The following is a 44,249-nucleotide window of genomic DNA, read 5'->3' on the forward strand; positions in this document are numbered from 1 at the left end:
AATCTCCGCGGGATGGAGCAGCCCGGTAGCTCGTCAGGCTCATAACCTGAAGGTCGCAGGTTCAAATCCTGCTCCCGCAACCAAAAATAACGCAAAACGCCGCCTCTTGTGAGGCGGCGTTTTTGTGTTCCGCCAATGAGTCACTGCCAGACCGAACAATGGCGCGCTGACAGCCTTCAATCGCGCTTTGATTTATCGGGAAATCGACCTGCAACAAAGGGCTCCGCAAAGCCGCAAGCCATCAACGGAGAAGGGGGAAGGTCGTAAGCACTCTCTTCTGTCAAGCTGTTTGCGGATTTCAGAGATTGATTGGTCAACAAAGACAAAGCGGTGAACGGCGGCTTGATATTTGGCATGTCGCTAAGTCCTGGGTAAAAATACACAGGTATAAAAAACGCCCTCGGCTGTTTGAGACCACCTTAACGGGCACTGGTATCTTTATCCGCTTCAGGAAACATGGAGACGACCGTATGACTTGTCGCAGCCTACCGCGCTTCTACTCCCCCAGGGTGATCGACGGGGGCGATACTGGCGATGGAAATGGGGGGCCGGATCAATTCAAAAACTAGGTTTCGACATGTTCAGGAGGATCAGACGGATTTAAAGAGTTCGGTGTATCGTATGGCCCCAAAGTCTTCACAAGACTGCTGCCTCTGGCAATCCGCTTCGACACAGGGAGATCCACTATATCAGCGCGTCAGCGGTAATCAGATCCCATAGCCGGACCAGGAAGTTGTGCTCTTCCATTACGGAATTCCAGATCACGATCTGACTTTGCCGCGTTTCATAACTACCGCCCTCGCGGCGTTCTCCGGGGTGATAGACGACATTCCCAAACGCGTCACGGATTTCGCAAGCGGCAGGTTTGCCACCATACCAGAAATCCCACTCAACCGATGATAGATGCGCGCGCGTCGCGCTGGGGGCAGCCATATAGGCACCATTGCGCGCCATAATCGCGCCTGCGGGGCCGGACAGCCACCAGTTCAGATAAGCGTAGGCAAGGTCCTCGGTGCGCTGATCGAGATGCCGGGACAAGGCCATGCCGCCGCACCAGCCGCGATAGCCTTCGCGCGGTGCGCACATCCGGATGGGGATACCCTTGGCCTTTTGCGCGAGGTAATTCGACCACCACATGGTCGAAAGTTTGGCGGTCCCATCTGCGCCAGGCGTCCTATCGGTCCAGAACCCGGCGAAATGACCCGACAGTTGATATTGTTTGACGAGGCGGATGAAACTTCCGATTTCTCCGAGGGCCAGGTTTCCGGGATTATCGCATTGAAACTCGCCCCGTGCGCGCAAGGCCAGCAGCAGATCGGGCACGCCAATGGCTGCATCCGCCTGAATGGCGACCCTGCCGTGCCATTGCCCGGACAAAAGATCGCCCCAGCTCCTGGGCTCGGGGGCGGTGCTGTCTCCGACGATAGCAAAACTGTCGGCGTTATACACCGTTGGCAGCATGGAAATCTGGCCTGAGGCTGCCGGCCCCAATTCGCCGCTTTCCTGCACGAATAACCGGTCTCGCGGCGTGCCGCGCGGCGCCGTCCTGTCGGGGTCGCTCTGGAGCACCGGCCAGGACCAGATCTCGTCCCAGCAGTCGATCCGATCGACCTCGATCGGCCGTAGCGAACGCGCAGGCCAGACCAGATCAAGGTCATGAAACCACTGGTCGTAGATGTCGAAACTGTCTGGCGCCAGTACACCACGACGTTGTGCTTCGATCCCGTCCAAGGCGGTGAACTCAAGCCGGATACCCAGATCAGCCTCTGCCGAGGCGAGGACGGTGTCGATCAGCGTCACTCCGGTTCCCAACACGCGCAGCACGGGTGGGTTGGTATGCAAAGGCGGCGATGTCAGTGGTTCCGGCATTTTGCTTTATGTCTGTCAGGATGTTTTCACGTTCAAAAAGGCTTCAAACGAGGCACGCAACAACGTCATGTCCAGGTTACGGCCGATAAATACGAGGTGCGAGCTTTGATCGGAAGGCATCGCACTGTCAAGGTGACGCGGGTGGTGCAACGTGTGGCCGACCCCATCAATCAGGACGATCCCCTCGGGCGTTTTGAGCAGGCATTTTACCCGCAGCAGATTGGTGCCGTGGCGGTGGATAAGCGCAGAGAGCCAGACGACAAACCCGGTCCAGTCGAGCGGATCGTCGAAGCTGAGGCTCAGGGTCTGCGCGCCGGTGCCGTCGCTATGGGAGGGGGCGCGCGTCTGCGCCCGGACGGGGGCGCTGGTGCCATCGCTGGCGATATCCGCAAAGGTCGGACACTGCCTGGCATCGAGGAGCTGTGCTGTCGGGTTGATCAGCCCTAGCCGCAACTGAAGGTCCAGAAGCCGATCCTCGGGCACGAGGTCGGTCTTTGACAGCAGGATCGTGCTGGCCGCCGCCACCTGCGCCACCCATTCGGGCTGCTTCGCGTGCAGCGCGGCACCGTTCAGCGCATCGGCCACGGTCACCACGTCCTGCAGGATGACCTGATTGTGCAGCACCGGATCGAAGGTCAGCGTCGACAGGATTTGCGACGGGTCCGCCAGGCCGGTGGTTTCGATGACAATCCGGTCGAATTGCGGCACCTCGCCGTTTTGCGCCTGGCTCATCAGGTTCAGGATGGCGTCCTTCAGCTCGCCGCGGATCTGGCAGCAGATGCAGCCGGAGTCGAGCAGCACGGTATCGGGCGCGATGGTGCCCACCAGCAGGTGGTCGATGCCGACCGCCCCGAACTCATTCACCAGAACGGCGACGCGGCCTGCGGTGTCATCCTGCAGCGCGCGCGCCAGCCAGGTCGTTTTGCCTGCGCCCAGAAAGCCGGTCAGCAGGGTGATGGGAACCGCTGTGCGACGCGTCATGATTGCGCTCCTGGCTCAGGGAGGGTTTCAGGGAAGTTTGCCGGGTCCAGCGGGTCAAACCCGCCGCCGAATTCCGCTTCAAGCGCGGCCCAGACCTCGGTGACATTGCTGACAATGGCCTGCCGCCCGGTCAGATTGCGCAGGATATAGCTCTGCCCCTGCCAATCCGAGAGCTGGATACGCCTGCGGGCGAGCATGCGGTTGACCACTGCGATCCGCGTCGTCCGGTCCCGCCGCCGCAGCACCGGATCTGCCGAGGCCCTGGTTTCAAACCCGACGGCGCTCCAGTGATCATCCGTGCCAAAAATTCCGCATAATCCGCACATGCCGATATCCTCCGGGCTTGGTGGATTATTGGTGGGAGGGGAGGCCCCTCCCACCGTCTGGATCACGCTTTGCGCGGTGCGCGTGCGTTAAAGTCGTCTGCGATCTCGTCGAAGGTGGCCCATTGCACCCCTTCGTGGCTGTTGATGTATTCAATCAGCCGCTCGTGCATCATCAGAACCTGCGGACGGCCCGAGACATCGGGGTGGATGGTCATCGTGAACACCGCGTAGTCGTTTTCACGGTAGACGTAATCGAACTGGTCCTTCCACATCTGCTCGATATCGCGCGGGTTGACGAAACCGTGGCTGTTCGGCGCTTTCTTGATGAACATCATCGGCGGCAGATCGTCGAGATACCAGTTGGCGGGGATCTCGATCAGGTCGGTTTCCTCGCCCCGCTCCAGCGGCTTCATCCAGGTGTCGGGATGCTGGCTGTAGTCGATCTTGGTCCAGCTGTCGCCGACCCGCACCCGGTAGGGGTGGAAATCGTTGTGCATTAGCGAATGGTCGTATTTGATGCCCCGCTCCAGCAGCAGCTCGTTGGTGACATTGGAGAATTCCCACCAGGGCGCAACATAGCCGGTCGGACGCTTGCCGCTTAGCGCGGTTGCCAGTTCGATCGACTTGTCGAGGATCGCCATCTCCTGCTCGCGGGTCATCGCAATGGGGTTTTCATGCGAATAGCCGTGGATGCCGATCTCGTGACCTGCCTTGGCGACCGCTGCCATTTCCTCGGGGAAGGTTTCCATCGAGTGGCCGGGGATGAACCAGGTGGTCTTGATGCCGTATTTCTCGAACAGTTTCAGCAGGCGCGGCGAGCCGACTTCGCCCGCGAACATCCCGCGCGAGATATCATCGGGCGAGTCCTCGCCGCCATAGGACCCGAGCCAGCCGGCAACGGCATCGACATCCACGCCATAAGCGACAAAAATTTTCTTTGTCATTTCATTCTCCCTTATATGTTGAGGATTGGATGGGTAAGTGCGGGGAGGAGCTGCTCGGCCTGAACCAGCAGCCCCTCATCATTGCCAGAGGCGGCGGACAGCAGGATCGAGCCTTCGACACGGCCCGCTGCATCGCGCAGCGGCACCGCGAGGCCGGGCCAGTCCAGCAGGCTCCCGATCATCGTCGCACCCAGCAGTCTGGCGTTCAGCTCCTGCGCCGCCTTCTGGTCGTTCAGGTAGACCGGCAGCGGGTGGCGCAGCGAGGGCACCGTGGGGAAGGCGAGCAGCCTGTCGCCGATCTCGGCGCGGGCCGCCGCAATCAACTGCTCCCGTTTCTGCAGGTAACCGGCATAGTCCGCATCGCTCAGGACCGGCGCCTGCTGCAGCCGCGTGCGGATCACCGGGTCGATCCTGCTGGCCTCGTCGCTGGCCAGCAGGTCCGCATATTTCCGCCGGGCCTCGATCGCGACCAGTGGTCCCTCAGCGGCGGTCAGGGCGCGCAGCTCGTCCACCGCCGTCAGATGTGCGGCGCGCACGGTCCATCCCACAGCGGCCAGACGGCTCAGCGCCGCCTGATAGGCTGCGGTGACCTCCGGGTCCCAGACCGGCCCGAGGCTCTCTGACAGATCGAGGATCTCGGTCTTTGCCGTGTCGGGGCTGGTTGCTGGTCTGGTGTTCAGAATGTGATCCGCTGCGCGCAGCACGTCAAAGGACCGCGCGAATGTGCCAACGGTATCAAGCGTCCGGGACAGCTCGTGCACGCCGGTTCGATCATAACGGTTCGCACTGGGCTTGAAGCCAAAGATGCCATTCAGCGCCGCAGGCAGCCGGACGGAGCCCGAGGTATCGGTGCCGATCCCGAGATCGGCCAGCCCCGCCGCGACCAGCACCGCAGAGCCCGAGGAAGAGCCGCCCGGCAGCAGCGGCACCGTCTCTGACAGGGCAGAGGGCGGGGTGCCGAAATGCGGGTTGATGCCAAGGCCCGAGAAGGCAAATTCCGAGAGGCCGGTCCGCCCCAGCGATACGCCGCCGGCGGCCTCGATCAGAGAGACACAGGCTGCGTCCTGCGTCGCAGGCTGCGCGGATTTGCGCAGCGCCGAACCGCAGGTGGTGATCTGGCCCGTCTGGTCGATAATGTCCTTCCACAGGACGCTGATCCCGTCGAGAGACCCTAACGCCTGACCACGGGACGCGCGGTCTTCGGCCTGTGCGGCCTGCGTCATCGCGCGTTCTGCGGTGATCGCGGTGCAGGCGCCTGTCTCTTGCCAGCCTTCCAGCGCGTGCAGCGCGGCAGCCGTTCGTTCCGTCACCGGAACTGTCGTTGTCCTGGCTGAGTGATGCTCTTCAAAAAATATCATGATGGTCTCCACGGGCGGGTGCGATCTGCCCCCGCCCGGATTGATCGGCTTAGAGGTCTTCGCGAGCGATCGCATCCGACGGGATGTCTGCGGTTCTGACCCGCTGCATGCCGTTTTCCGCCGTGTAGACCCAGTTTAGATCCACAGATGTCGCGAGGTATTTCGCATCGTCCGGGTCGTTGATCTCGGCCTGTTCATGACGCGGCAGGACCCAGGCTTTCATCAGGACGAAATACACCGCCATCGCAGCCGGGAAGCCGACGACATAAGCGTATTGGATGAAATACAGCGCCAGCCCGCCACCAACGGCCCAGGCGATCAGACCCGCCGGGTTCCAGCCGCCAAAGTAACGGAACTGGCCGTCTTCGCGGTAGAGGTCCGGCACGTTCAGGCGGCGACCCCGGATCAGGAAATAGTCGCAGACCATGATGCCGCCGACAGCAGACAGCATCGCGCCATACATGCCGAGGTAGGTGAACAGGTGGTTCAGGATCAGCCAGGGCATGGTGAGCGTGCCGACGATACCCGCAATCACGATGCCCATCGCATAGGTGATGCGCGGCGCGCCAGCGTTCACGAAGGTTAGCGCGGCCGGGATCAGGTTTGCACTGGTGTTGGTGGACCACTGCGCGAGGATGACCATCGCGAGCAGCACGACCAGCGTCACCCCGGTGCCCTGCGCCTGAATGACGTTGATCGGGTTCCAGTCCCCGGTCGCGATAAAGGAAACCGCCCCGATCAGCGCGATCCAGCTCTGCGCCACCGGCAGGGCGATGAACTGCGCCGCAAAGATGTTGCGGTTACGACGGAAGAAGCTTGTCTCGCCGCTATTCGTCTTCAGAAAGCGGGTGATATTGGGGATATCCACCGCAAGTGCCGACCAGAACGCCATATTGGCCACGAAGAGCGCGACGATGCTCATTTCCGCGTCACCGGCAAAGGTCCAGATGTTATGACCGCTCGCCGAGGCGACGTTTTCGAGGGTGTAATACATCCAGATCGAGATCGCGATGATCGCAGGCGCCGCAATGCTGGCGAGCAGCTGCACGGCCCGGATGCCCATCGCGGTGTTGATAATCTGGATCAGGCCGAAGGCGACATACCAGAAGACCCAGCTGTCGAAGCCGCCCAAGTAGGACACGATGCCGTTCAGCGCGAGCGCCCCGAGATAGGTCTGGATACCGAACCAGGCCGCCGCCACGATGCCGCGGGTGACCGAAGGCAGGTGGGTGCCGACGGTGCCGAACGGCGCCCGCAGATAGACCGCAAAGCTGATGCCATGCTCGGTGCCGATATCCGCCGTCAGGGCCATCACCAGCCCAAGCACAAGATTGGCAAGGAAAATAGTTCCGATCACCGTCGTCAGCGGCAATCCGGAAACCCCGCCCGCGCCCAGTTGGAAGGTCGCGATAATGACCGCCATACCAATCCAGATCCATACGTAGCCCAGTCCGCCGATGGTCCGCTGATTGAGCCAGACCGGCAAGATTGAAGCTTCTAACAGATGTGATTTCCCATCCGTCCTCGGGGGCTGCACCGCCGCTTCCGAATATGCCATCTCGTGTCCTCCCGTACATTAATGATCTTTTGTATTCATAAGATCATTTTAGAAAAAGGGAAGTCTTTTGTTTCCCCCTCCGGCGGCCTAAGATGGGTTACAGATGGGGTCTGGGGGCTCGGCACACGCCAGTTGGGTGGCTGAAATCCGAAACAGAATGCAAAAGCGAAGTTTAAAATTTGTCCATAATTCCCAGATACATATCGATTTCCCAGGCGATCAAAGATGCCATAGAGGCTGGGCGGTTGGAGACGGGGCAAGTCCTGACCGAAGAGCCATTGGCCCGGCATTTCGGCACCAGCAGAACCACGATCAGAAAGGCGCTTGCCGAGCTCCATTCTGTAAAAATGATCACCCGCTTCGAAGGCCGGGGCTTCCTGGTCGGGAGTGATTCTTCTGTCCCGCCGCGTCGGGATTCGATTGAACAGGCCCTGTTCGATTCAACAGCAAGCCGCAGCGTTCCAAGAGCGCTGTCCAACCCTGATCAGATCCTGCCAGTCCTGCGCGATGAGCTGATCCGCGCCCTTCCCTTCGGCCCTCTGCAAATCAACGAGAGCAAGCTCACCGAGCGCTTTTCCGTCAGCCGCTCGGTCGTCCGCGACATGCTCTCGCAACTCCGCAGTTCCGGCATCGTAGAGAAGAATGAGCGCTCCAAATGGGTGTTGCCGGTTCTGACCGCTCTGGACGTGCGCAATCACTATCAGTTGCGCATCCTGCTGGAGCCTGTGGCGCTGGCAGAGGCGGCGCCACATATCGAAAAAAGCTACATTGAACGGGCCTTGGTGCGGGCACGGGAGCTGGACCGCCAAGACAGGGATCTGGACGCGAATGACATTTCCGAAATGGAAAACGCCTTGCATGTGCAGGCGCTGTCTGGCTGCCACAACAACCACTTGCTCAAGACTCTTCAAAAATCGCGCTTGGTCTTGGCAATCAATGAAATGTTCCGCCTGCTTCTTGGTCGGTCGCCGGGGACCAGCCGTCTCATTTCAGAACACATCGCGGTTCTTGAAGCTCTGACGCGCAACGATACAGCCGCCGCGGCCTCCTTACTGGAATTTCATCTTCTGGAAGCACGGGAACGTACCTGCAAAAGGTTGCAAACCCTTTCGGTATTACTGCCACCAGAATTGCCCAGTTATCTGACGCCAGGAATGATCTCGATAAACCAGACCGCATTGCTCAACGGAAAGTAGCGACTTCGGGACGCAATAGACTGTACCTTAGTTCGGGCGGCAACCACACCGCTGCGAGAGGATAAAAGCTGCTTTGGGAGCGGGGCGCCAGATTGATCGGACGGCTGCCCTCAGTGAGCTGCACAGAGGACGTCACGTGTACTACATCTTTGGCGAGATGCCCCATGCCAGCCTCCGCAACGGCGGGAAACCACCAGCCCGTTGCGACTGGCTTTGCGTCCGGTTCGCGACTGTTGATTTGGCGCATCGTCCGCGGTGTCCAGGCAAAATTGGCTGCTAAAGCTTAGATCCGGCTGCTCAGGCGGTTAGCCATTGCTCCAGCTTGGCCGGGTCGGGAAGTCCGCCCACATGGACAAGCTTGCCGTCCACCGCGAGCCCGGGTGTCGACATGACACCTGCCATTGCGATGGATTTCGCGTCCGTCACCTTTTCGAGGGTGATTTCAACGCCCAGTTTCGCTGCTGCGTCGCGGACCATGTTCTCTGTGGTTTCACAGCGCTTGCAGCCGGGACCGTAGACTTTGACAGATTTCACGGGATGTCCTTTCAAGAGCGGATCTATGGGGGCGTTTACAGAAGGAAGTTGAACAGATAGCCAGTGGCGAGAATACCGGCGGCAACTATGGCGATAAAAATCGCGATCAGACGTAGGGTCAGCACCTGTTTGAGAATTATCATTTCGGGCAGCGACAGGGCGATCACCGACATCATGAAAGCAAGCGTCGTGCCAAGGGCCGCGCCCTTGCCAAGCAGTGCCTCGACGATGGGAATGACACCCGCGGCATTGGTGTACATCGGCACGCCCAAGACGACCGCCGCCGGCACTGACCACCATGCCTCACCGCCCATGATTTTCAGCATCATCGCTTCGGGGACATACCCGTGGATCAGCGCGCCAATTCCGATCCCGATCAGCACCCAGATCCAGACTTTGCCGACAATTTCACGGACTTGCTCTGCGCCGGTTTTCAACCTGTCGACGAAAGTAACCGTCTCCTCGGGGAGGGCACCAACAGGACCTGCATTCAGGTCGCGCACCCAGTCCTGCAGATAGCGTTCCAGTCGCATTTTTCCCATCACGTAGCCGGTGACGGTTGCGATCGTGAAACCGAATACAAGGTAGATCGTGGCGATTTTCCATCCCACCAGAGCATAGAGCAGCCCAAGTCCGACCGGACCGACCATCGGACCGGCAATCAGGAACGAAAACGTCACGCCCAAGGGAACCCCTGCGGAGACGAAACCGATGAAAAGGGGCACGGATGAGCAAGAACAAAACGGTGTCAGAACACCAAGAAAGGCGGCCAGCGGATAGCCAAAGAACTCCCGCTTGCCAGCCAGGATGGTACGCGTCTTTTCGGGGCTGAACCAGCTGCGCAGGACACCCGTCACGAAGACGATGCCGGTAAGAAGCAGGAGCACTTTCGGGACGTCATATACGAAGAAGGCGATCGCTTCGCCGGTGTGACTGTCACGGGCAACGGGCAAAAGGCTGGTGACCCATTCAGAAAACGGGATCAACTGCCCGTATACCAGCCAGCCAACGACCGCGGCCCCGACAACAGCCGCATACCACAGCCAATCCGGTGCCGCATGCTTCGCGGGGAGTCCTTGGGTATCTGTGGTCATGCCATCTCCTGTTCGAGAGAGTTTTCCGCCAGCAAGACCGCAGAGATGACAGCCGCGATTTCTGCCGGGATATTCGGGTTATGACGATACCTGACCCATTGAGCGTCTCGCCGGTCGATAACCAGACCAGCTTCGCGCAGCACCTTCATGTGTCGCGACATGCGGCTTTGGCTTACATCAAGCCGCTCCATCAACTCACAGACGCAGTGCTCGCCGCCGTCCCAAACGATGGCGAGGGCGGCGCGGCGGGTCGAGTCATAAATGGCGTTTAGTATCTCTTGCATGACGCATGTATATGCGGCCTGCCGCATATGCGCGTTGATCCACGTCAACTGGCCCCATTGGGTGAATCACTGGATCTCAGCCTGTGGTGCTTGCTCAGCGAAGTCTGCTTCTTTGGGGCGCGGCATCGCCGCGGTGACAACCAGTTGTGCACCCCGGAATGCCTTGTCTGTGATCGGTTTTTCGCCGGTGCTGCCTGAAAGAGGCAGCGGTCCGCAGCAGGCCCGGAGCGCCGCGCCGTGGTGTCAACGCGGCCTGCGCAGCACGCCGTGCTGCGCATAGCCGCGGTAAAGCTGGCGATGCTCTGCCGTGCCGCCGGTCTCTGCGGCAATCCTGTGCAGGGTGGTTTTAAGGTTCAGCCGTGGACTGACGTGAAATTTCGCCAGCCATCGGCGCAGTGAGGCTTCAAACCAGTCAGGCCATCCGGACTGATCCGAGAAATCCACCACATGCAGTTCACCGCCGGGCTTCAGATGAGCGGCCGCCACGCGCAGGGCGGTCTTCCAGTCCGGGATCATCGAAATCCCGTAGGAGACAAAGATCCGGTCGAACCGGGGGCGCTGAAACAGCGTGGCACCGTCAAAATCGCAGGCGTCTGCCTGAGCCAGCTGTGCCCGGTCTTTCAATTTCGCCTGTGCCGAACGCAGCATCTGGGACGAAATATCCAGGCCGTAAAAGGCGCAATGCGGGTATTTGCGGGCCGCCAGATGCAGGTTCCGCCCGGTGCCGCAGGCCACCTCCAGAATATGCGCACCTTCCTTGGGGGCGAGGTCTGCAATCAAACGGTCGCGTCCGAACAGGTAGTATTTACGGGTCAGATCATAAATCATCCGTTGATGGCGGTAGGTCTGATCCATCAGATCAGCGTGGGTATCGGGCGCTGAATCAAACATGGGAAGGCCCTTTGTAGCGGTAGAGGTGGAAGGCGCCGTAGATGGCCGAACGATCCTCTGCCGTGCCTTTGGCCGAGGCTTCAGCGTCATAGGTCCATTGGTTCAGAAGATCGGGCCGGACCCGGCCAGGCAGGATATCGGCGCTGCCGCCGGTGCGGAAAATCACCCGTGCGCCCGGTCTTGCCGTGCGGGTGATCTGCGCCCAGAGCGCATTCAGCTGCGTATCATTCATCCAGTCCTGCGCATCCAGCAGCACGTAGCCGTCCTTGCACCCGTCCGGTTCGGCTTCCAGCAGATCGGTCAAGGAGCGATTCACGATCCGTCCGTTGCCAGCACTCTGCCGCAGAGCCTCGAAGTTTTCCCGGTTCAGGTAGGGTGGCAATGATCCATCCGGGGCGGGGTCGTATTGCCGGGCAAAGGCCTGCCAGGCGAAATAATTCTCCCGGATCGGGAAATCGCACATCAGCTTGCGCACCCGTTCGCGCAGTACCGGCAGGACGTCGCCACCACCGTCAGCGGCGAGCTTGTCATACTGCGCCGGGGGGATGCCAAGGCCGAACAGGGCGGCGCGGAACCCGGCCAGTTTGCGCACCAGCCACATGTCGAACAGCGGCGCGATCTCTTCATCGAAAAACGCCTGCTGGTCCTCTACCGTCCGCGCTGCCAGAAGCGGCGCGAAGTCTACGCGGCCAAGGCGGGCTACCAGATGCACGGCGCCGAGGAAACGCCCCAGCAGACCGTGCCGGTAAAACCGGTTTTGAAACACGGAGATCCGGCGGCGGATCGGTTGCCGCGCGTCCCAGAAATCCCGCGTGTGCGGGTCCAGATTGGGGCGGATGTAGCGGTCATAGAGCGCGACATTGCTGGCCAGATCGGCCCGGGCAAAGAACTGGTAGAACGCCGCATGATCCGGCAGGCAGCGCGCTGCGGTCAGTTTCAACTGCCCTAGCGCCACATGGGCAGGCGACAGATCGACGGCGGTAACCGACGCGGGGCCTGCAGTGAGATAGGACATTAGGTTGCAGCTGCCGGACGCGATACAGACCAGATTGTCTCCCGGCTTGATATTCAGGGCTGCCATATCGACAACCGGATCTTCCCAGATCTGCGGATAGACAAGGCCCAGAAACAGGCGCGAAAACAGGCGCTCCAGCCGTCCGGTTGCGGCATCGCCATCTTGCAAAACGGCAGCATCCAGCCGCGCCTGTGCGGTCGTGCTCATCGGGGGCACCTCTCATACATTTTCAAGTTGCCTGTCTTTTTCGAACTGTTTGTCCTTGCGCCGCGCCCGGCGGCTGCGGTGATGGGCGCGCCGGGCAGAGCGGGTCCAGTCGATCAGCACCAGTTGCCCGTCTTCCCGTTCCGCCACGGCGGTGCAGCTTTCGACCCAGTCGCCGGTGTTGACGTAGGAAATCTCGCCAATATCGCGGAGGGCGGCGCTGTGGATATGGCCGCAGATAACCCCGTCATAACCACCGCGCCGGGCCTCGGCAGTCAGGACGTTTTCATATTCGCTGATGAAATTGACCGCCTGTTTGACCTGATGCTTGGCCCATTTGGACAAGGACCAGTATTGCCCGCCCCAAAGATGCCGCAGCCGGTTGATGCGGGTGTTGAGCCAGAGCATGAAATCGTAGGCTCGGTCTCCAAGGTGGGCCAGCCACCTTGCATTGACCACCACGGAATCGAACTGGTCGCCATGGGTCACCAGATAGCGTTTGTTGTTGGCGGCGATAAAATCTGCCGTCTGCACCACCTCGATGCCGCCGAAATGCGTCCCGAGGTAGGAGCGCAGGAATTCGTCGTGATTGCCGGGGATCAGATAGATCTCGGCGCCATCATGCGCCTTTGCCAGGATCGCCTGTACCACATCGTTATGGGCCTGCGGCCACAGGAAGCCTTTGCGCTGGATCCGCCAGGCGTCGATGATGTCCCCCACCAGGTAATAGCTGTCCGCGTCGTGACTGTTGAGGAAGTCCAGCAACAGTTCGGCCTGGCACCCCGGGGTACCCAGATGGATGTCAGACAGAAAGAGGGTGCGGTACTTCATCGTGCTCGCCCGTGCTGCTGCGCGTGGCGCCAGAGGTACCGCAGCTATTTGACAGAAGCATGACGGTCCTGGCTTGGCGCGTTTCGGCCGACCCGGAGAGATGTAAGGTTGCTGAAAGCTTGCTGCGGCATCCGGTGGCGCAGGCACAGGCTCGTCATCAGTTTTTTTGTCCGCCCAACACCAGCCGCAATGGCCGGAGTCTCCCGGGGATCGAGGCAAAGAGCTGCGCCTGACGGCAGTTGCCTGACGACGGCCCAGGCTAGTTACATTTACCCGGAGGTATGCCCCTTGCATGGACGATTTTCCGATGCAGCCAGAAAGCTGATCACCCAGCTGCGGCAGATAAGGCGACCGGAGCTGTCGCCAACGATGCTCAACATACTGGTCGCCACTTATATGCTGGTGGCCTTCAACGCGGCGTTCTGGCGGCATCTCTCGACGCTGTTCGAGGGCGCGCCGTTGAATGTGGTGCTGTTCGGAGCTGCGGTCTGGATGCTGACGTTCTTTACCCTCAGCCCGTTCAGCTGGCCGCGCGTGCAGCGCCCGGTGGCTGCCATTCTCATTCTTCTGGCGGCGGCGGCCTCATGGTATCAGGGGCACCTGGGCATCATGATCGACAAGCTGATGATCCAGAACGTGATGAACACCACCTATGCGGAATCCCGGCAACTGATCACGCTGCCCTATCTGCGTTACATGGGGCTGACTGGCGTGCTGCCCGCCGCCTTGCTGTTCTGGCCGCGCATCACCTATCCGAAGTTCCGGCATATCCTGTGGAAGCTGCCGCTGACTGCTGTCGCAAGCTTCGCGATGACGTTCGGTTTCCTGTTCGTCAACCTCAAGGCAAATGCCTCGGTCATCCGAGAGCATCACGAGTTGATGGGCAGCTACCAGCCCGGCGCCACCATTGGCGCCATCGCCCGCTACGCCAAGATGGAAATCCGGGCCAGCAACACAGAGGTCGCACCGCTGGGACAGGATGCAGCCAAGGGGGAAGACCTGCTGGCGGCAAAAAAACCGGTTCTGCTGGTGATCTTCGCCGGAGAGACCGCCCGTGCGCAGAATTTCGCGCTGAACGGGTATGAGCGGAACACCACGCCGCAGCTGGCGGGGCTTGATCTCCTCAATTTCAGCGAAACCTCGTCCTGTGGAACATCGACGGCGGTGTCGCTGCCCTGCATGTTCTCCGCGCTGGGCCGGAGTGACTACAGCCACCGCGCCTTCATGGGGCAGGAGAATCTTCTGGATGTGCTGGATCATGCCGGGGTGCAGCCTGTGTGGATCGACAACAACACCGGGGATCAGCGGATCGCCCGGCGCACCGGGGCGCGGCAGGTCGATGTTACGCTTGATCCGGCGGCCTGCGCCGATGGGGAATGCAGCGATGCGGCGCTTCTTGGGGCGCTGGCGCAGCAGATCGGGGCGATCAAGGAAGACACCGTGCTGGTGCTGCATATGATCGGCAGCCACGGGCCCGCCTACTACAGGCGCTACCCCGAGGCGTTTGCCCGCTTCACGCCTGATTGCAGAACAGCCGAGTTCGACTATTGCACGCCGGAAGAGATCGTGAACGCCTATGACAATACCATCGCCTATACCGACCACATCCTGGCCAAGGCGATTTCAATGCTGAACGCGCAGGACCATGCTCTACCGGCGTTGATGTATATCTCGGATCACGGTGAATCCCTGGGGGAGGGCGGGCTATACCTCCACGCCGCGCCGATGTTCATGGCGCCGGAGGCGCAGACACGGGTGCCGTTCCTGATGTGGGTGCCGGAAAGCTATCGCGAAGCGATGCATCTGGATGGCGCCTGTCTGAAGGATATGACCGATCAACCTGTCAGTCAGGACAATCTGTTCCATACGGTTCTGGGCCTCCTCGACATCCGTACCGAGGTCCGGCAGCCGGAGCTGGATCTGGCGTCGCGCTGCCGTATCGCGAGGCCCGCAACATGACGGTACGTGATCAATCGCAGGGCGCAGCCCCGCAAGAAATCCCGCCTGCCGTGACCGGCGTTGCGCATGTCATTGCCGCTGCCCGGTATTCCCTTGGCGGATTGCAGCGGTTGATGGCGGAAACCGCCGCCCGGCTGGAGCTTGTCGCGGGGGCTGGGACGGGGTCCCTGCTGCTGGTTCTTGGGGCCTCTGCTCTACAGCTTGCGGCCTTTGCCATTCTCTTTGCACTCCTGCTGGCGGTCGAGGCGCTCAATACCGCGATCGAAGTGCTGACCGACCGGATATCGCCCGAATGGTCGGTGCAGGCAAAACACGCAAAGGACCTTGGCTCTCTGGCGGTTGCGCTGCTGATCATTTCCAATGCCTTGTGTGTCGGGGGGATCCTGCTGTCGCTGTTTGGCTAGCCGCAACTCCGGTGCGGCCAAAGGTATCATGGGGCAGGCGGGACGGCAGTCTGCGACGCCATGGGTGCAATAGAAACAGGCGCCAAAGGGCCGCCTTCGCGGCTGCCCAAAAAATCGGCGCCCGCGTCTGAGCCGTCACAAAACGGCCACGAAGAGTTTGACTTCCCGGTCCTGTTAAGCCTTATTGGACCTACATGGCGACCTGATCGCCGTTGGCAATTGAGCCCCGATCACCCTCTTGCAGGGTGGCGGGGCTTTTTCGTTTGTGGGGTACTATGCTGGAATTCGATCTTGGTCTGGTCTTCTCGACCTCTGGACCCTACGCCGCGCTGGGACAGGCCGGACTGGCGGGGGCCGAGCTGGCCATCGACGATCTGGAGCGCGAGGGCATTGCCCGAATTGCGCCCGTGACCTGTGATCCGGCGGGCCGTCCCGAGGCCTATGAGGCGATGACCCGAGATATCCTTGCTGGTGGTGTGTCACACGTGGTGGGCGCCATCACCTCCTGGAGCCGCAAGGACATGATCCCGGTGCTGGAGCGTTATGGCGCGATGCTGTGGTACCCGTGCCCCTATGAGGGCTTCGAAAGCAACGATCACGTCGTCTACATGGGGGGCGCGCCGAACCATCATATGATCCCGCTGCTGGACCGGGTGCTGAGCCAAGGCACGCGCCGTGCCTACCTGCTTGGCTCCAACTATGTCTGGGGCTGGGAAACGCTGCGTCTGGCCCGCGAACGGCTGAGCGCCGCCGGGGTTGAGATCGTCGGCGAGCGTTTCGTACCGCTTGGCGATGTGGACTCCGATCTGGCCCTCTCCGAGATCATCGCCGAGCAGCCGGATGTTGTCGTCAATTCGCTGATCGGTCCGTCGAATGAGGCGTTCCTGCGCGGATTGTCCACCGGGCAGCGGCCGACAATCCTGTCCTGCAACCAATCCGAAGCGGATCTTGATGTGCTGGGCCAATATGGCGACGGGATCATCTCGGCCGGGACCTATTTCGAACCGCTTGGCCCCGAGGATTTCGTACGCCGTGCCCGGGAAATATCGCCGAACGGGCGCTGTTCCTGCGTCTTTGCCACCTCCTATGCCAGCGTTCGCATTCTGGCCGAAACCGTCGCGAAAACCGGGACCACCGCGCCAAGGGCGGTGTTCCATGCGGCCTGCGATGCGCGCCATGAAACGGTTCTGGGGCCGGTGCAGATCGACCCCATCACCCGACACGCATCGCTGACACCGCATATCGCGCAGGCCGAGAACGCACAGTTTCATCTGCTGTCTTCTGCCGAGGGCCCCGTCGCTGCGGACCCCTATCTGACCTGCGTTCCCCCTGTATCCGCCCCGCCGCTCCAGACGCCCAGTTTGAGGATCGTAAAATGACCTATAGCTTCGCCGGAAAATACGCTCTTGTCCTGCATCCCAGCGCTGAAATGCGGGATCAACTGGTCCGACGTCTGGGCACGCTTGGCATCAAGGCCGAAGGGCGCTGGCCCGCGCTGGAAGAGGCAGATGTCCGCGCTGACCTGCTGGTTCTGGACCTTGACCGGGCCGAGGACGGGCAATTCCCCTGGTCGCCGCAATCTGCGCCTATGCCGATCCTTGGGCTGATCGGGTCGGAAACGCCGGGACGCCTGGAATGGGCCGTGCGGCAGGGTCTGGATGCTTATCTGCCGGTCAATGCCACCGCCAATATCTACTCGGCGCTGGTGCTGGGCTTTGCTCGGTTCAAGGAGCGCATGGAAACCCGCCGCCGTGAGGCTGAAAGCAACCGGCGCGCCTCGATGCGGCTGGAGTTGTTGCAGGCGGTTCTTGTCATCATGCGCTCTGAGGGCGTCGATGAGGCGACGGCCCTGAAGAAACTGCGTGCCTTTGCCATGGTCGAGCGCGTCGCCTTGGAAGATGCTGCCGTCCGGTTTCTGGCGCGCCCGGCCATGCGGGGGCAGGCATGACGATGACAGCAGCCACAGACGGTCAGATGACAGCAGGCCGCGGCGCGCGCAGCCGACGTGTGATTTATGAGCTGATGACCCGGCCGCGCTCGGCCTTTGGGATGGTGATCATCATCCTGATGGTGGGCGCCGCGCTGCTGGCGCCGTGGATCATGCCGCATGACCCGTTTGAGCAGAGCTTTGACGGGTTAAGTCTGGCCGGGGCGCCTCTGCCGCCGGGCGCGGATTTCCCGCTGGGCACGGATCTTTTGGGGCGGGATCTGGCTTCGCGGCTTATTCTGGGGACGCGCACGTCACTGATTATCGGTATCCTTGCCAATGGGATCGCGATCCTGCTGGGCGCTGGAGTCGGTATTACCGCAGGCTATTTCGGCGGCTGGATCGGCGCGGTGCTGATGCGTTTTACCGATCTGATGATGGCCTTTCCGGCGCTGCTGCTGGCGATTGTTCTGGCGGCAATCTTTCAGCCCTCGCTGCTGATCGTGGCGCTGGTCATCGCGATGGTGAACTGGGTACAGATGGCACGGGTGATCTATACCGAGACCCGGTCGCTGGCCGAGCGTGATTTCATCACCGTGCAGCGGGCGCTGGGCGCTGGCCACCTGCGCATCCTGTTCAAACACCTGCTGCCGCATCTTTTGTCGTCCATTGTTGTCTTTGGCACCCTGGGAATCTCGACAACGGTCTTGCTTGAGGCGACGCTGTCCTTCCTTGGCGTGGGAGTGCAGCCCCCGATGCCAAGTTGGGGCAATATCATCTTCGAAAACCAGACCTATTTCACCACCGCCCCCTGGCTGGTCTTCTTCCCCGGCATTGCGATCCTGTTGCTGGCGCTGGCCTTTAATCTGGTGGGCGATGCCCTGCGCGACATTCTTGATCCGACCCTGAAAGGACGCCACTGATGCAGGCCTATCTTGCCCGCCGCCTGATGGAGAGCGCGCTGATCCTTCTGGGGATCACGCTGGTGACCTTTATCCTGCTTTATCTTGTGCCGGCCGATCCGGCGCGGCAAATCGCCGGGCGGTCGGCCACCGCCGAAACGGTGCAGAACATCCGCGATCAGCTGGGGCTGAACGATCCCTTTGTCGTGCAGTACTGGAACTACCTGACGGCGCTGTTTCAGGGCGACATGGGGCGCAGCTATCTGCAACGCGCCGAAGTCTCGGAGCTGATCGCCGCGCGGCTGCCTGCCTCGTTGTTGCTGATGGTTGCGGCCATCGTCACCGAGCTGGTGTTCGGCCTGACCATCGGTATCGTCGCGGCGCTGCGCCGCAACAAGCCCGCAGACCACGGGCTGATGATCTTCAGCTTTGTTAGCATCTCCGCACCGCAATTCGTCATCGGCATTCTGCTGCTCTATGTCTTTGCGGTGAAGCTGGGCTGGTTCCCGATTGGCGGCTACGGCACCTTTGGTCACGTGGTGCTGCCTGCGGTGACGCTCGGGTTTCTCGGTGCGGGCTGGTACAGCCGCATGATGCGCTCCAGCATGATCGATGTGCTGGGCCAGGATTTTGTCCGCACCGCGCGGGCCAAGGGGCTGGGCAAGGCCCGTATCATCCTGCGGCACGTCATTCCCAATTCCATTCTTCCCATCATCGCGATGATTGGCATCGACATCGGGCTATTCATGTCCGGCATCGTGGTTGTGGAAAGCGTCTTTGGCTGGCCCGGGATCGGCCAGCTGGCCTGGCAGGCGATCCAGCGCGTGGACATTCCGGTCATCATGGGTGTGACCATGGTTTCGGCCACCGCAATCGTTCTGGGCAATCTTCTGGCGGACCTCGTGGCGCCGGCAATCGATCCCCGTATCAAGACCAAATAGAAACGGTAAAACCAACAGAGGACTGAAATCATGAAGAAATTTCTTTTAACCGGTGTCGCCGGACTGGCTTTGTGCGGCCATATGGCAGCCGCAGAGGTGAATGCAGATGCCCCGATGGGTGGCACCATGACCGTCACCTACAAGGACGATGTCGCCACGCTGGACCCCGCCATCGGCTATGACTGGCAGAACTGGTCGATGATCAAATCGCTGTTCGACGGGCTGATGGGCTATGAGCCAGGCACAACGACGCTCCGCAACGAACTGGCGTCCGACTATGCCATTTCCGAGGACGGTCTGACCCATACCTTTATCCTGAAGGACGGGATCAAGTTCCACAACGGCCGCGAGATTGTCGCCGAGGATGTGAAATACTCGCTAGAGCGCGTCACCAACCCCGAAACCCGTTCTCCTGGCGCAGGCTTCTTTGGCATGATCGCGGGTTTTGACAGCTGGAACGCGGGCGAAGGCGAGGGGCTTTCGGGCGTCAAGGTGATCGACGACAAGACCATCGAGATCACCCTGTCCCGTCCCGACGCGACCTTTGGCCATGTGATGGCGCTGAACTTTGCCTCCATCGTGCCCAAGGAAGCGGTCGAGGCGGCAGGCGAAGATTTTGGCCGTCAGCCGGTCGGCTCGGGCGCCTTCAAACTGGCGGAATGGGCGCCGGGCCAGCGCGTGGTGTTCGAACGGTTCGCCGATTACCACCGCGCCAACCTGCCCAAGCTGGATCAGGTGACCTTTGAAATCGGACTGGAGCCCACCGTTGCCCTGCTGCGTCTGCAACAGGGGCAGGCGGATGTGCCCGGCGACGGCATCCCGCCGGCGCAGTTCCTGCAGGTGATGAACGATCCGGCACAGAAGGATAACGTTATCGAAGGTGGCCAGCTGCACACCGGTTACATCACACTGAACACCCAGATGGCGCCGTTCGACAATGTCGCCGTGCGCAAGGCCGTCAACATGGCGATCAACAAGGACCGTATCGTCAAGCTGATCAACGGCCGTGCGGTTCCGGCAAACCAGCCGCTGCCGCCGTCGATGCCGGGCTACGCCGAGGATTACGAAGGCTATGCCTTTGATCCCGCCGCCGCCAAGGAATTGCTGACCGAGGCTGGTTTTGCCGATGGGTTCACCACCGAGCTTTACGTGATGAACGTCGATCCCAACCCGCGGATTGCACAGGCGATCCAGCAGGACCTGAAGGAAATCGGTGTCACCGCCGAGATCCGCAGCCTGGCACAGGCCAATGTGATCGCCGCAGGCGGTGAGGCGGATCAGGCGCCGATGATCTGGTCCGGCGGCATGGCTTGGATCGCCGACTTCCCGGATCCGTCGAACTTCTACGGTCCGATCCTGGGTTGTGCCGGCGCGGTTCAGGGCGGCTGGAACTGGTCCTGGTATTGCAACGAGGAACTGGACGCCCGCGCTGCCGAGGCGGACGCCATGACCGGCGCGGAAAACGCCGACGCCCGGATCGAGGCGTGGAAATCCATCTATCTGGATGTGATGGCGGATGCCCCCTGGGTGCCGGTCTTCAACGAGCAACGCTTCACCCTGACCTCGGACAGGATCGCGGGCGACGACAGCCTGTTCGTTGATCCGGTCCATATTCCGGTCAACTATGACTACATCTACTCGAAGGATGCTGAATAAAAATGTGTAAGCACTGTGATTACACGATCCACGGTGCACACCATCACGGGTGGGACAATTCGCTCCCGCCCGTGGAAACGGTGGCTCCCGGATCGCGCCTGCATTTCCAATGTCTCGACAGTTCGGGCGGGCAGTTCAACAAGGACAGCACCAGCGCCGATGTGCCCAATCTGGATTTTGGCAAGATCAACCCGGTCACCGGGCCGATCTATGTCGATGGGGCCAAACCCGGCGATGTGCTGAAGGTCAAGATCGAAGCCTTCCACCCCTCGGGGTTCGGCTGGACGGCGAATATTCCGGGCTTTGGCCTGCTCGCCGATCAGTTCACCGATCCCTATCTCAAGGTCTGGGATTACGATCCGGAAACCCTGGCGCCGTCGCTGTTCTCAGATCTGGCCAAGGTGCCGCTGAAACCCTTTGCCGGGACCATCGGTCTGGCCCCGGCCGAGGCAGGTCTGCATTCTGTGGTGCCGCCGCGCCGCATGGGCGGGAATCTCGATATCCGTGATCTGGCGGCGGGCACCACGCTGTATCTGCCGGTGGAATGCGAAGGGGCGCTGTTCTCCATCGGTGATACCCACGCCGCGCAGGGCGATGGCGAGGTTTGCGGCACGGCGATTGAATCGCCGATGGATGTGGAGGTCACGCTGGACGTGGTGAAGGGCGAAACCCTGAACTTCCCGCGCTTTTCCACGCCGGGGCCGGTGACGCGCCATCTGGATGCCAAAGGGTATGAAGTCACCACAGGCATCGGCAATGACATGATGCAGGCCGCGAAGGATGCTGTCAGCGCCATGGTCGACCTTCTGGGCCGCACCAAGGGGTTGTCGGCCGAAGATGCCTACCTATTGTGTTCCGTCTGCGGCGATCTGCGGATTTCCGAAATCGTCGACATGCCGAACTGGGTGGTCAGCTTCTACTTCCCGAACGTGGTGTTCGAATGAGCGAGACCGTGCTGACAGTGCGCGACCTGAGTGTTCAGGTCGCCACCCCTTCGGGGGCGAAGACGGTTCTGGATGGGCTGTCTTTTGATCTGAAGCGGGGCGAAACGCTCTGTCTGGCGGGCGAAAGCGGTTCCGGCAAATCCATGACCGCTCTGGCGATCATGGGGCTGTTGCCAGAGCCGATGTGCCGCATCGCGGGCGGTTCGGTGAAACTCGGCGATCTGGAGCTGACGACCCTTGGCCCGCGCGGCTACCGCGATATCCGCAGCGTGCGGGTGGCGATGATCTTTCAGGAGCCGATGACCTCGCTCAACCCGCTGATGACGGTGCAGGACCAGTTGGCCGAGGTGCTGCTGGAACATGGTGCCTGCAGTCGCGGCGAAGCCCCTGCGCGGGCGCTGAAATTTCTGCAGGATGTGCAACTGACGGAACCGGAACGGCGGCTGAAGCAATACCCCCACGAATTGTCCGGCGGCATGCGGCAGCGGGTAATGATCGCCATGGCGCTGGCCTGCGATCCCGAGGTTCTGATCGCCGATGAGCCGACTACCGCGCTGGACGTGACGGTGCAGGCAGAGATCCTCGACCTGATCCGCGCCTTGCAAAAGGATCATGGAACCGCTGTGCTAATGATTACCCATGATATGGGCGTGGTGGCGGAAATGGCGGATCGGGTGGTGATCCTGCGCCACGGACAAGAGGTGGAAAGCGCCCCTGTGCGCGATCTCTTTGCCGCCCCGCAAAGCGACTATGCCCGGGAATTGCTGGCCGCGGTTCCCCGTCTTGGCACCGCGCCGCCTCGCCCTGAGGTGGAAAAGGGCGCCCCGGTGTTGGAGGTCAGCGATCTGTCGGTGCGGTTCGATATGCGCGGCGGTATCCTCAACCGGGTGCAGGCGCGGGTCCACGCGGTGGAACAGGTGTCCTTTACCGTGCGTGCCGGAGAAACCCTGGCGCTGGTCGGGGAATCCGGCTGTGGCAAATCAACAATTGGCAAGGCCCTGTTGGGGCTGGTGCCATGGCAGGGCTCGATCTCGGTTCTGGGGCAGCAGACCTATGGCATGGGCCCGGGCGCGCTGAAACCGGTGCGCCGGGACATTCAGATGGTGTTTCAGGACCCCGGTGCCTCGCTGGATGCGCGGATGACCGTTGGCGAGCAAGTGGCTGAACCTCTGGTCATTCACGGTCTGTCCAGTGGATCGGAGATGAGTGACCGCACGGCAGAGCTGTTTCGCCGCGTCGGCCTGTCGCCGGACATGATGCAGCGCTATCCGCATGAGTTTTCCGGCGGGCAACGGCAGAGGATCAACATCGCGCGGGCCTTGTCACTGTCGCCAAAGATTTTGGTGGCGGATGAAAGCGTTTCGGCGCTGGATGTTTCGGTTCAGGCGCAGATCTTGGAGTTGTTGCAAAGCCTGCAGGACGAAGACGGGCTGGCCTTCCTCTTCATCAGCCATGACATGGCGGTGATCGAACAGGTTGCGGACCGGGTCATGGTCATGCGTCTGGGGCAGGTGGTCGAGGAAGGCGCGCGTGATGCGGTGCTGCATTCGCCCCGCCATCCCTATACCCGCCGTTTGCTGTCCGCAGTGCCAGTCCCGGATCCCACGCGGCCTCTGCCAGAACGGCAGGCTGGTGATGCCAGTGGAACGCCCGTGCTACCAGTCGGCCAGTCGCCCGAAAAACTGATCCTGCGTGATCTAGGCGCCGGACACAGGGCCGCCGTCTGACGAGACTAGCACGGGTCCCGAAACGGAACGGCGCCCCCCTGCAAGACAGGGAGGCGCCTTGGCCGAACGTGCGAATGGACGGCGTCCTTACAGGGCGGCTTTGAACAGCTCTGTAAGGTTTGCTTCGGTCAGCTCGATCGGGTTGCCGCCGCAAGACGGGTCGATGATCGCGCCCTTGACCAGTTCGGGGATCGAGGCTTCGGTGACACCCAGATCCGACAGCTTGCGCGGGATGCCGAGGCTGTCGTTCAGTTCCTGCACATAGGCGCGGAAGCCGTCAAAGCCGCCTTCAATACCCAGATAGGACGCCGCCTGGTTGAACCGGTCGGCAATCACCGGGGCGTTGAAGTCCAGAACCGCAGGCATGCAGACCGCGTTGGTGGTGCCGTGGTGGGTGTTGAAATGCGCGCCGATCGGGTGGCTCATGGCGTGGATGGCGCCAAGGCCCTTCTGGAACGCGGTGGCGCCCATGGCTGCGGCGGACATCATCTGCGCGCGCGCTTCGATATCGGTGCCGTCGGCATAGGCGCGGGGCAGGTAATCCTTAACCAGACGCATGCCTTCCAGCGCGATGCCCTGGGACATCGGGTGGTAATGCGGCGAGGAGAAGGCCTCGACGCAATGGGCAAAGGCATCAAGCCCGGTGCCTGCGGTGATAAATTTCGGCATACCGACGGTCAGTTCGGGATCGCAGATCACCACGGTCGGCAGCACCTTCGGGTGGAAGATGATCTTCTTCTGGTGGGTGATGCTGTCGGTGATCACCGAGGCGCGCCCCACTTCGGAACCGGTGCCGGCAGTTGTGGGCACCGCGATGATCGGCGCGATGGCGTCGGCGTCGGCACGGGTCCACCAGTCGCCGATATCCTCGAAGTCCCAAACCGGGCGGCTTTGGCCGCACATGAAGGCGACCATCTTGCCAAGGTCGAGACCGGAGCCGCCGCCAAAGGCGATCACGCCGTCATGGCCACCTGCATTATAGGCGGCAACACCCGCTTCGAGGTTCTTTTCATTGGGGTTGGGATCAACCTCGGAGAACATGCCACGGCCAAGGCCCGCAGCCTCCATGATGTCCAGTGTGGACTGGGTCACGGGCAGATCCGCCAGTCCCTTGTCGGTGACCAGCAGCGGTTTCTTGATGCCAGCCTGCGCACAGGCCTCGGCGAGTTCCTTGATCCGGCCAGCGCCGAATTTGATTGCGGTCGGATAGGACCAGTTTCCAACGAGAGACATGGATATTGCCTTTCATAAGGGCCATTAGGCCGGGGGACATTCAGAGTGACACAAGGACCGGGCCCGACCGGGGTGGGCGCGATCGCGCCCGCCGTGGGGGCGGGCGGGCGCGGTCCGGGCCGCAGAGCGCCCCGGACGGGATTGGTTCAGCCCGTCACCTTTTTCAGGTGATAGGATTTCGGACGGGTCAGGTTGTGATAGCCGATCACCGACAGGCCGCCGCCACGCCCGGTGTTCTTGCAGCCGGTCCAGCACAGGCCCGGATCGAGATAGTCGGCGCGGTTCATGAAGACGGTGCCGGTCTCGATCTGATCGCCGATGCGCTGGGCGCGGTCCACATCCGAGGTCCAGAGCGATGCCGTGAGGCCGAATTCGCTGTCGTTCATCAGCTTGATGGCTTCCTCGTCCGAGGAGACCTTCATGATGCCCACGACAGGGCCAAAGCTTTCGTCGCGCATCACCCGCATGTCGTGGGTGACATTGGTCAGGATCTGCGGTGTCAGATAGGCGCCGCCGTCATCCTCGGCAAAGGTTTCGATCTGGGCCACGGCGCCCATCTCCAGCGCCTCGGCGATCTGCTCGCGCACTTCCTTGGCGAACCGTACATTGGCCATCGGGCCGATGGAGGTTTCGGGATCCATCGGGTTGCCCAGTTTGTAGCCTTTGACGATCTCGAGCGCCTTGGCGAGGAAGGCGTCATAGACGCTTTCGTGCACGTAGATCCGCTCGATCCCGCAGCAGCACTGACCCGAGTTGAACATGGCGCCATCGATCAGCGTGTCGACTGCTGCGTCGATATCCGCGTCTTCCATGACATAGCCCGGATCCTTGCCGCCGAGTTCGGTGCCAACGCCGGTAAAGGTGCCAGCCGCGGCGCGCTCCATCGCCTGACCGCCGCCGACCGAGCCGGTGAAGTTCACGAAATCAAAGGCCTTTGCCGCGATCAGTGCAGAGGTTGTGTCGTGATCCAGGAACACGTTCTGGAACACATCCGCAGGCACGCCCGCCGCGTGGAAGGCTTCTGCCATGCGTTCACCCACCAGCAGGGTTTGCGTCGCGTGTTTCAGCACCACGGTATTGCCGGCGATCAGGGCCGGAGCCACGGTGTTGATCGCGGTCATATAGGGGTAGTTCCAGGGCGCCACGACAAAGACGACGCCTTGCGGAATGCGTTTGATATAGCGTTTGCAGGTCTCGTCTTCGCCCACTTCGATATCGGCCAGCGCTTCCTTGGCGATCTCCGCCATATGCGAGGCGCGCTCGTTGAAGCCGCCGAATTCGCCGCCAAAGCGTACGGGGCGACCCATCATATGGGCGAGTTCCGGAACGATCTCGTCGTTCATTTCGCCGACCTTGGCGACACCGGCCATAACCAGGTCGATCCGCTCCTGCAGGGGGCGGGCGGCCCAGGCGGCCTGCGCGGCGCGGGCACGCTCGGCGGCGGCAAAGGCGTCCTCGCGCGAGAGGGTTTCACGCTCTGCAAAAACCGATCCGTCGATCGGCGAGATACATTTCAGTGTCTGGCTCATGCCATCCTCTTGTGTTTGCTGTCAGGGGGCTTTCCCCTGCCGTGTCAGTATTTCGGGGTCCGGAGCAAGGCGCCGTGGCGTCAGGCCCGTTCAAATCCGCGTGCGATTTCGTAGTCGGTCACCACGCGTTCAAAGTCTTCGATCTCCACCTCGGCGGCGCGCACGTAGTGGTCGACCACATCGTCGCCGAATGCCTTGCGCAGCAGGGTTGAGCCATTCAGCGCCTCGCGGGAATCGCGCAGGGAGCCGGGCAGCATGCCGGTCTCGCCCTGATAGACGTCACCCTTGGCTGCGGGGGCCAGTTCCAGCTGTTCCTCGATGCCCGCGATGCCTGCAGCCAGCTGCGCGGCCATGGCCAGATAGGGGTTGATGTCCGAGCCGCCGACGCGGCATTCGACGCGCACTGCCTTGGTGCCATCGCCGCAAAGGCGGAAGCCTGCGGTGCGGTTATCAACCGACCAGATGATCCGGGTCGGGGCAAAGGTGCCCTTCATGAAGCGTTTGTAGCTGTTGATGTAGGGGGCCAGGAAATACATGTAATCGGGGGCGTATTTCAGCATCCCGGCCATGTAGTGTTTCATCAGCTGGCTCATTCCCAGTTCATCGTTTTCGTCATAGAAGGCGGGTTTGCCGTCCTTCCACAGGGACTGGTGCACGTGGGAGGAGGAACCGACCTTGTCTTGGTGCCATTTCGGCAGGAAGGTCGCGGCATGGCCCTGCTGCCAGGCGATTTCCTTGACCGCGTGTTTGGCGATGGTGTGGTGATCGGCGGTGTTGAGCGCGGCATCATATTTGATGTTCAGCTCTTCCTGACCGGCCTCGGCCTCACCCTTGGTGTTTTCCACCGGAATGCCCGCATCCCACAGGTGATTGCGCAGCGGACGCATCACGTGCTCTTCTTTGGTGGTCTGCAGGATGTGGTAGTCTTCGTTATAGGCCGAGATCGGCGTCAGATCGCGGAAGCCGGATTTGGCGATCTCGCCAAAGCTTTTCTCGAACAGGAAGAACTCCAATTCGGTGGCCATCATCGCGTCATAGCCCATATCGGCCAGCCGCTGGATCTGCTTTTTCAGGATCGTGCGGGGGGAATGGGGGATTTCTTTGTGGGTGTGGTGGTCCAGCACATCGCAAAGCACCATCACCGTGCCTTCCAGCCAGGGCATCGGGCGCAGGGTGGAAAGGTCCGGCTTCATCACATAGTCGCCATAGCCGCCTTCCCAGCTGGTGGAGGCATAGCCGTCGGGCGTCGCCATCTCCAGATCGGTGGCCAAGAGGTAGTTGCAGCAATGGGTTTCTTCCCAGGCGCTGGCGACGAAATGTTTGGCGTGGAACCGTTTGCCCATCAGGCGTCCCTGCATGTCCACAAGGCACACCAGAACGGTGTCAACAGTGCCGTCGGCAACCTGAGATTTAAGCGTGTCGAAGGAGAGCATGAGGGGCCCTTTGTGTGTTGCGGCCCGCAGGGGCGGACTCGTTTCCGTCCGGCCCCTGCGGGCGAATTCCTGTTCAGGGTATCCGGCCCGCATTTAGGTGGCGGGCCGGATGAAAGGTCAAAGACCGGGGCCTATCAGCCGTAGCGGTAGGGGCGGCCGGCCTTGGTCATGTCCGAATTGTACTTCTTGATGATCTCGACAACCTTCGCCTTGGTTGGGCTTTCGGCCGCGATCTCATCCCAGAATTTATAGGCCGCTTCTTCAACGGTGGCCCATTCGGCATCGGGGATCGAGGTCAGTTCCATCTTCGGACCGTTGACGCGCAGATCTGCTTCGCCGCCCCAGTACCACCACTGGCGGTAGTAGTGCGACTGATCACAGCAGACGCGGAACAGGGTCTGCAGGTCTTCCGGCAGCTCGTTCCAGCGGCCCTGGTTGGCAAAGAAGGAGCCAGCCCATGCGCCCGAGATGTTGTTGGTCAGGAAGTAGTTGGTCACATCGGCCCAGCCAACAGTGTAGTCTTCGGTGATGCCCGACCATGCGATACCGTCAAGTTCGCCGGTCTGCATGGCGACTTCGATGTCTTCCCAGGGCAGGGTGACCGGCACCACGCCGAACTGGCTGAGGAAGCGACCGGCGGTCGGGAAGGTAAAGACGCGCTTGCCTTTGAGGTCCTCAAGGCTGCGGATCGGGTCTTTGGTGGCAAAGTGGCAGGGATCCCAGGCACCGGCCGAGATGTGTTTCACGCCAACCTTGGAATACTCTTCGTCCCAGATTTCGTTCAGGCCATATTTGTTGAATAGCACCGGCACGTCGAGCGAGTAACGCGACGCGAAGGGGAAGTAGCCGCCAAAGACGGTGACTTCGGTGGGCGATGCCATGGAGTCATCATCCGACTGCACCGCGTCGATGGTGCCGCGCTGCATGGCGCGGAACAGTTCGCCGGTGGGCACCAACTGATCGGCGAAATACAGCTCGATCTGCATGCGGTCGCCTGCGATCTGGTTGAACATGTCGATGGCGGGTTTCACCACGTGTTCGGCCAGAGCCGCACCGGCATAGGTCTGCATGCGCCATTTGATTGTGGATTGCGCCAGTGCCGGTGTGGCGAGCGGCGCCGCCATTGCGCCTGCACCGGCGGTGGTCAAAAACTTACGTCTTGTCGTCATCTCGTTTTCTCCTTGTTGAAATAGGGCCCCCGAACAGGGCTCTTTTTGGTTATTTTCCGTAGACCAGATCGGGCAGCCACAGGGCGATCTGCGGGAACAGCATCACCAGAGATAGCGCAACGATCATCACAGCGACAAAGGGGATGATAGAGACATAGATGTCCTTCAGCCCGATTTCCGGCGGCGCCATGGCGCGCATCAGGAACAGGTTGTAGCCAAAAGGCGGTGTCATATAGGCGATCTGCGTCGTGATGGTGTAAAGCACCCCGTACCAGATCAGATCAAAGCCGAGCGCCCCGACCAGCGGCACATAAAGCGGCGCCACGATCACCAGCATCGCGGTGTCATCCAGGAAAGTGCCCATGATGACAAAGCTGAGCTGCATCAGGATCAGGATCATCCAGGGGGAAAGACCCAGCTGCGTGGTGAAGAGATCCTCGATCGCCTTCACGGCGCCAAGCCCGTCGAAGATCGCACCGAACCCCAGTGCAGCAAGGATGATCCACATAAACATGCAGGAAATGCCCAGCGTCGAGCGCACGGAGGTTTCAAACACCTCCTTGTTCATGCGCCCCTTTAGCACCGCAGCGATAAAGGCGGTCATGGCACCGATGGCCGAGCTTTCGACCAGCGAGGTCCAGCCGTTGACGAAGGGGATCATCATCGCGGCAAAGATCGCCAGCGGCAGCACGCCCGAGAACAAGAGGCGGTATTTCTCTTTCAGGAACAGGTCGGTGTAGAACAGCGGGATCTTTCGGGTGACAAAGGACAGTGCCGCGGCCGCCAGCGCCAGACCGATGGCCGATTTCGGCGCTACGAAGTCCAGCTTCACCACCAGTGGGATCAGCACCAGCGCGGCCAGAACGATATGGTTCAGGCGCAGCGGGTGGTCACTGACGCGGTCGTATTCGGCCAGATCCTCGGGTGTCATCGCCGGGCCAAGGTCCGGCTGCATCCGGGCGCGGAAATATATGTAGGCGATGAACATGGTGGCCATCAGAAGGCCCGGCACCACGCCTGCCAGCCACAGCTGACCCACCGGCTGTCGTGCGATCATCGCATAAAGCACCAGCACGACCGAAGGCGGCACCAGAATGCCCAGACTGGACCCAGCCTGAATGGTGCCCGTCACCAGAATCTTGTCATAGCCGCGCCGCAAGAGTTCCGGCAGAGCAATGGTGGCGCCGATGGCCATGCCGGCGACCGACAGGCCATTCATGGCAGAGACCAGAACCATCAACCCGATGGTGCCGATGGCCAGGCCGCCTTTTACCGGTCCCATCCAGACGTGGAACATGCGGTACAGATCGTCGGCGATCTTCGATTCCGACAGCACGTAGCCCATGAAGATGAACATCGGCAGCGTCAGCAGCGGATACCACTTCATCAGCTTCATCGCGGCGGAAAACGGGATCTCGACACCGCCGGTGCCCCAGAGGAGCAGACCGGCAACCGCGCCGACAAAACCGATGGCGCCAAAGACGCGCTGGCCGGTCATCAGCATCAGCATCATGCCGGCAAACATCACGAGGGCGATCATTTCATAGGGCATCAGAGGTCCACTCCGCGCAGGCGTCCGATATCCCGGAACAATTCGGCAAGGCATTGCAGCAGCATCAGAAAGACACCGAAGCAGAGGGTGAATTTGACGGGCCACAGGAAGGGTCGCCAGGCGGTGGAACTGCGTTCGAGATAGCCGAGTTTTTCACCCGCCGCGGTCGGCCCTTCACTCACCAGCGTCCAGATGAGGTCACCAAAGAAGGAAAAAGGCTCCATCCCGAAATAACCAAGGCTATAGGCGGTGGAACTGACCGCGCCGTAAAGCAGAATCCCGAGGTAGACCATCAGGAACAGAACGGTGAAGGCATCGACCCAGGCTTTGGTTCTGGTGCTCCAGCCGCCATAGAACAGGTCCATCCTCACGTTCGATCCCATCTGGATCGAATAGGGCCCGCCAAGGATGTAATAGGCGACCATCACGAATTGTGCGGTCTCCAGTGTCCAGAGCGACGGGTTGAAGAAGGTCTTGGAGACCGAGGACCACAGCAGGACCCCGATCAGGGCAAAGATCAGATACATCGCGAACCGGCCAATGAACCGGTTCAGCGCATCGATCATGCGGACATATCGCAGAATGAAACTAGGCATCGGCCTGCCTCCCGGCCTTGAGCGCGGCAAGCGCGGGACGCAGCAGCACCAGCAGGTCTTCGGCTATGGCGGCCTCATCCTGCGGGGTGCGCAGCAGATCGTTACGCACTTCGATCATCACATTGGCGAGCCCGTTTTCCAGACCGTGCAGGCGCAGGGAATGGGTGACGCCATCCTCTGGGCCGTAGGGATCGTTGCGGGCGATCCTACGCTGCGGCAGGCGAGGGGCCTCGGCCAGCATGGCATCGGCCAGACGGGTGTCGCTGTCGTGCAGAATGCCGATTTCAACGGTGCGGTGCGCGCCGAAATAGACCGGTGTGAAACTGTGCATGGTGACCAGAACCGTCGGCAGGTCTTTGGCCTTGCGCGCTGCCAGCACGTCGCTGACCGCCTGACAGAACGGGGTATAGACCGTGTCAACACGCTCGGCGCGTTGTTCGGGCGTCAGGTCACAGTTGCCCGGCACCGCGATCACTTCGGATTTTTCCGGCATGGCCGAGGCGGCTTCGGGCGGACGGTTGCAGTCGTAGACAAGCCGCGACACCCGGCTGGCCACCAGCGGCGCATCAAGAGCGTCGGACAGGGCGAGCGACACCGCCCGGGCGCCCGGGTCCCAGGCAGCATGGCTGGTGCGGTCGGCTTCAGCGAGGCCAAGCCCTTTGTAGCGCGCAGGAATGTGGTGGCTGGCGTGCTCGCACAGGATCACCACCTCCCCCGCGCCGTCGGCGTTGAAGACTTCGGTAGCCTCGCTCAGAGCGTTGGAATCGCCCGGTGACATTCAGTACTCCCCGATTTTGGAAAAATGTTTTCACGTGGGGCATTTTCTGTCAATATCGTTTCAGGCAGTTTTTTCTGCGGTCGTTTTTCGCACGATGTAGGATGCGGCGAATGCCCGTTTTTTGATCGACCGAAATAGAGGTGTGCCCCCTTGTCCAAACCCGCCGCCAGTGTGCGAGAGCTGATCCGCGAACACTATTCGACGCTGACCCAGTCCGAGCGCAAGTTCGCCAATGCTCTGCTCGAAAACTATCCTGCGGCGGGGCTGGCCTCGATCACCATCGTCGCGTCGAATGCCGAGGTTTCGACCCCGACGGTGGCGCGGATGGTCCAAAAACTCGGCTTCAAGGGCTACCCGCAGTTCCATCAGGCGCTGCTGAAAGAGCTGGAGGCGCAGGTGTCCGGCCCGACGCAACGACGCGCGAACTGGGCGTCCGAGGCGCCCGAGGGACATCTGCTGAACAGATTTGCACAGGCTGTGACGGACAACCTTGGTCAGACCTTTTCAAACCTCGACTACGAACAATTCGACCGCGCGGTGCACCAGCTGGCCGATACCGAAGGGCGGCTCTATGTGGTGGGCGGGCGGATCACCCGGGCGCTGGCCGATTACGCCTTCACCCACTTTCAGGCGATCCGTCAGCACGTGACGCATATGACCTCGTCTTCGGCGACCTGGCCCCATTACGTGCTGGACATGGTCGAGGGCGACACCTTGCTGATGTTCGACGTGCGGCGTTATGAAACCAACCTGCAACGGCTTGCGGAACTGGCAGCCGAACGTGGGGTGAAAATCATCCTGATCACGGACCAATGGGCCAGCCCGATCACTTCGGTTGCCCATTATACCTTCAATTGCTGGGTTGAAATCCCGTCGGCATGGGATTCGAACATCTCCACCATGCTGCTGCTCGAGGCGATGATCGCTGCCACCCAGGAAGAAGGCTGGGATGAAACCCGCGAGCGCTATGAACGGCTGGATGAACTGTTCGATATGACGCGGCTGTTCCGCAAGTTTTCCTGACGGCGACAATTGCTGTCAGCCATCCGGTGGATGGGATGGACATGCGCATGAGGATACCGCAGTGTATTGATATTCAGCGCCTTTCGGGTGCGCCGAGATCAAAAAGTGTTTTAGCGAGGTCCGAACGTATGAACAGGTTTGTCAGAGTTGTTGCCATCGCCAGCATTGCGGTTCTGGCTGCCGTCCCCTCCATCGGCAAACCGCTGAGCCGTATTCTTGCGGAATCGGGCCTGTCGCCTTTGGATATGGAGATGATGATCCAGGCTGAGGCTGTCCTCTACAGCGTCAGCCAGCCAAAGACCGGCACGGTCGAGGCGTGGAGCAATCCCGAAACCGAGGCTCATGGTACGGTGACGATCATCAACAGAAATGCCAACTGCATCATGTTGCAGCACGAAGCGCACATGAAGGGTAGGGAGAAGGCTTTGCAGCCAAAGCGCAAGTTCTGCAAGGACGACAAGGGCGCGTGGCGCTTGTCCCTGTAAGCGGGTTTCAAGGTCAGTACTGATTCAGCGATAGGTGCGCTGCTCGATCGGGGTGGCTGCAATCGCTTCCAGCAAGCCGTCGATCAGCAATTCCTCGGCCCGGTTTTTTGCGGCGTGGCGGTTCCAGACCACATGCACGTCGATGGCGGGAAGATCATCATATGGCGGGACCTGCCAGAGCTGCCCATCCCGGACATCCCGCGCCGCCACGTGGACGGGCAGGGGGCCGATACCAACACCGGCCACGATCATGCGGTGAACTTCCTCAAGGTGACTGGACAGGCCTGTGACCTTGTCGCCCAGTTCGGCCTGCGCCCGCATTACTGTCACCGGTTTCAGCACATCGTGCAGCCGGTCGGTTTCAAAGCTGACCGAACTGTGCCCGGCCAGATCCGACAATTTCAGATCCTTGCGCCCGAACAGCGGATGGCGCGGGCCGCAGAACAGACCAAAGAATTCCCGGTACAGACGCCGGTACTCCAGTTTTGGGTTGTGATCCCGCACCAGGCACAGTGCAAATGAGGCCCGTTTTGCAGCCACCTCGGCGATGGCGGCGGCGCTGGTGCGCACGTCGATCGACAGGGTGGCTTTGGGATGTGCGAGGTGGAAATCGGCCAGTACCTCGTCAAACAGCGGGCAGACAACGTGGCTGGCCATGACGATCTTGACGTGGCCCTGCACCTCATCCGTCAGCTCCCGCATCAGTGTGGACAACCGCAGGATGGAGCCGTTGATGTCCAATGCCTCGCGATAGAGCAGCCGCCCGGCATCGGTCAGCTGGTAATGCCCCGGCGAGCGGTCGATCAGCTTGCGCCCGATGCGGTCCTCCAGCTTCTTCAGCGCGGCAGAAACCGAAGGCTGTTTCAGCCGCAGTTGTTGTGCCGCCTCGGTGATCGAGTGGCTTTCGGCCAGTACCACGAAGGTACGCAGCAGGTTCCAGTCCAACTCGCGGGCAATACGCTCGGGGGCAAAGCGCCCGTCGTTTTCCATAGATTCCATCTATATTCACAATTTTAATTATCTATTTGATCTATGGTGATCAGGTTTTGCATGCTTCCGTCAAGCCCGAATTAAGCGGGCGTTAACAGGGAAAGACCATGTCCGTCGAAAAACGAGAGGCGCGTCAGCCTTGGATTCTGCTGTTCCCCGCCCTGTCTGCGGTGACGTTGTTACTGTTCGTCCCGCTGCTGTTTATTCTGGTCTACAGTTTCTGGCTGCGCACCGCCACCGGCGCCGATGTGGCGGGTTTCTACCTTGATAACTGGCAAGAGGCGCTGAGCGATCCTTTCTACCGGGATATTCTGATCAGTACCCTGCGCATCGCGGCGATCACCACCGTGGCCTGCGCCCTGATGGGTTACCCTTCGGCCTATTTTATTGCCCGTTCGCAGGGCAATAAGGCGGTGCTCTTGCTGCTTTTGATGCTGCCCTTTTGGATCAGCTACATCATCCGCACGATGAGCTGGATCAACATTCTGGGTGTATCCGGCGCCTTCAACTCGGCGCTGCTGGCGCTGGGCATCATCGATGAGCCGATTCAGATGCTCTATAACGAGGTGACGGTCATTCTGGGTCTGGTGCACTTCCTGCTGCCCTTCATGATTCTCAATATCTTCGTCAGCCTCGACGGCATCGATACCAATCTTGAAAACGCCGCCAATTCTCTGGGCGCGACCCGCTGGCAGGCGTTCCTGCAAGTCACCCTGCCGCTATCACTGCCGGGTTTGGCCGCCGGTGGTCTGCTTTGCTTCGTGCTGGGCGCGGGCACATATATCACCCCGCTGGTTCTGGGCGGGCCGCGCGATGCCATGTTCGCCAACCTCGTGTTCGAAGCCATCATTACCCAGCTGAACTGGCCTCTTGGCTCGGCCCTGTCGCTGATGCTTCTGGCGGTGCTTGGGGCGCTGGTGATGATCTATAACCGCTACCTGGGCATGGCCCAGCTGATGAAGGGGCTGGGCTGATGGAAGGTCGTTTCAACATGGGCTGGAGCCTGATCCGGGGCTGGGCTGTCCTCGTCTATATCTTCATGTTCCTGCCAGTGGCCGTGGTTGTGCTGCTCAGCTTTAACGCCAGCCAGTTTGGCAATTTCCCGATGACCGGATTTTCCTTCCGTTGGTTCGTGGAACTGGCAGGGAACGATGCGATCCTGCGCGCCTTTCGTACCTCAATCATCCTCGGTCTGCTGACCGCACTGATTTCGACAACGCTCGGCGTTCTGGCCAGTCTTGCGCTGGTGCGCTACCGGGTGCCGGGGGCCAATGCGATTTCGACCCTTCTGATCGCGCCGATCCTGGTGCCCGAGGTGGTGCTGGCGGTGGCGCTGCTGCTGTTCCTGAACTTCCTTGGCATCAACAAGAGCTTTGGCCTCCTGCTGGCAGGTCACGTGATCTTCACGCTGCCCTTTGTGATCCTCGTGGTGCAGGCGCGGCTAGTGTCGATCAAGCGCGACGTCGAAGAGGCCGCGATGAGCCTTGGCGCCTCGCCGGTGCAGACCTTCTTTCAGGTCACGCTGCCCCTGATGCTGCCCGCTGTTCTGGCCGGGGGGCTCTTCGCCTTTACCATCAGTTTCGACGACATCACCGGCACACTGTTCTGGAAGCCCGGCGGCGTGGAAACCGTGCCGACGCAGATCTTCGCCATGCTGAGAAACTCGATCAGCCCGGAGATCAACGCGCTGGGCACCGTGATGATCGTGATGACCGTTGGCCTGCCGCTCCTCGGTGCAGCCATCGCCCGGGCCATGGCCCGCAAAAGCGGCACGTAAGAACCGCGCCCTCCCCAAATAAGACCAACAAAATACAGACCAACATGGAGACTGAAATGACCAAGAAAATGGACAATACCACCCGGTATGAGCGCGCCCGCGAGCGTTATATGAACGGTGATCTGGATCGCCGCAGCTTTCTGGGGCTGATCGGCGCGGCGGGTCTGGCCTATGGCGTGTCCACGCCCTTTGCCAAATACGCGCATGCGGCGACCACCGAGCAGGTCCGGTTCGACGGCTGGGGCGGCGTTGTCAGCGAAGCCTTCCGCAAGCACGCCTTTGATCCCTACACCGGCAAGACCGGCATCAAGGTTGTTGACGGCACATTCGGCGGTGGCGACGAATATCTGTCGCGCGTCAAGGCCAGCCAGCCGGGCGAATATAACATCGCGCACCTGTCGGGCGTCTTCGACTACGCACGCTATCACGCGCTGGGCCTCAGCTCGGAACTCAATGAGGCCAACATCCCCAACCTCGAATACGTGATCCCGAAACTGGTCGATGTGTTCCGCGGCGTGTCGGGCGGTAAACTGTCCTGCGTTCCCTATGACTACGGCACCACCGGTCTGGCCTATAACCGCAAGCATATCTCGGACGACGAGATGAAGGAAAAAGGCGCCAAGATTCTGATCGAGGAAGCCTACAAGGGCAAGATCGCAGGCTGGAGCGATTGGCGCACCCGCATGTGGTACGCGGCGCTGCAGACCGGCCAGAACCCGAACGAGATTTCGGATGAAGAGGCAGCATGGGATGCGGTCCGCACCCACCGCGACCTCAGCCTGAAATACTGGGGTTCGGGCGCCGAACTGATGAGCCTTCTGGCCGAAGAAGAGATCTACGTCACCGAAGCCTGGTCCGGACGCATCTTTGCGCTGCAGGAGCAGGGCCATGACATCGGTTACATGGATCCGCCCAACGGATTCGGCTGGCAGGAATGCCTCTTCGTGATGAAAGGCTCGCCGATGGAAGCCTGCGAAGAACTGCTGAACTTCATGCTGGCGCCGGAAACCTCGATCGCGGTGGCCGAAGGCCAGAACTACCCGACCGCGCTGGATCCAACCAAGGTCGATCTTGGTGACAAGATCCCGACCCTGCCGGCCTTTGACCCCACCGGTACGCTGGATGGTCTGACCTTTGCCGATCCAGACTTCTGGAACGGTCACGAAGCCGACTGGTCGAAAACCTTCGGTCGCGTCCAGAAGGGCTACTGATCCCTCCCGCCCTCTCCCCGAACGGGGAGGGGGCACCTTTGAACCTTCCATCCGGAGAGCACCCCGTGAGTTCCGTCACCCTGAACAACATCGTCAAACGTTTTGGCACCTTCACGGCCGTGCATCAGGCCAATCTTGAAATCCCCGAAGGCGCTTTTGTGACGCTGCTGGGGCCGTCGGGCTGCGGCAAGACCACGAACCTGCGGATGATCGCGGGCCTGCTGGATCCGAGCGAGGGCGAAATCCTGATCGGTGGCAAGCGCGTCAACGATGTGCCGATCCACAAGCGCAACCTGGGGATCGTGTTCCAGAACTACGCCCTGTTCCCGCATAAGACCGTGGCCGAAAACATCGCCTTTGGCCTGAAATACCGTGATGTCCCCAAATCCGATGTGGCCCGCCGGGTGCAGGAGGCGCTGGATCTGGTGCAGCTGCCGGACGTGGGCAGCCGCTATCCCAAGGAACTGTCGGGCGGGCAGCAGCAGCGGATCGCGCTGGCCCGTGCCATCGTCATCGAACCCGAAGTGCTGTTGCTGGATGAACCCCTGTCGGCGTTGGATGCCAACCTGCGCGAAGACATGAGGGTCGAGCTGAAGCGCATTCAGGCCCAGATCGGTGTCACCACCGTCTTTGTGACCCATGACCAGTCCGAAGCGCTGGCCATGTCGGACAAGATCGTGGTGATGAGCGCCGGTCGCATCGAGCAGGTCGGCACCCCCGAAGAAGTCTATAATACCCCGGCCAGCGAATTCGTCGCAAATTTCCTTGGCGCCTCCAACATTCTGGCTGGCACCTGTGTGTCCCGCGACGCCAAGGCCGCGCTGCTGGACGTGCCGCTGTTCGGCAAGGTTCCCGTGCCCGCGGACAAGGCTGCCGCCGCCAGCGAGGGCGCCGCAGCAAAGCTGGTCCTGCGCGCAGAGAAGCTGGTGCTGATGGCGCCGGGCAGCGATACCTCTGGCCTCGTCACCGCCGAGGCCGTGGTCGAGACCGTCGATTATCAGGGGCAGACCGTCCGGTATTTCCTGCGCGTTGGGGACACCCAGCTACAGGCGATCAACATGATCGACGGCCGCCCCTTTGCCGAAGGGCAATCTGTCATCGCCGCATTCCGCCCGCAGGATTGTGCGGCGCTGGCTGGCGCCTGACGGTTTTACGCAAGACACGTTCGCGAGCAGGATCACAGCATGAGCAATCTTTTCTATCAGGGCCGAGGCCGCAAACCGGTGCTGGAACAGGCCCGTGGGGTCTATATGTGGGACAAGGATGGCAGGCGCTATCTGGATGGCTCATCCGGGGCGATGGTCTGCAACATCGGGCATTCCAATGAAAACGTGCTGGCCGCGATGCAGCGGCAGATGGAGAAATCCACCTTCGGCTATCGGCTGCATTTCGAAACCGAAGCCTCTGAACAACTGGCTGCACGTCTGGCCGGGCGCATGCCCAAGGGTCTGAATAAGGTGTTCTTCGTGTCTGGCGGCTCGGAAGCGGTGGAAAGCGGGATGAAGATGGCCCGCCAATACGCTCTGGCCACCGGGCAGGACAGCCGCTGGAAGGTGATCTCGCGCAGCCCGTCCTATCATGGTTGCACCCTGGGGGCGCTGGCCGTCACCGGCTATACCACCCTGTCGCAGCCTTTTGCGCCGATGATGCGCGAAATGCCAAAGGTGCCCGCGCCGCGCGCCTATCTGGATGGTCTCGACCCGAACGACCGCGAAACCGGTTTGCATTACGCCGATATGCTGGAGGCAAAGATCCTCGCCGAAGGGGCGGACAGCGTTCTTGCCTTTATTCTGGAACCGGTCGGCGGCGCCTCCACTGGCGCGCTGGTGCCGCCGCTCGGATATATGGAGCGGATCCGCGAGATCTGTGATCGCTACGGTGTGCTGCTGATCATGGATGAAGTCATGACCGGCGCCGGGCGCACGGGGACCTTCCTTGGCTGTGAGCACTGGAATGCACAACCTGATATCGTGGTGATGTCCAAGGGCATCGGCTCGGGCTATGTGCCGCTGGGCGCAATGATCGCCGATGAACGTCTGGTCGACCCGGTGCTGGATGCGGGCGGCTTTGCCCATGGGTTTACCTATGCCGGCAATCCGCTGGCCTGCGCTGCTGGTCTGGCCGTGGTGGATGAGATCGAGGCACAGGACCTGTGCCGGAACGCCACCGAGATGGGCGACAAGCTGATCGCCCGCCTGCACGGTCTGATGCAGAAGCACGAAATCATTGGCGATGTACGCGGTAAGGGGCTGCTCACCGCCTTTGAATTCATGTCGAACCGCGACAGCAAGGCGCCGCTGCCCAAGGGGCTGAACGCCTACCAGCGGTTTGTCGATATTGCCTATGACAAGGGGCTGATCGTTTATTCCCGCCGCACCCGCGATGGGGTGGAGGGCGATCATATCCTCGTCTGTCCGCCGCTGATCGTGAATGAAACCCATCTGGATGAGATCATCGAAGGCCTTGATGCCTCGCTGGTCCAGTTCACCGATGAAATACACCCCGCCCTGAAAGTCGGCTGAGACATGTCCAAGATTCTGATCACCTGCGCCGTCACCGGTTCGATCCATACGCCGTCGATGTCGCCCTATCTGCCGGTGACGGCGGATGAGATCACCGAGCACGCGCTGGGCGCGGCAGAGGCAGGCGCAGCTGTTTTGCACCTGCACGCGCGCGATCCCGAAACCGGTCAGCCCTCGGCCAGCAGCGAACATTTCAAGGCGTTTCTGCCCCGCATCAAGCAGGCCAGCGACGCGGTGCTGAATATCTCGACCGGGGGCAGCGCCGTGATGACGCTGGAGGACCGGCTGGCAGCCCCCAAGATGGCCGAGCCGGAGATGTGCAGCCTCAACATGGGCACGATGAACTTCGCGCTTTACCCGGCGGCCGAGCGGATCACCGAATGGAAACACGACTGGGAAAAGCCGTTTCTGAAGAATTCCGACGATCTGGTGTTCAAGAACACACCGCGCGACATGGCGCGGATCCTGACCGAGATCGGACAGGAGCGCGGCGCCCGGTTCGAGTTCGAATGCTATGATGTCAGCCATCTTTATATGCTGAAACATTTCGTGGACCGGGGCCTCGTGAAGGCGCCGCTGTTCATTCAGTTCGTATTCGGTGTTCTGGGCGGTATCGGGCCGGATCCGGAGAACCTCACCCATATGAAACTGATCGCCGACAAGCTGTTTGGCGACAGCTACATGTTCTCGGTTCTGGCGGCGGGGCGGCACCAGATGCCGCTGATCACCATGGGGGCAGCCATGGGCGGCCACGTGCGGGTCGGGCTGGAAGACAGCCTGATGATTTCCCGTGGGCAGCTGGCCAAGACCAATGCCGAGCAGGTGACCAAGATCCGCCGCATCGTCGAGGACCTGGGCCGCGAGGTCGCCAGCCCCGACGAGGCACGCCAGATGCTGGCCCTGAAGGGCGCCGACCGGACCGCAATCTGATGGAGATCCGGTTTCGCCCGGCAGAGGCGCAGGATGTGCCTGCGTTGCATTGGGCGCTAACGCAGTTGTCGCAGGATCTGGGGGATCGCCACGTTGCGGGGGAGGCTGATCTGATGCGCGCAGGGTTCGGTACTGATCCCGCCTTTGGCGCCCTTCTGGCCGAGGCAGGCCCGCCTGTGGCGGCGCGCACGGTCGGGGCCAGCCTGTTCTCGCCGGTGTTTTCCACCGTGCGCGGAGCGGCCGGGGTCTATGTGGCCGACCTTTGGGTTGCGGCGGATGTGCGCGGGCAAAGGCTGGGCCAGCGCCTGCTGGCAGCGGTGCTGCAAGAGGCGCAGAGCAGATGGGATGCACGGTTTCTGAAGCTCAACGTCTATGACGACAGCCCGGATGCGCGCAGGTTTTACGACAGGCTCGGGTTCAAACCCGCCGTGTCGCAGACGGAAATGATACTGGATGAGGCCGGATGCGCGGCCCTGAGAGGAGAGACATGAAAGCGGTTTTTGACGAACGCCAGTGGAACCACGATCCAAAGCATTTCATGGCGAACGGCGCCATTCTGCCCAATCCGGAACAACCGAAGCGGATCGAGGTTCTGCATGCAGGCGCAGTGGCAGCCGGGTGCAGCTTTCAGGCGCCTCAGGATGCCGGTCTTGGCCCGATTGCAGCGCTGCATTCGGCGGAGTACCTGACCTTTCTGGAGAACATCTATACCCGCTGGCAGCGTATTCCCGGAGCCGGTGAAGAGGTCATTCCCAACATCCACCCTGCAGCCCGGACCGACGGGTATCCCAAATCCGCCGTGGGACAGGCAGGGTTCCACCAAGCCGATACCGCCTGCCCGATTGCCGAAGGCACCTGGGAGGCGGCCTATTGGTCGGCACAATCGGCTGTCACCGGCGCCGATCTGATCCTTGGCGGCGAACGCTCGGCATATGTGCTTTCGCGCCCGCCGGGGCACCATGCCTTTGGCGATCTGGCGGGGGGCTTTTGCTTTCTCAACAATTCCGGTATCGCGGCAGAGCGGCTGCGCGCCGCTGGCCTGCGCCCGGCCATCTTGGATGTGGACGTGCACCACGGCAACGGCACCCAGGGTATCTTCTACCGTCGTGACGATGTGCTGACTGTCTCGATCCATGCGGATCCGGCGCGCTTCTACCCGTTCTTCTGGGGGCATGCACAGGAACGCGGTGAAGGTCAGGGGCTGGGTTATAACCTAAATCTGCCCCTGTCGCGCGGCACCGGGGACGAGGATTACCTGAAAACCCTGGCCACCGCCCTTCAGCGTGTGAAAAGCTTTGGCACCGATGTGCTGGTCGTGGCGCTGGGGCTGGATGCCTCGATTGACGATCCCTTCGAGGGGCTGGCGGTGACCAAAGAGGGCTTTGCCCGCATCGGCGCGGCGATTGCGGCCACCGGCCTGCCGGTTCTCTTTGTGCAGGAGGGAGGCTACCTCTCCGACTCGCTTGGCGAAAACCTGACACGAACCCTCACCGGGTTTCAGGAGGAAGCGTGAGCGCGAACTTTGATGTCATCGTGATCGGCGGCGGGATCGCCGGGATTTCGGCAGCTGCTGAAATGGCCCGCGATATGTCGGTGCTGGTTCTGGAGGCAGAGCCGCAGACCGGCTATCACGCCACCGGCCGGTCGGCGGCTATCTTCATCCGCAATTATGGCAATGACACGCTGCGCGCCCTCAACGCGGCCTCGGCGCCAGTGCTGGAAATTCCGGAAGGTATTTCGGATCGCTCACTTCTGTCACCGCGCGGCGAGATGCTGGTGGCCGACGAAAGCGAACTGCCCGCGCTTGAGGCTTATGCGGCAGGCGCTGTCGGGCTGGAGCGGTTGTCACCAGAGCAAGCGGTTGAACTGGTTCCCATCCTGCGTCCGGAACGGATTGCGGGTGCGCTGATTGAATGGGATGCGCAGGATATCGACGTCGACCGGATGCTGGCGGGCTATGCCAGCCTGTTGAAACGGCGGGGCGGTCAGATCGTGACCGGGGCGCGGGTCAGCGCATTGACCCGCGATGGGCAGGACTGGCAGGTGCAGGCGGGTGATGACACATATACTGCGCCCATTGTGATCAATGCTGCCGGGGCCTGGGCGTCGCAGGTTGCGGCGCTGGCCGGAGCCCTGCCAGTTGATGTGGCACCGCTGCGCCGCTCTGCCGCGATCCTGCCCGCCCCAGAAGGCTATGATCCCACAGGCTGGCCGCTCTTCGCCTCGGCCGCGGAAAACTGGTACGCCAAGCCAGAGGCGGGCAAGCTGATGGTCTCACCCGCCGATGAGGATCCGGTCGAGCCGCATGATGCCTGGGCCGATGACATGGTGCTCGCCGAAGGGCTTTACCGGTTCGAGCAGGCGGTGACCGTCCCGGTGACGCGGGTCGAAACCTCCTGGGCGGGCCTGCGTAGCTTCGCGCCCGACCGGACCCCGGTTGTCGGTTTCGATCCGCGGGCGGATGGTTTCTTCTGGCTGGCCGGGCAGGGCGGCTACGGGGTGCAGACAGCTCCGGCGCTGGCCGCTCTCACGGTTGCATTGTGCAGCGGCGCGACACCCGCTATCGAACCCGAAGTCGTCGCGGCGCTCAGCCCGGCACGCTTTGACGGATGACCGGATCCCGGATCACAGATTAACTTCAGACCCTACGAACAGATTAGGACGGACAATGACCGAAATTACCCGCAAACACACCGGCCCCCGCATGAGCCAGATCGTCACCCATGGCGACACCATCTATCTGGCCGGTCAGGTCGGCACCGCTGGCGCCAGCGTCGCGCAGCAGACCAAGGATTGTCTTGAGCAGATCGACACGCTGCTGGCCGAAGCAGGCAGCGACAAGACCCGGATCCTGCAGACGGTGATCTGGCTGGCTGACATGAAGGACTTTGCCGAAATGAACGAAGTCTGGGACGCTTGGGTGCCCGAAGGCCACACGCCTGCACGCGCCTGCGGCGAAGCCAAGCTGGCCACCCCAGACTTCCTGGTCGAGTTCATCGTGACCGCGGCCAAGGCCTGATCCTTCGGCCTTTGGTCAACGACAGAATACATCACACGGAAAGCCCGGCCAAATTGGCCGGGCTTTTTGTATCCGATGGCGTTGGTGCCTCGGGACGGCCGATGATTCCACCCGATTCCTTGGATTCGGAGCCGAAAACTAGGCTTGGGTCGGGCGAGTTTGTGGGTAACCCTGTGGGGGAAATTGGATTCGTCTAAAGGCGCCGTGATTTACTCGAGATTCCCAAGGGGCGACACCGCGTGCAGCACGGTTCGCGTCGCAGAGATATGATTTAAGTCATTGTATTTGCGTGTTATTTCATCTTTCTTCCTGAAAAATGTGTTTTTGTTGATTTTAGGGTTGCGGGTATTTGGAGTTAGGACTAGAACCCCCTTCACCGGCGGCGCTGAGGCGCTACGGGGCGCGGCGGAGACGCTGCTGACGGATCGGAAAGACGGTTGAGACGCTCAGGAGAGAC

General features: G+C 61.2%; 43 protein-coding genes and 1 tRNA gene. 23 read left to right on the plus strand and 21 right to left on the minus strand.

Features of this window, described 5'->3' with window-relative positions; translation table 11 throughout:
• Positions 1-6: 6 nt before the first annotated feature.
• Positions 7-83: transfer RNA gene (locus tag SM766_RS20160), tRNA-Met, on the plus strand.
• Between the two features lie 93 nt (positions 84-176).
• Here the strand turns inward: SM766_RS20160 and SM766_RS20165 are convergent.
• From SM766_RS20165 to SM766_RS20195, 7 genes are all read right to left on the minus strand, one after another.
• Positions 177-356: a hypothetical protein gene (locus SM766_RS20165; protein ID WP_368948888.1), complete on the minus strand. Its 180-nt coding sequence runs from the start codon at positions 354-356 to the stop codon at positions 177-179.
• 328 nt (positions 357-684) lie between these two features.
• Positions 685-1,869 carry an ABC transporter substrate-binding protein gene (locus SM766_RS20170; protein WP_368948889.1) on the minus strand — a complete coding sequence of 395 codons (1,185 nt, stop codon included), beginning with the start codon at positions 1,867-1,869 and terminating at the stop codon, positions 685-687.
• A 15-nt stretch (positions 1,870-1,884) separates the two neighbouring features.
• On the minus strand, positions 1,885-2,850 hold the full coding sequence (locus SM766_RS20175) for a CobW family GTP-binding protein (RefSeq protein ID WP_368948890.1): 966 nt from the start codon (positions 2,848-2,850) through the stop codon (positions 1,885-1,887).
• The gene (locus tag SM766_RS20180; protein WP_368948891.1) at positions 2,847-3,176 is read right to left on the minus strand and encodes a hypothetical protein; all 330 of its coding nucleotides are present in this window, start codon (positions 3,174-3,176) and stop codon (positions 2,847-2,849) included. The genes SM766_RS20175 and SM766_RS20180 overlap by 4 nt, the downstream gene beginning before the upstream one ends.
• 62 nt (positions 3,177-3,238) lie before the next feature.
• Positions 3,239-4,120: a polysaccharide deacetylase family protein gene (locus SM766_RS20185; protein ID WP_274836431.1), complete on the minus strand. Its 882-nt coding sequence runs from the start codon at positions 4,118-4,120 to the stop codon at positions 3,239-3,241.
• An 11-nt stretch (positions 4,121-4,131) separates the two neighbouring features.
• Positions 4,132-5,478 (minus strand): amidase family protein, encoded by a 1,347-nt coding sequence (locus SM766_RS20190; RefSeq protein ID WP_368948892.1) that lies wholly within the window; start codon positions 5,476-5,478, stop codon positions 4,132-4,134.
• Between the two features lie 49 nt (positions 5,479-5,527).
• Positions 5,528-7,036, minus strand: coding sequence for an NCS1 family transporter (locus SM766_RS20195; protein WP_368948893.1), 1,509 nt, complete (start codon positions 7,034-7,036; stop codon positions 5,528-5,530).
• Between the two features lie 179 nt (positions 7,037-7,215).
• Here SM766_RS20195 and SM766_RS20200 point away from each other — a divergent pair, with 179 nt between their 5' ends.
• Positions 7,216-8,232 (plus strand): GntR family transcriptional regulator, encoded by a 1,017-nt coding sequence (locus tag SM766_RS20200; protein WP_368948894.1) that lies wholly within the window; start codon positions 7,216-7,218, stop codon positions 8,230-8,232.
• 297 nt (positions 8,233-8,529) lie between these two features.
• On the opposite strand, the gene SM766_RS20205 is transcribed toward SM766_RS20200, so the two are convergent.
• The 6 genes from SM766_RS20205 to SM766_RS20230 all read right to left on the minus strand — a co-directional run bounded on the left by SM766_RS20205 (position 8,530) and on the right by SM766_RS20230 (position 13,085).
• Positions 8,530-8,766, minus strand: a complete 237-nt coding sequence (locus tag SM766_RS20205) for a thioredoxin family protein (RefSeq protein ID WP_065271767.1) — start codon at positions 8,764-8,766, stop codon at positions 8,530-8,532.
• Between the two features lie 35 nt (positions 8,767-8,801).
• Complete coding sequence (locus SM766_RS20210; protein ID WP_368948895.1) at positions 8,802-9,860, minus strand: permease; 1,059 nt, start codon at positions 9,858-9,860, stop codon at positions 8,802-8,804.
• Positions 9,857-10,144, minus strand: coding sequence for an ArsR/SmtB family transcription factor (locus tag SM766_RS20215; RefSeq protein ID WP_368948896.1), 288 nt, complete (start codon positions 10,142-10,144; stop codon positions 9,857-9,859). The genes SM766_RS20210 and SM766_RS20215 overlap by 4 nt, the downstream gene beginning before the upstream one ends.
• 243 nt (positions 10,145-10,387) lie before the next feature.
• On the minus strand, positions 10,388-11,035 hold the full coding sequence (locus SM766_RS20220) for a class I SAM-dependent methyltransferase (RefSeq protein WP_368948897.1): 648 nt from the start codon (positions 11,033-11,035) through the stop codon (positions 10,388-10,390).
• Entirely contained in the window at positions 11,028-12,257 is a 1,230-nt protein-coding gene (locus SM766_RS20225; RefSeq protein WP_368948898.1) for a BtaA family protein, read from the minus strand. The genes SM766_RS20220 and SM766_RS20225 overlap by 8 nt, the downstream gene beginning before the upstream one ends.
• A 12-nt stretch (positions 12,258-12,269) precedes the next feature.
• Positions 12,270-13,085: a UDP-2,3-diacylglucosamine diphosphatase gene (locus tag SM766_RS20230; RefSeq protein ID WP_368948899.1), complete on the minus strand. Its 816-nt coding sequence runs from the start codon at positions 13,083-13,085 to the stop codon at positions 12,270-12,272.
• A 288-nt stretch (positions 13,086-13,373) separates the two neighbouring features.
• Between SM766_RS20230 and SM766_RS20235 the strand changes: the two genes are divergently transcribed.
• The 9 genes from SM766_RS20235 (at position 13,374) to SM766_RS20275 (ending at position 23,545) form a co-directional block, all read left to right on the plus strand.
• Positions 13,374-15,044: a phosphoethanolamine transferase gene (locus SM766_RS20235; RefSeq protein WP_368948900.1), complete on the plus strand. Its 1,671-nt coding sequence runs from the start codon at positions 13,374-13,376 to the stop codon at positions 15,042-15,044.
• Positions 15,041-15,448: a diacylglycerol kinase gene (locus SM766_RS20240; RefSeq protein ID WP_368948901.1), complete on the plus strand. Its 408-nt coding sequence runs from the start codon at positions 15,041-15,043 to the stop codon at positions 15,446-15,448. Before SM766_RS20235 ends, SM766_RS20240 begins: the two co-directional genes overlap by 4 nt.
• Before the next feature lie 275 nt (positions 15,449-15,723).
• Positions 15,724-16,827, plus strand: a complete 1,104-nt coding sequence (locus tag SM766_RS20245) for a transporter substrate-binding protein (RefSeq protein ID WP_368948902.1) — start codon at positions 15,724-15,726, stop codon at positions 16,825-16,827.
• Positions 16,824-17,396 (plus strand): ANTAR domain-containing response regulator, encoded by a 573-nt coding sequence (locus SM766_RS20250; protein WP_274840295.1) that lies wholly within the window; start codon positions 16,824-16,826, stop codon positions 17,394-17,396. Before SM766_RS20245 ends, SM766_RS20250 begins: the two co-directional genes overlap by 4 nt.
• Positions 17,393-18,298 carry an ABC transporter permease gene (locus SM766_RS20255; RefSeq protein WP_370571121.1) on the plus strand — a complete coding sequence of 302 codons (906 nt, stop codon included), beginning with the start codon at positions 17,393-17,395 and terminating at the stop codon, positions 18,296-18,298. Before SM766_RS20250 ends, SM766_RS20255 begins: the two co-directional genes overlap by 4 nt.
• A complete protein-coding gene (locus tag SM766_RS20260) occupies positions 18,298-19,218 on the plus strand; it encodes an ABC transporter permease (protein ID WP_368948903.1) in 921 nt (306 codons plus the stop codon). Before SM766_RS20255 ends, SM766_RS20260 begins: the two co-directional genes overlap by 1 nt.
• Before the next feature lie 30 nt (positions 19,219-19,248).
• Complete coding sequence (locus SM766_RS20265; RefSeq protein WP_490363374.1) at positions 19,249-20,874, plus strand: ABC transporter substrate-binding protein; 1,626 nt, start codon at positions 19,249-19,251, stop codon at positions 20,872-20,874.
• 2 nt (positions 20,875-20,876) lie between these two features.
• On the plus strand, positions 20,877-21,818 hold the full coding sequence (locus SM766_RS20270; protein ID WP_065271755.1) for an acetamidase/formamidase family protein: 942 nt from the start codon (positions 20,877-20,879) through the stop codon (positions 21,816-21,818).
• Entirely contained in the window at positions 21,815-23,545 is a 1,731-nt protein-coding gene (locus SM766_RS20275) for an ABC transporter ATP-binding protein (protein ID WP_368948904.1), read from the plus strand. Before SM766_RS20270 ends, SM766_RS20275 begins: the two co-directional genes overlap by 4 nt.
• 87 nt (positions 23,546-23,632) lie before the next feature.
• Here SM766_RS20275 and SM766_RS20280 read toward each other — a convergent pair whose 3' ends face one another.
• The 7 genes from SM766_RS20280 to SM766_RS20310 form a co-directional block, all read right to left on the minus strand.
• Positions 23,633-24,778 (minus strand): iron-containing alcohol dehydrogenase, encoded by a 1,146-nt coding sequence (locus tag SM766_RS20280; protein WP_368948905.1) that lies wholly within the window; start codon positions 24,776-24,778, stop codon positions 23,633-23,635.
• A 146-nt stretch (positions 24,779-24,924) separates the two neighbouring features.
• Positions 24,925-26,307 (minus strand): aldehyde dehydrogenase family protein, encoded by a 1,383-nt coding sequence (locus SM766_RS20285; RefSeq protein WP_368948906.1) that lies wholly within the window; start codon positions 26,305-26,307, stop codon positions 24,925-24,927.
• Positions 26,308-26,387: 80 nt separating this feature from the next.
• Entirely contained in the window at positions 26,388-27,740 is a 1,353-nt protein-coding gene (locus SM766_RS20290) for a glutamine synthetase family protein (RefSeq protein WP_368948907.1), read from the minus strand.
• Positions 27,741-27,874: 134 nt separating this feature from the next.
• A complete protein-coding gene (locus SM766_RS20295; protein ID WP_065271750.1) occupies positions 27,875-28,909 on the minus strand; it encodes a TRAP transporter substrate-binding protein in 1,035 nt (344 codons plus the stop codon).
• A gap of 49 nt (positions 28,910-28,958) precedes the next feature.
• Positions 28,959-30,461: a TRAP transporter large permease gene (locus tag SM766_RS20300; protein ID WP_065271749.1), complete on the minus strand. Its 1,503-nt coding sequence runs from the start codon at positions 30,459-30,461 to the stop codon at positions 28,959-28,961.
• Positions 30,461-31,057 (minus strand): TRAP transporter small permease subunit, encoded by a 597-nt coding sequence (locus tag SM766_RS20305; RefSeq protein WP_274830970.1) that lies wholly within the window; start codon positions 31,055-31,057, stop codon positions 30,461-30,463. The genes SM766_RS20300 and SM766_RS20305 overlap by 1 nt, the downstream gene beginning before the upstream one ends.
• On the minus strand, positions 31,050-31,835 hold the full coding sequence (locus SM766_RS20310) for an N-formylglutamate amidohydrolase (RefSeq protein ID WP_368948908.1): 786 nt from the start codon (positions 31,833-31,835) through the stop codon (positions 31,050-31,052). Before SM766_RS20310 ends, SM766_RS20305 begins: the two co-directional genes overlap by 8 nt.
• 150 nt (positions 31,836-31,985) lie before the next feature.
• Here SM766_RS20310 and SM766_RS20315 point away from each other — a divergent pair, with 150 nt between their 5' ends.
• A complete protein-coding gene (locus SM766_RS20315) occupies positions 31,986-32,858 on the plus strand; it encodes a MurR/RpiR family transcriptional regulator (protein WP_368948909.1) in 873 nt (290 codons plus the stop codon).
• Between the two features lie 128 nt (positions 32,859-32,986).
• Positions 32,987-33,343, plus strand: coding sequence for a hypothetical protein (locus SM766_RS20320; RefSeq protein WP_274833860.1), 357 nt, complete (start codon positions 32,987-32,989; stop codon positions 33,341-33,343).
• A 24-nt stretch (positions 33,344-33,367) separates the two neighbouring features.
• Here SM766_RS20320 and SM766_RS20325 read toward each other — a convergent pair whose 3' ends face one another.
• On the minus strand, positions 33,368-34,342 hold the full coding sequence (locus SM766_RS20325; RefSeq protein WP_368948910.1) for a LysR family transcriptional regulator: 975 nt from the start codon (positions 34,340-34,342) through the stop codon (positions 33,368-33,370).
• A gap of 98 nt (positions 34,343-34,440) precedes the next feature.
• Here SM766_RS20325 and SM766_RS20330 point away from each other — a divergent pair, with 98 nt between their 5' ends.
• The 10 genes from SM766_RS20330 to SM766_RS20375 all read left to right on the plus strand — a co-directional run bounded on the left by SM766_RS20330 (position 34,441) and on the right by SM766_RS20375 (position 43,792).
• A complete protein-coding gene (locus SM766_RS20330; protein ID WP_065271743.1) occupies positions 34,441-35,307 on the plus strand; it encodes an ABC transporter permease in 867 nt (288 codons plus the stop codon).
• Between the two features lie 17 nt (positions 35,308-35,324).
• Positions 35,325-36,110 carry an ABC transporter permease gene (locus SM766_RS20335; protein ID WP_065273616.1) on the plus strand — a complete coding sequence of 262 codons (786 nt, stop codon included), beginning with the start codon at positions 35,325-35,327 and terminating at the stop codon, positions 36,108-36,110.
• A gap of 68 nt (positions 36,111-36,178) precedes the next feature.
• Positions 36,179-37,321 (plus strand): extracellular solute-binding protein, encoded by a 1,143-nt coding sequence (locus SM766_RS20340; protein WP_065273615.1) that lies wholly within the window; start codon positions 36,179-36,181, stop codon positions 37,319-37,321.
• A gap of 65 nt (positions 37,322-37,386) precedes the next feature.
• Complete coding sequence (locus SM766_RS20345; protein WP_065271742.1) at positions 37,387-38,466, plus strand: ABC transporter ATP-binding protein; 1,080 nt, start codon at positions 37,387-37,389, stop codon at positions 38,464-38,466.
• 39 nt (positions 38,467-38,505) lie between these two features.
• The gene (locus tag SM766_RS20350; protein ID WP_274833854.1) at positions 38,506-39,843 is read left to right on the plus strand and encodes an aminotransferase family protein; all 1,338 of its coding nucleotides are present in this window, start codon (positions 38,506-38,508) and stop codon (positions 39,841-39,843) included.
• A 3-nt stretch (positions 39,844-39,846) separates the two neighbouring features.
• Complete coding sequence (kce, locus tag SM766_RS20355) at positions 39,847-40,773, plus strand: 3,5-dioxohexanoate:acetyl-CoA acetone transferase (protein WP_368948911.1); 927 nt, start codon at positions 39,847-39,849, stop codon at positions 40,771-40,773.
• Positions 40,773-41,264: a GNAT family N-acetyltransferase gene (locus SM766_RS20360; RefSeq protein WP_368948912.1), complete on the plus strand. Its 492-nt coding sequence runs from the start codon at positions 40,773-40,775 to the stop codon at positions 41,262-41,264. Before kce ends, SM766_RS20360 begins: the two co-directional genes overlap by 1 nt.
• Positions 41,261-42,286 carry a histone deacetylase family protein gene (locus SM766_RS20365; RefSeq protein WP_065271738.1) on the plus strand — a complete coding sequence of 342 codons (1,026 nt, stop codon included), beginning with the start codon at positions 41,261-41,263 and terminating at the stop codon, positions 42,284-42,286. The genes SM766_RS20360 and SM766_RS20365 overlap by 4 nt, the downstream gene beginning before the upstream one ends.
• Positions 42,283-43,386 carry an NAD(P)/FAD-dependent oxidoreductase gene (locus SM766_RS20370; protein WP_368948913.1) on the plus strand — a complete coding sequence of 368 codons (1,104 nt, stop codon included), beginning with the start codon at positions 42,283-42,285 and terminating at the stop codon, positions 43,384-43,386. Before SM766_RS20365 ends, SM766_RS20370 begins: the two co-directional genes overlap by 4 nt.
• 55 nt (positions 43,387-43,441) lie before the next feature.
• Positions 43,442-43,792 carry a RidA family protein gene (locus SM766_RS20375; protein WP_065271736.1) on the plus strand — a complete coding sequence of 117 codons (351 nt, stop codon included), beginning with the start codon at positions 43,442-43,444 and terminating at the stop codon, positions 43,790-43,792.
• Positions 43,793-44,249 lie beyond the last annotated feature (457 nt).

The organism is Pseudophaeobacter sp. A-200-2 (assembly GCF_041008815.1).
GTDB lineage: Bacteria > Pseudomonadota > Alphaproteobacteria > Rhodobacterales > Rhodobacteraceae > Phycobacter > Phycobacter gallaeciensis_A.

Bases quoted from the DNA above. Each gene is read 5' to 3' on its own strand.
- SM766_RS20270 (WP_065271755.1), top strand. From the start codon at position 20,877: ATGTGTAAGCACTGTGATTACACGATCCACGGTGCACACCATCACGGG.
- SM766_RS20260 (WP_368948903.1), top strand. From the start codon at position 18,298: ATGCAGGCCTATCTTGCCCGCCGCCTGATGGAGAGCGCGCTGATCCTT.
- SM766_RS20350 (WP_274833854.1), top strand. From the start codon at position 38,506: ATGAGCAATCTTTTCTATCAGGGCCGAGGCCGCAAACCGGTGCTGGAA.
- SM766_RS20220 (WP_368948897.1), bottom strand. From the start codon at position 11,035: ATGTTTGATTCAGCGCCCGATACCCACGCTGATCTGATGGATCAGACC.
- SM766_RS20275 (WP_368948904.1), top strand. From the start codon at position 21,815: ATGAGCGAGACCGTGCTGACAGTGCGCGACCTGAGTGTTCAGGTCGCC.
- SM766_RS20290 (WP_368948907.1), bottom strand. From the start codon at position 27,740: ATGCTCTCCTTCGACACGCTTAAATCTCAGGTTGCCGACGGCACTGTT.
- SM766_RS20265 (WP_490363374.1), top strand. From the start codon at position 19,249: ATGAAGAAATTTCTTTTAACCGGTGTCGCCGGACTGGCTTTGTGCGGC.
- SM766_RS20190 (WP_368948892.1), bottom strand. From the start codon at position 5,478: ATGATATTTTTTGAAGAGCATCACTCAGCCAGGACAACGACAGTTCCG.
- SM766_RS20225 (WP_368948898.1), bottom strand. From the start codon at position 12,257: ATGAGCACGACCGCACAGGCGCGGCTGGATGCTGCCGTTTTGCAAGAT.
- SM766_RS20195 (WP_368948893.1), bottom strand. From the start codon at position 7,036: ATGGCATATTCGGAAGCGGCGGTGCAGCCCCCGAGGACGGATGGGAAA.
- SM766_RS20180 (WP_368948891.1), bottom strand. From the start codon at position 3,176: ATGTGCGGATTATGCGGAATTTTTGGCACGGATGATCACTGGAGCGCC.
- SM766_RS20245 (WP_368948902.1), top strand. From the start codon at position 15,724: ATGCTGGAATTCGATCTTGGTCTGGTCTTCTCGACCTCTGGACCCTAC.
- SM766_RS20165 (WP_368948888.1), bottom strand. From the start codon at position 356: ATGCCAAATATCAAGCCGCCGTTCACCGCTTTGTCTTTGTTGACCAAT.
- SM766_RS20310 (WP_368948908.1), bottom strand. From the start codon at position 31,835: ATGTCACCGGGCGATTCCAACGCTCTGAGCGAGGCTACCGAAGTCTTC.
- SM766_RS20375 (WP_065271736.1), top strand. From the start codon at position 43,442: ATGACCGAAATTACCCGCAAACACACCGGCCCCCGCATGAGCCAGATC.
- SM766_RS20340 (WP_065273615.1), top strand. From the start codon at position 36,179: ATGGACAATACCACCCGGTATGAGCGCGCCCGCGAGCGTTATATGAAC.
- SM766_RS20210 (WP_368948895.1), bottom strand. From the start codon at position 9,860: ATGACCACAGATACCCAAGGACTCCCCGCGAAGCATGCGGCACCGGAT.
- SM766_RS20365 (WP_065271738.1), top strand. From the start codon at position 41,261: ATGAAAGCGGTTTTTGACGAACGCCAGTGGAACCACGATCCAAAGCAT.
- SM766_RS20250 (WP_274840295.1), top strand. From the start codon at position 16,824: ATGACCTATAGCTTCGCCGGAAAATACGCTCTTGTCCTGCATCCCAGC.
- SM766_RS20295 (WP_065271750.1), bottom strand. From the start codon at position 28,909: ATGACGACAAGACGTAAGTTTTTGACCACCGCCGGTGCAGGCGCAATG.
- SM766_RS20325 (WP_368948910.1), bottom strand. From the start codon at position 34,342: ATGGAATCTATGGAAAACGACGGGCGCTTTGCCCCCGAGCGTATTGCC.
- SM766_RS20170 (WP_368948889.1), bottom strand. From the start codon at position 1,869: ATGCCGGAACCACTGACATCGCCGCCTTTGCATACCAACCCACCCGTG.
- SM766_RS20215 (WP_368948896.1), bottom strand. From the start codon at position 10,144: ATGCAAGAGATACTAAACGCCATTTATGACTCGACCCGCCGCGCCGCC.
- SM766_RS20330 (WP_065271743.1), top strand. From the start codon at position 34,441: ATGTCCGTCGAAAAACGAGAGGCGCGTCAGCCTTGGATTCTGCTGTTC.
- SM766_RS20175 (WP_368948890.1), bottom strand. From the start codon at position 2,850: ATGACGCGTCGCACAGCGGTTCCCATCACCCTGCTGACCGGCTTTCTG.
- SM766_RS20300 (WP_065271749.1), bottom strand. From the start codon at position 30,461: ATGCCCTATGAAATGATCGCCCTCGTGATGTTTGCCGGCATGATGCTG.
- SM766_RS20335 (WP_065273616.1), top strand. From the start codon at position 35,325: ATGGGCTGGAGCCTGATCCGGGGCTGGGCTGTCCTCGTCTATATCTTC.
- SM766_RS20280 (WP_368948905.1), bottom strand. From the start codon at position 24,778: ATGTCTCTCGTTGGAAACTGGTCCTATCCGACCGCAATCAAATTCGGC.
- SM766_RS20240 (WP_368948901.1), top strand. From the start codon at position 15,041: ATGACGGTACGTGATCAATCGCAGGGCGCAGCCCCGCAAGAAATCCCG.
- kce (WP_368948911.1), top strand. From the start codon at position 39,847: ATGTCCAAGATTCTGATCACCTGCGCCGTCACCGGTTCGATCCATACG.
- SM766_RS20360 (WP_368948912.1), top strand. From the start codon at position 40,773: ATGGAGATCCGGTTTCGCCCGGCAGAGGCGCAGGATGTGCCTGCGTTG.
- SM766_RS20185 (WP_274836431.1), bottom strand. From the start codon at position 4,120: ATGACAAAGAAAATTTTTGTCGCTTATGGCGTGGATGTCGATGCCGTT.
- SM766_RS20305 (WP_274830970.1), bottom strand. From the start codon at position 31,057: ATGCCTAGTTTCATTCTGCGATATGTCCGCATGATCGATGCGCTGAAC.
- SM766_RS20230 (WP_368948899.1), bottom strand. From the start codon at position 13,085: ATGAAGTACCGCACCCTCTTTCTGTCTGACATCCATCTGGGTACCCCG.
- SM766_RS20320 (WP_274833860.1), top strand. From the start codon at position 32,987: ATGAACAGGTTTGTCAGAGTTGTTGCCATCGCCAGCATTGCGGTTCTG.
- SM766_RS20255 (WP_370571121.1), top strand. From the start codon at position 17,393: ATGACGATGACAGCAGCCACAGACGGTCAGATGACAGCAGGCCGCGGC.
- SM766_RS20285 (WP_368948906.1), bottom strand. From the start codon at position 26,307: ATGAGCCAGACACTGAAATGTATCTCGCCGATCGACGGATCGGTTTTT.